The sequence below is a fragment of the Chromobacterium alkanivorans genome, from assembly GCF_016937655.1.
Taxonomy (GTDB): Bacteria; Pseudomonadota; Gammaproteobacteria; order Burkholderiales; family Chromobacteriaceae; genus Chromobacterium; species Chromobacterium alkanivorans.
The window spans coordinates 1-56,151 of sequence record NZ_JAFHKL010000013.1; the positions used below are offsets into that span (position 1 = coordinate 1).

51 protein-coding genes are annotated in these 56,151 nt (G+C 66.2%); 31 read left to right on the forward strand and 20 right to left on the reverse strand.

Annotated elements, in window-relative coordinates; all coding sequences use genetic code 11:
• Positions 1-102: 102 nt before the first annotated feature.
• Both JW897_RS19795 and JW897_RS19800 read right to left on the reverse strand, forming a co-directional pair.
• Positions 103-444, reverse strand: coding sequence for a hypothetical protein (locus JW897_RS19795; protein ID WP_205467363.1), 342 nt, complete (start codon positions 442-444; stop codon positions 103-105).
• Positions 445-733: 289 nt separating this feature from the next.
• Positions 734-1,081 carry a Mor transcription activator family protein gene (locus JW897_RS19800; protein WP_048416153.1) on the reverse strand — a complete coding sequence of 116 codons (348 nt, stop codon included), beginning with the start codon at positions 1,079-1,081 and terminating at the stop codon, positions 734-736.
• Between the two features lie 231 nt (positions 1,082-1,312).
• On the opposite strand from JW897_RS19800, the gene JW897_RS19805 reads away from it, so the two are divergent.
• The 11 genes from JW897_RS19805 (at position 1,313) to JW897_RS19850 (ending at position 10,390) form a co-directional block, all read left to right on the forward strand.
• Positions 1,313-1,774 carry a Gp37 family protein gene (locus JW897_RS19805; RefSeq protein ID WP_205467364.1) on the forward strand — a complete coding sequence of 154 codons (462 nt, stop codon included), beginning with the start codon at positions 1,313-1,315 and terminating at the stop codon, positions 1,772-1,774.
• Positions 1,771-1,965 (forward strand): hypothetical protein, encoded by a 195-nt coding sequence (locus JW897_RS19810; protein WP_048416151.1) that lies wholly within the window; start codon positions 1,771-1,773, stop codon positions 1,963-1,965. The genes JW897_RS19805 and JW897_RS19810 overlap by 4 nt, the downstream gene beginning before the upstream one ends.
• Before the next feature lie 2 nt (positions 1,966-1,967).
• Positions 1,968-3,404: a phage tail sheath subtilisin-like domain-containing protein gene (locus JW897_RS19815; RefSeq protein WP_048416150.1), complete on the forward strand. Its 1,437-nt coding sequence runs from the start codon at positions 1,968-1,970 to the stop codon at positions 3,402-3,404.
• Positions 3,405-3,406: 2 nt separating this feature from the next.
• The gene (locus JW897_RS19820) at positions 3,407-3,931 is read left to right on the forward strand and encodes a phage major tail tube protein (RefSeq protein ID WP_043592621.1); all 525 of its coding nucleotides are present in this window, start codon (positions 3,407-3,409) and stop codon (positions 3,929-3,931) included.
• Positions 3,932-4,145: 214 nt separating this feature from the next.
• Complete coding sequence (locus JW897_RS19825; protein ID WP_019101636.1) at positions 4,146-4,400, forward strand: phage tail assembly protein; 255 nt, start codon at positions 4,146-4,148, stop codon at positions 4,398-4,400.
• A gap of 25 nt (positions 4,401-4,425) precedes the next feature.
• Positions 4,426-4,554, forward strand: a complete 129-nt coding sequence (locus JW897_RS24555; protein WP_255360667.1) for a hypothetical protein — start codon at positions 4,426-4,428, stop codon at positions 4,552-4,554.
• Between the two features lie 126 nt (positions 4,555-4,680).
• On the forward strand, positions 4,681-7,344 hold the full coding sequence (locus tag JW897_RS19830) for a hypothetical protein (RefSeq protein WP_205467365.1): 2,664 nt from the start codon (positions 4,681-4,683) through the stop codon (positions 7,342-7,344).
• Between the two features lie 212 nt (positions 7,345-7,556).
• Entirely contained in the window at positions 7,557-8,468 is a 912-nt protein-coding gene (locus JW897_RS19835) for a phage tail protein (protein WP_205467366.1), read from the forward strand.
• A gap of 4 nt (positions 8,469-8,472) precedes the next feature.
• Complete coding sequence (locus JW897_RS19840) at positions 8,473-8,688, forward strand: tail protein X (protein ID WP_048416158.1); 216 nt, start codon at positions 8,473-8,475, stop codon at positions 8,686-8,688.
• The gene (locus tag JW897_RS19845) at positions 8,685-9,740 is read left to right on the forward strand and encodes a phage late control D family protein (protein WP_240352307.1); all 1,056 of its coding nucleotides are present in this window, start codon (positions 8,685-8,687) and stop codon (positions 9,738-9,740) included. The genes JW897_RS19840 and JW897_RS19845 overlap by 4 nt, the downstream gene beginning before the upstream one ends.
• A complete protein-coding gene (locus JW897_RS19850; protein ID WP_048416156.1) occupies positions 9,737-10,390 on the forward strand; it encodes a phage baseplate assembly protein V in 654 nt (217 codons plus the stop codon). The genes JW897_RS19845 and JW897_RS19850 overlap by 4 nt, the downstream gene beginning before the upstream one ends.
• 234 nt (positions 10,391-10,624) lie before the next feature.
• On the opposite strand, the gene JW897_RS19855 is transcribed toward JW897_RS19850, so the two are convergent.
• Entirely contained in the window at positions 10,625-10,963 is a 339-nt protein-coding gene (locus JW897_RS19855) for a hypothetical protein (RefSeq protein WP_048416142.1), read from the reverse strand.
• A 434-nt stretch (positions 10,964-11,397) separates the two neighbouring features.
• Between JW897_RS19855 and JW897_RS19860 the strand changes: the two genes are divergently transcribed.
• The 10 genes from JW897_RS19860 (at position 11,398) to JW897_RS19905 (ending at position 23,779) form a co-directional block, all read left to right on the forward strand.
• On the forward strand, positions 11,398-12,423 hold the full coding sequence (locus tag JW897_RS19860; RefSeq protein WP_205467368.1) for a hypothetical protein: 1,026 nt from the start codon (positions 11,398-11,400) through the stop codon (positions 12,421-12,423).
• 10 nt (positions 12,424-12,433) lie between these two features.
• Positions 12,434-14,422 (forward strand): hypothetical protein, encoded by a 1,989-nt coding sequence (locus JW897_RS19865; RefSeq protein ID WP_048416141.1) that lies wholly within the window; start codon positions 12,434-12,436, stop codon positions 14,420-14,422.
• A 13-nt stretch (positions 14,423-14,435) separates the two neighbouring features.
• Positions 14,436-15,497: a ferritin-like domain-containing protein gene (locus JW897_RS19870; protein ID WP_048416140.1), complete on the forward strand. Its 1,062-nt coding sequence runs from the start codon at positions 14,436-14,438 to the stop codon at positions 15,495-15,497.
• Between the two features lie 188 nt (positions 15,498-15,685).
• Complete coding sequence (locus JW897_RS19875) at positions 15,686-16,918, forward strand: 3-dehydroquinate synthase (RefSeq protein WP_197083149.1); 1,233 nt, start codon at positions 15,686-15,688, stop codon at positions 16,916-16,918.
• Positions 16,905-18,140: a metabolite traffic protein EboE gene (eboE, locus tag JW897_RS19880; RefSeq protein ID WP_048416146.1), complete on the forward strand. Its 1,236-nt coding sequence runs from the start codon at positions 16,905-16,907 to the stop codon at positions 18,138-18,140. Before JW897_RS19875 ends, eboE begins: the two co-directional genes overlap by 14 nt.
• Complete coding sequence (locus JW897_RS19885) at positions 18,137-19,078, forward strand: UbiA family prenyltransferase (protein ID WP_205467369.1); 942 nt, start codon at positions 18,137-18,139, stop codon at positions 19,076-19,078. The genes eboE and JW897_RS19885 overlap by 4 nt, the downstream gene beginning before the upstream one ends.
• A 16-nt stretch (positions 19,079-19,094) precedes the next feature.
• Entirely contained in the window at positions 19,095-19,793 is a 699-nt protein-coding gene (locus JW897_RS19890; protein WP_053077552.1) for an EboA domain-containing protein, read from the forward strand.
• Positions 19,780-20,670 (forward strand): TatD family hydrolase, encoded by an 891-nt coding sequence (locus JW897_RS19895; RefSeq protein ID WP_197083148.1) that lies wholly within the window; start codon positions 19,780-19,782, stop codon positions 20,668-20,670. The genes JW897_RS19890 and JW897_RS19895 overlap by 14 nt, the downstream gene beginning before the upstream one ends.
• Positions 20,671-20,674: 4 nt before the next feature.
• The gene (locus JW897_RS19900; RefSeq protein ID WP_205467370.1) at positions 20,675-22,090 is read left to right on the forward strand and encodes an alkaline phosphatase family protein; all 1,416 of its coding nucleotides are present in this window, start codon (positions 20,675-20,677) and stop codon (positions 22,088-22,090) included.
• 1,239 nt (positions 22,091-23,329) lie between these two features.
• Complete coding sequence (locus JW897_RS19905; protein WP_205467371.1) at positions 23,330-23,779, forward strand: hypothetical protein; 450 nt, start codon at positions 23,330-23,332, stop codon at positions 23,777-23,779.
• Between the two features lie 411 nt (positions 23,780-24,190).
• On the opposite strand, the gene JW897_RS19910 is transcribed toward JW897_RS19905, so the two are convergent.
• From JW897_RS19910 to JW897_RS19920, 3 genes are all read right to left on the reverse strand, one after another.
• Positions 24,191-25,723 carry a catalase gene (locus tag JW897_RS19910; protein ID WP_275899887.1) on the reverse strand — a complete coding sequence of 511 codons (1,533 nt, stop codon included), beginning with the start codon at positions 25,721-25,723 and terminating at the stop codon, positions 24,191-24,193.
• 125 nt (positions 25,724-25,848) lie between these two features.
• Complete coding sequence (locus JW897_RS19915) at positions 25,849-26,427, reverse strand: TMEM175 family protein (RefSeq protein WP_048416135.1); 579 nt, start codon at positions 26,425-26,427, stop codon at positions 25,849-25,851.
• Positions 26,428-26,478: 51 nt separating this feature from the next.
• Positions 26,479-27,468: a sensor histidine kinase gene (locus JW897_RS19920; RefSeq protein ID WP_048416134.1), complete on the reverse strand. Its 990-nt coding sequence runs from the start codon at positions 27,466-27,468 to the stop codon at positions 26,479-26,481.
• A 158-nt stretch (positions 27,469-27,626) separates the two neighbouring features.
• Between JW897_RS19920 and argH the strand changes: the two genes are divergently transcribed.
• From argH to JW897_RS19935, 3 genes are all read left to right on the forward strand, one after another.
• Complete coding sequence (gene argH, locus JW897_RS19925) at positions 27,627-29,012, forward strand: argininosuccinate lyase (RefSeq protein ID WP_205467372.1); 1,386 nt, start codon at positions 27,627-27,629, stop codon at positions 29,010-29,012.
• Between the two features lie 657 nt (positions 29,013-29,669).
• Positions 29,670-31,277 (forward strand): EAL domain-containing protein, encoded by a 1,608-nt coding sequence (locus tag JW897_RS19930; protein ID WP_205467373.1) that lies wholly within the window; start codon positions 29,670-29,672, stop codon positions 31,275-31,277.
• Positions 31,278-31,397: 120 nt separating this feature from the next.
• Entirely contained in the window at positions 31,398-32,165 is a 768-nt protein-coding gene (locus tag JW897_RS19935) for a DeoR/GlpR family DNA-binding transcription regulator (RefSeq protein ID WP_019103455.1), read from the forward strand.
• A 124-nt stretch (positions 32,166-32,289) separates the two neighbouring features.
• Here the strand turns inward: JW897_RS19935 and JW897_RS19940 are convergent, their stop codons facing one another.
• On the reverse strand, positions 32,290-33,879 hold the full coding sequence (locus tag JW897_RS19940) for a GGDEF domain-containing protein (RefSeq protein WP_231589354.1): 1,590 nt from the start codon (positions 33,877-33,879) through the stop codon (positions 32,290-32,292).
• Positions 33,880-33,992: 113 nt separating this feature from the next.
• Between JW897_RS19940 and JW897_RS19945 the strand changes: the two genes are divergently transcribed.
• Positions 33,993-35,900: a ribonuclease catalytic domain-containing protein gene (locus JW897_RS19945; RefSeq protein WP_048416131.1), complete on the forward strand. Its 1,908-nt coding sequence runs from the start codon at positions 33,993-33,995 to the stop codon at positions 35,898-35,900.
• Between the two features lie 213 nt (positions 35,901-36,113).
• Here the strand turns inward: JW897_RS19945 and JW897_RS19950 are convergent, their stop codons facing one another.
• The 3 genes from JW897_RS19950 to edd form a co-directional block, all read right to left on the reverse strand.
• Positions 36,114-36,935, reverse strand: coding sequence for an HDOD domain-containing protein (locus JW897_RS19950; protein WP_048416130.1), 822 nt, complete (start codon positions 36,933-36,935; stop codon positions 36,114-36,116).
• 182 nt (positions 36,936-37,117) lie between these two features.
• Entirely contained in the window at positions 37,118-37,744 is a 627-nt protein-coding gene (locus tag JW897_RS19955; protein ID WP_048416129.1) for a bifunctional 4-hydroxy-2-oxoglutarate aldolase/2-dehydro-3-deoxy-phosphogluconate aldolase, read from the reverse strand.
• A 2-nt stretch (positions 37,745-37,746) separates the two neighbouring features.
• Complete coding sequence (edd, locus tag JW897_RS19960; protein WP_205467374.1) at positions 37,747-39,597, reverse strand: phosphogluconate dehydratase; 1,851 nt, start codon at positions 39,595-39,597, stop codon at positions 37,747-37,749.
• A 254-nt stretch (positions 39,598-39,851) separates the two neighbouring features.
• Here edd and zwf point away from each other — a divergent pair, with 254 nt between their 5' ends.
• The 5 genes from zwf (at position 39,852) to pgi (ending at position 45,718) form a co-directional block, all read left to right on the forward strand.
• The gene (zwf, locus tag JW897_RS19965) at positions 39,852-41,330 is read left to right on the forward strand and encodes a glucose-6-phosphate dehydrogenase (RefSeq protein ID WP_205467375.1); all 1,479 of its coding nucleotides are present in this window, start codon (positions 39,852-39,854) and stop codon (positions 41,328-41,330) included.
• A 184-nt stretch (positions 41,331-41,514) separates the two neighbouring features.
• Positions 41,515-42,192 (forward strand): 6-phosphogluconolactonase, encoded by a 678-nt coding sequence (gene pgl / locus JW897_RS19970; RefSeq protein ID WP_205467376.1) that lies wholly within the window; start codon positions 41,515-41,517, stop codon positions 42,190-42,192.
• Positions 42,173-43,198: a glucokinase gene (locus tag JW897_RS19975; RefSeq protein WP_205467377.1), complete on the forward strand. Its 1,026-nt coding sequence runs from the start codon at positions 42,173-42,175 to the stop codon at positions 43,196-43,198. Before pgl ends, JW897_RS19975 begins: the two co-directional genes overlap by 20 nt.
• Positions 43,199-43,202: 4 nt before the next feature.
• Positions 43,203-44,054, forward strand: a complete 852-nt coding sequence (gene hexR, locus JW897_RS19980) for a transcriptional regulator HexR (RefSeq protein ID WP_048415130.1) — start codon at positions 43,203-43,205, stop codon at positions 44,052-44,054.
• A 5-nt stretch (positions 44,055-44,059) separates the two neighbouring features.
• Positions 44,060-45,718, forward strand: coding sequence for a glucose-6-phosphate isomerase (gene pgi / locus JW897_RS19985; protein ID WP_205467378.1), 1,659 nt, complete (start codon positions 44,060-44,062; stop codon positions 45,716-45,718).
• Between the two features lie 67 nt (positions 45,719-45,785).
• On the opposite strand, the gene JW897_RS19990 is transcribed toward pgi, so the two are convergent.
• The 6 genes from JW897_RS19990 to JW897_RS20015 all read right to left on the reverse strand — a co-directional run bounded on the left by JW897_RS19990 (position 45,786) and on the right by JW897_RS20015 (position 51,370).
• Positions 45,786-46,463, reverse strand: coding sequence for an META and DUF4377 domain-containing protein (locus JW897_RS19990; protein ID WP_053077443.1), 678 nt, complete (start codon positions 46,461-46,463; stop codon positions 45,786-45,788).
• 64 nt (positions 46,464-46,527) lie between these two features.
• A complete protein-coding gene (locus JW897_RS19995; protein ID WP_205467379.1) occupies positions 46,528-47,199 on the reverse strand; it encodes an META and DUF4377 domain-containing protein in 672 nt (223 codons plus the stop codon).
• Between the two features lie 173 nt (positions 47,200-47,372).
• On the reverse strand, positions 47,373-48,749 hold the full coding sequence (locus JW897_RS20000) for an NAD(P)(+) transhydrogenase (Re/Si-specific) subunit beta (protein ID WP_205467380.1): 1,377 nt from the start codon (positions 48,747-48,749) through the stop codon (positions 47,373-47,375).
• Between the two features lie 9 nt (positions 48,750-48,758).
• Positions 48,759-49,055 carry a proton-translocating transhydrogenase family protein gene (locus JW897_RS20005; RefSeq protein ID WP_019101645.1) on the reverse strand — a complete coding sequence of 99 codons (297 nt, stop codon included), beginning with the start codon at positions 49,053-49,055 and terminating at the stop codon, positions 48,759-48,761.
• A 10-nt stretch (positions 49,056-49,065) separates the two neighbouring features.
• Positions 49,066-50,187, reverse strand: coding sequence for a Re/Si-specific NAD(P)(+) transhydrogenase subunit alpha (locus JW897_RS20010; RefSeq protein WP_205467381.1), 1,122 nt, complete (start codon positions 50,185-50,187; stop codon positions 49,066-49,068).
• A gap of 457 nt (positions 50,188-50,644) precedes the next feature.
• Positions 50,645-51,370 carry a substrate-binding periplasmic protein gene (locus JW897_RS20015; protein WP_205467382.1) on the reverse strand — a complete coding sequence of 242 codons (726 nt, stop codon included), beginning with the start codon at positions 51,368-51,370 and terminating at the stop codon, positions 50,645-50,647.
• A gap of 327 nt (positions 51,371-51,697) precedes the next feature.
• Between JW897_RS20015 and JW897_RS20020 the strand changes: the two genes are divergently transcribed.
• Entirely contained in the window at positions 51,698-52,633 is a 936-nt protein-coding gene (locus JW897_RS20020; protein ID WP_205467383.1) for a GlxA family transcriptional regulator, read from the forward strand.
• A 27-nt stretch (positions 52,634-52,660) separates the two neighbouring features.
• Here JW897_RS20020 and JW897_RS20025 read toward each other — a convergent pair whose 3' ends face one another.
• Genes JW897_RS20025 through choX form a run of 4 tightly spaced genes read right to left on the reverse strand, consistent with a single transcriptional unit; the run spans position 52,661 to position 55,940 of the window.
• Positions 52,661-53,131, reverse strand: a complete 471-nt coding sequence (locus tag JW897_RS20025) for a thioesterase family protein (RefSeq protein WP_205467384.1) — start codon at positions 53,129-53,131, stop codon at positions 52,661-52,663.
• Positions 53,124-54,086: an L-carnitine dehydrogenase gene (locus JW897_RS20030; RefSeq protein ID WP_205467385.1), complete on the reverse strand. Its 963-nt coding sequence runs from the start codon at positions 54,084-54,086 to the stop codon at positions 53,124-53,126. Before JW897_RS20030 ends, JW897_RS20025 begins: the two co-directional genes overlap by 8 nt.
• Position 54,087: 1 nt before the next feature.
• The gene (gene cdhC / locus JW897_RS20035; RefSeq protein ID WP_205467386.1) at positions 54,088-54,990 is read right to left on the reverse strand and encodes a 3-dehydrocarnitine:acetyl-CoA trimethylamine transferase CdhC; all 903 of its coding nucleotides are present in this window, start codon (positions 54,988-54,990) and stop codon (positions 54,088-54,090) included.
• A complete protein-coding gene (gene choX, locus JW897_RS20040; protein ID WP_205467387.1) occupies positions 54,987-55,940 on the reverse strand; it encodes a choline ABC transporter substrate-binding protein in 954 nt (317 codons plus the stop codon). The genes cdhC and choX overlap by 4 nt, the downstream gene beginning before the upstream one ends.
• Between the last annotated feature and the right edge of the window lie 211 nt (positions 55,941-56,151).

The following is a 56,151-nucleotide window of genomic DNA, read 5'->3' on the forward strand; positions in this document are numbered from 1 at the left end:
TTGCGAAGCCCAGCTCATACGAGCTGGGCTTTACGCATTGCGCCGCCCGCCGGCGCTGGAACAAAGAAGCCTCCCCATGGGAGGCTTTGTTGCGTCTGGCGTTCAATAATAGCTGACCACCAATTGGCCGCGCTGGCTGCCCTTGGGCGTGGCGATGCTGAAGCTGCGCCGGCCGGCGCTGCGATCCAGATCATAGCCGTTGGCGGCGGCCTGGCTGCTGGATTGGGCGTCGGCGTTGGCCCGCACCGGCAGGTACTCGCCGTTGGCGGTGATGGCTTCGATGTGAACCGGCGCTTTGCATTTGCCGACGATCAGTTGGCTGGGGCCGTTGGCGCGGCTGGGCGCGTCCAGCGCCAGCGGACATTGGGCCTCGACGATGCGGCCGCTGAAGAGGATGACGCCGCCGGCGGCGTAGGAGGCTGACGACAGCAATAGGAATGCCATGGCGGCAAGAGGCGCTGAATGTTTCATATGGATACCCCGTTTGATCGAATGAGCTTGTTCCCAACGACTCTGGCGGTCGTTGTAGTGGTGTGGCCTTCTAGGTATAGGCGGTATCCAGATTGATTCCAGCAAAAAATTAATATGTTAAAGCTATGTCTAATAGAAAATCGCTATAAATATTTAAAATACAGCCTGTATTAAATTGATATTGTTTAAAATATGGCGATAAAAAAGCCGCTCCCGGGTCTCCGGCGAGCGGCTTTTTGCATGAATGCGGCCGGCCGCGCGCTCAGCCGGCCTGAGCGGCGCGTTGCTCCAGTTCCCGTTGCCGTTCCGTCTTGACGATCTTGTAGATCCATTGCAGCGAGACGCCGTAGCGGCGCGCCAGTTCGGCGTGGTTGCCGCCGGTGAATTCGCGGTAGATCTGTTGGTCGCGCAGCGAGGATTTGTAGGACAGGCCGATGGGGAAGTAGATGTTCTGTCCGCCCCAGTGCTTGGCCATGCGTTCGGCGATTTCCTGGCCCAGTTGCTCCGCTTGTTGCTGCTCGGTGTTGGCGAGTTGTTTCAAGGTCATGGCCACGTGCTGGGCCAGGTCGACGAGCAGTTCCGGTCCTTTGCTGCGAAAGCGTGCTTGCATGGCTGTGTCCTTTGGCGGCGGTATCGATGACGGACATTATCGCCGTCCGCGCGCGCGCGGCCCGGATGACGGCTGTCAGCGCCGGCGCGGTCCGGCTTTCTGTAAAGAGGGTTAAAAGACCGCAACGGGGGCGATGGCGCATCCTTGCCCTCGTTCGATGGCCAGGCGCCGTCGGCAACCGCCATTGCGAGTGATCTCGCCTTTCTTCCCTCGATGTCCAGGAGCCCGTCCGTGGCCAGCACTTCCCAAATTGTTGACGCGCTGTTGGCGCGTTTGCGCAGCGCTTTGCCGTCATTGAACGTCGAGCATTGCGCCGCGCCGGCCGATTACCGGCTTGAACATCCGCAAGGCGCGCTCTTGTTGAGCTACCGCGGCAGCCAATTCGCCTTGCCGCGAGATGTGGCCGGAGTCTGCCAGCTGCGCACGCTGCAGCTGGAGCTGACGCTGCTGCTGCGGCGCGCCGGCGCGCAAGTCAACGATACGGAAGCGCTGGACGCGGCGCGGCGCGCCTGCCTGGGATTCTCCGCGCCGGATTGCCGACCCGCCTGCTTGTCGAGCGAAACCTTTTTGGGCTTCAGCGACGGCATCGCCCGTTACGCCATTTCGCTGGCCGCCGACACCTTGCAGGTGGCGGAGGCGGCCCCGGGGCATGAGCCTGTGTTAACCGCAGTCACTAAGGAGGAGCAATCATGAAGTACTTGTATTCCGGGCCGATCAGCGGCGTCACTCTGGCCGACGGCCAGGAAATCATGTTGTTTCCCGGCGCGGAAGTGGAGATGCCGGAACAGCACGATTACACCCGCATGCTGTTGGCCCTGCAGCACCTGAGCCCGTTGCCGCAAGCGGCGGCGTCGACGTCCCCTAGCGCTGAACAAGGAGCTTGAGCATGGCAGCCAATTATCTGCATGGCGTGGAAACCATTGAAGTCGAACGCGGCGCGCGTCCGGTTCGCACCGTCAAATCGGCGGTGATCGGCCTGATCGGCACCGCGCCGCTGGCGCCGGAAGCGGCCAATACCCCGGTGTTGTGCCTGTCGGAAAAAGACGCGGCGGCCTTTGGCCCGCAACTGGCCGGCTTCACCATTCCGCAAGCGCTGAACGCGATCTACGATCACGGCGCCGGCACCGTGGTGGTGATCAACGTGCTGGACCCGGCCGTGCATAAAAGCGCGGTGGCCGGCGAGGCGGTGACGCTGGACGCGGCCACCGGCCAGGGCAAGACCGCCAAGGCGGCGCTGCTGAACGCGGTGGTGAAGAGCGCCGACGGCGCCACCGCTTACACGGCGGGCACCGACTACCTGCTGGACGCGGTCAACGGCAAGATCACCCGTTTGAAGGACGGCGTCATCGCCGCCGGCGCGGTGTTGAAGGTCAGCTACGATTACGCCGATCCGAACAAGGTCACCGCCGCCGACATCATCGGCGCGGTCAACGCCGCCGGCAACCGCACCGGTCTGAAAGCGCTGCAGGACACTTACAACCGCTTCGGCTTCTTCGCCAAGCTGTTGATCGCGCCGGGCTTTTGCACCCAGAACTCGGTGGCCAGCGCGATGGCGGCCATGGCCGACAAGCTGGACGCCATCGCCTACGTCGACGCGCCCATCGGCACCAGCTTCGCCCAGGCGCAAGCCGGACGCGGCCCGGCCGGCGGCATCAACTTCAACACCTCCAGCGACCGCGTGCGCCTGTGCTACCCGCACATCAAGGTGTACGACCCGGCGACCAACGACACCCGTCTGGAGCCGCTGTCGGCCCGCGCCGCCGGCCTGCGCGCCAAGGTGGACAACGACAAGGGCTTCTGGTGGTCCAGCTCCAATCAGGAGCTGGCCGGCGTGATCGGCGTGGAGCGTCAGCTGACCGCGATGATCGACGATCCGCAGTCCGAGGTGAACCTGCTGAACGAGCAGGGCATCACCACGGTGTTCTCCAGCTTCGGCTCCGGCTTCCGCCTGTGGGGCAACCGCACCGCGGCCTGGCCCACCGTCAGCCATATGCGCAACTTCGAGAACGTGCGCCGCACCGGCGACGTGATCAATGAGTCGATCCGCTATTTCAGCCAGCAGTTCATCGACATGCCGCTGAACCAGGCCACCATCGACGCGCTGGTGGAGTCGGTGAACGGCTATGGCCGCAAGCTGATCGGCGACGGCGCGCTGCTGGGCTTCAAAGCCTGGTTCGACGCGGCGCGCAACCCGGAAACCGAGCTGGCCGCCGGCCATCTGCTGATCAGCTACAAGTACACGGTGCCGCCGCCGCTGGAACGTCTGACCTTTGAGACCGAGATCACCTCGGAATACCTGTTGAGCCTGAAGGGAGGCAATTGATCATGGCAGGCAAGATTGAAATCAACCGCATCACCAACGCCAACATCTACATCAACGGCAACTCGCTGTTGGGCCGGGCCGAGGAGATCAAGCTGCCGGACGTGTCCGCCATCATGCAGGAGCACAAGGCGCTGGGCATGGTGGGCAAGATCGAGCTGCCGGCCGGCTTCGACAAGCTGGAGGGCGAGATCAAGTGGAACTCGCTGTACAAGGACGTGGCCAAGATCATCGCCAATCCGTTCCAGGCGGTGCAACTGCAAGCCCGTTCCAGCATCGAGACCTACGGCGCGCAGGGCCGCCTGCAGCAGGTCAGCTTGGTGACCTTCCTGACCGTGATGTTCAAGAAGAACCCGCTGGGCACCTACAAACAGCATGAAAACGCCGATTTCAGCTCCTCCTTCTCCGCCACCTACATCAAGCAGGTAGTGGACGGCGAGGACGTGCTGGAGCTGGACTACCTGGCCAATATCTTCCGGGTGGGCGGCAACGACATGCTGGAGCTGTACCGCCGCAACATCGGCGGTTGATCCAGGGCCGGCCGCCGGCCGGCTTGCCGGCAGGTTTCCGCGCGCAACAGGCCGGGCCCGGCTTAGCCGGGTCCGCCTGAGCCGCGGCGGTCCACTGCTTTGCAAGCCGGCCGGGGCTTTCAAGCCTTTCCCTAAAGGGCTTTAACAGACCCGCCGGGCCGCAAACCGGACAATGAAGCTCATCAACCACGCAGCCTGCGACCAAGGAGCTCACATGAAGATCAAACTCAAATACCCGTTCACCAACGCCGCCGGCGAACGCCTGGACAGCCTGGAAATCAGCCGCCTGAAGCGCGCCGATCTCAAGGCCGCCAGCCATCACAGCCAGGATGACGCGGACCAGGAGGACTTCCTGTTCGCGCGCATGACGGGCCTGACCCTGGAAGACATCGACCAGCTCGACATCGCCGACAGCCGCGCGCTGGCGGACTGCTTTCGCGACATGGTGGGCGTCTCCGACGACGCTTAAGGAGTTCGACGAAGCGCTGCTGACCGTGCTCGGCCTGCCGCCGTCGGAAATCGACGCGTTGGCGATGGACGACTACTGGTTCTGGTGCGAGGTGGCGGAGCGAGAGATCCAGCGCCGTCACGAGCGCGACCAGCAGTGGCTGGATCGAGACTGATGGTTTCCTGCGCCGCGCGTTCGCGCGGCCCGGGGCCGGCTCGTCCGTCCGGACGGCCGCCGGCCCCATCCGGAGCCGCCGGCGCTGGCCTGGCGGCCCTTCCCCTCACACTCACAGGCTAACACCATGGTAAGCGAGTTTTTCATCGGTCTTAAGGTGGGAGCGACGCTGTCCGGGGTCTTCGACAACGCCTTCCGCTCCGCCCGCGCCTCCTTGGACGAACTGGGCAAGACCAGCTTGCGGCTGCGCGATCGCCAGCGCGAGCTGAGCGACAGCGTGGAGCGCTCCCGCAAGGCCTTCGCCGCGCTGGATCTGCCGCAGCTGGAGCGCGACCACCGCAAGCTGGAACTGACGCTGGACCGCCTGCGCCAGCGGCACGACGCCTGGCTGGACAGCGTCAAGCGCGGCCGGGGCGTCAAGCTCGCCCTGCCCGGCGTGTCCCAGGTCAGCGAACTGGTGGCCAAGTGCCGCGTCGAGCTGCAGGCCTCGGTCAAGGTCAAGGCGGTGATCGAAGTGGAACAGCGGGTGAAGGAAAGCCAGGAGCGGCAAAAAGACGCCACCTGCAATCCGCGCCCGCCGACCGCGCCCAAGCGGCCGACCCCGCGCGGCGACGACGACGGCAAGTCCAAGGACGCGCCGCCCGATCTCGAATCCACCCTCAAGCGTTTGCGCACGCCCGGCATCCAGCGATGGATAGGCGTGGCCGACGCCGTTCAGCTGTCCTCGCGCTGGTTGTCCGACGCCGCCGGCAAAACCCACGAAGTCCTATCCAAAGGCCTGGGCAATAAGGCGCTGCGTTATGTGCACGGCAAGCTCAATCCTTTGCTGGGCGGCAAGCTGCCCAGCGTGGACACCATGCTGGGCGCGCTGGAAAGCACCCGCGACGGCGGCGCCGCCGTCGCCAAGGGCGCCGCCAGGGTGGGTCAGGCGCTGCGCCGTTACGCCGACACCCCGGGCAATGTGCTGGCCAAGATCGCCGCCGCCAGCGAGGCGCTGTTGAAAGAAGACGGCGCCAAGGCGGCCGCGTCGGGCAAGCCGGGCGGTACGGCGGCCAAGGGCAAGGCCGGCGGCGGCAAGATCCGTTCCGCCATCCGCCTATTGCAAGGCCTGCCGGCGCCGGACGCCACGCCCTTGATCGAATTCAACGACAAGGTGGGCGGCATCAGCCGCGATGTGGCCAAGGCGGCCGGCACCGTGCACAAGACCTTGTCGCAAGGCCTGGGCAACAAGGCGCTGCGCTATGTGCACGGCAAGCTCAATCCGCTTTTGCGCGGCAAGCTGCCCAGCGTGGAAAGCCTGCTCGGCTCGGTGAAGGCCTTGGAGGACGGCGCGACCAAGGCCGGCGAGATCAGCGACAAGGTGGGCAAATCGCTGCGCCGCTATCAGGACACCAAGGGCGGCTTGCTGAGCAAGCTGTGGGCCGCCGGCGGCGAATGGTTCAAGGAAGACAAGCCGGGCGCCGCCCAGAGCGAAGCGGACAAGCCCGGCGCCAGCCAGAGCCAGGCCGACAAGCCGGGCGACTGCATGGCGGCCAAGCCCGAGAACTGCTGCTGTTGCTGCCAGCCGGCCACGCGCGACATCGACAAGCCCGGCGACGGCATGGACCCGGAGCGGGACGAGCGCAAGAAGGAAGACAAGCGCGACAAGGAGAAAAAGAACGACAGGCGCGAGCGCGGCCGCAAGGAGCGGCGTCCCAAGCCCCGGCCCAAGCCGCGTCCGAAACCGGAGCCAAAACCGGAGCCAAAACCGCGTCCGAAGTCGGGCCCGCGTCCGCGGCGCTTGCCCAAGGGCCGCGGCCTGCCCGGCGGCATCGGCGAGGTGTTCCGACGCGGCGCGGCCGTGGCCAAGGCCGGCCTGAAAGGCCTGGGTGCTGCGCTGAAGCAAGTGCCGGGCATGCTGCGCGGGGGCTTGCAGAAGACTGGAGACTGGCTCAAAAGCCTGCCGGGCAAGGCCAAGGCCGGCGCGCAAAGCGCGGCCAAGGCGGCGGGCTCCGCGGCCAGCCGTGTTGGCGCAGGGCTGAAGCGTCTGCCCGGATTGGCGCGCGGCGGCATCGGCAGCGCGGCCAAGCTGGCCAGGACGGTGGCCCAGCGCGCGGCCCCGCTGTTGAAAACCGGCGTCGGCGTGGCCAAGACCGGTCTCGGCATCGGCAAGGAAGTGTTCAAGCGCAGCGGCGGCCTGCTCAAGGCCGGCATCGCCGGTTCTGTGATCACGGTGATGGAGGCTGGCCAGGAGGCCTGGAACGTCAGCAAGTCCAATCGCAGCCAGACCGAGAAGAACAAGGAGTACTGGAAGATAGGCGGCAGGGCCGGCGGCTCCATCGGCGGCGCGGCGATGGGCGCGGCCATCGGCAGCATGATCCTGCCCGGCGTCGGCACCCTGGTTGGCGGCGTCATCGGCCACTTTGCCGGCAAGTACGCCGGGGAATGGGCCGGCGGCAAGGTGGGCAACGCCATCCACGGCGCGCCGATGCCCGGCAAGGCCAAGCCGGCGGCGGGCGGCGCCACTCCTGCGGTCCAGGCTCAAGCGCAGGCCCGGGTCCAGATCCAGGCGCGCAGTCAGCAGCTGCAACGCCTGCAGCAGGGCGGCGCGGCGGCCAGGGCTCCGGCCAAGAGCGCGGGCGGCGGCATGAACGTCACCTTTGCGCCGCACATCACCGTCAACGCCGGCGCGCCGGCAGGCGTGAAGCAGCAGGTGCAACAGGCGGTGCAGTTGTCCTTCGCCGAGTTCGAACGCCTGATGCGGCGTTACGAGGCGGACCGGCAACGGCGCAGCTATAGCGCCCGCGCTTGAGAACCTGCGTGCGATTCAGCTGCGCTTCGTGAGACGTGGCACGGTGAGTACACCTTCGAAATGCTCATGTACCACTTGTACATTCCGCTTTCTCAGCTGTTTTCGCCTTGTCTCGCTCTTGCTCGCAGCATCGTACCCAGGCTCTCTAAAAGCCGCGGAGCCTGGCGCGCCCGCGCGCCGGCTCCTCTTTCCACCCATTCGGAGGGCTACCCATGTACGCGGTACTGGGCAATATCGAGTTTGATCTGATCAGTTATTTCGACGGCCTGGAACAGCGCAGCGGCAGCGATTTCGCCGAGCACGGCCGCATCGGCGGCAAGCCGGTGCTGCAATTCGTCGGCGACAAGCTGGATGAAATCCGCATCGACCTGGTGCTGCATGCTGCCTACTGCCAGCCGGACGAGGAGCTGCAAAAACTGCAGGCGGCACGCCAGCAGCACCAGGCGCTGGCCTTGGTGCTGGGCAACGGCGATTACAAAGGCCGTTTCGTCATCACCGAGCTGCAAAGCACCGGCCGCCAGACCGACCGCAGCGGCAGCCTGCTGGCGGTGGAGGCCCAGCTCAGCCTGCGCGAGTACGGCGGCGACGCGCCGCCCAAGCCCAAGCCGGCGCTGGCCAAGGCCGCCGCCAGCCTGCCCGCCGGCAAGCTCAAGCTGCCTGCCGGGCTGGAGCGCTTCAAGGCCGACATCGCCGGCCTGGCCAAGACCGTGGCCCAGGTCAAAAGCGTGGTGGGCAAGGTCAAGACCGTGATCAACACCACGCGCGAACTGCGCCAGCTGGCCGGCCGCGACCCGGCCGCGGCGCTGGAAAAACTGCCCGGCCTGCTCAAGGAGGTGCAGGCGCTGGCGCCCGGTCTGCAAGTCAGCGCCGAGCAGATGGCCAAGTTCGAGCAATACAGCAAGCTGGCCGGCGACGCGGTGCGCGTCGGCCAGAGCCTGCAGCAGGCCAAGCTGAACATGACCGCGATGGGCCGGCTGTTGGCCGGCACCCAGGCCGGCCAGGTGCTGGACAAGCTGGCCGCCTGCGAAACAATCAACGGCCGCGCCGAAGTAGCCTTGCGCGATCTGGCCGAGCCGTTGGCCGGCCTGGCCGCCAAGGCCGCGGTGCGGCGCATTCTGAGGTGACGCCATGTTCCTGAACCATGTGACTCAAGAAAACGAACGCTGGGACCAGATCGCCTGGCGCTATTACGGCGACGTCGGCCAGATGGCGCAGCTGATCGCCAACAACGCCCACATCCCCATAGGCGAAACCCTGCCCGCCGGCCTGATCCTGGCCATCCCGGTGCTGGAAGCCGCCGACAGCGAGGCGCTGGAACAGCTGCCGCCGTGGAGGCGCTCATGAGCGACAGCCGCGCGCAAGAGGTGCCGACGCCGGCCTTCGAACTCAGCTACAACGGCAAATCCATCACCGCCGACATCGCCCGCCACGCGCTCAGCGTCAGCTACACCGACCATCTGAGCGGCGAATCCGACGAGCTGGACGTGGAACTGGAGGACGTGGACGGCCGCTGGCTGGACGGCTGGTATCCGGACAAGGGCGCCACGCTGGCGCTCAAACTGGGCTATCGCGGCGCGGCGCTGGTGGCGGCGGGCAGCTTCGACATCGACGAAGTGGAATACCGCTCGCCGCCGTCCACCGTGCGCATCCGCGCGCTGGCCACCGGCGTGCAGCACCCGCTGCGCACCAAGAACGGCCGCGCCTATGAGCAGATCACGCTGCAAGCGCTGGCCCAGCGCATCGCCAAGCGCCACCGGATGAAGCTGCAGGGCAAGATCGAGGCGGTGAACATAGACCGGCTGACCCAGTACCACGAGACCGATCTGCAATTCCTGCAGCGGGTGGCGGATCAGCACGGCTATGTCTGCAAGGTGATGGACAACAACCGCAAGCTGGTGTTCTGGAAGCGCAGCGACCTGATGCAGAGCGCCAGCGTGCGCCGTTACACCCCGGCCCAGCTGATGGCCTGGCAGGCGCAGGACCAGCTCAGCAAGGTGCCGGCCCAGGTGGACGTCAGCTACCACGATCCGGCCAAGCGCGCGCTGCGCACCGCCAGCGTGCGCGCCGACGCCAAGGCGCCGGGCGGCAAGGCCAGCAGCGCGGACACCGTCAAGCTCACCCGCAAGGCCGCCGGCAAGCGTCAGGCCGAGCAGATGGCCGCGGCGGAGCTGGAGCGCCGCCAGCTGGACCGCACTCGCATGTCCATCACCGTGGACGGCTCGCCGCAACTGGCCGCCGGCAGCAACATCGATCTGGACGGCTTCGGCAAATTGTCCGGTCGCTATCAGATCCAGCGCGCCAGCCATCGCATCAGCCGCCAGGACGGCTATGTCTGCGAACTGGAATTGAAACGGGTGGCCGCCGGCGTCGCCCAAGAGAAAAGGAAAACCCCATGACCGACGTACCCCTGCCGGAAGCGCTGGCCACCCTCAAGTTCGGCAGCGTCTCCGCCGTGGACGCCAACACCCAGCGCGTGCGCGTGCGGCTGCCGGAGTTGGGGCGGCTGCGCACCGCCTGGTTGCCGGTGCTCAGCCGCAAGAGCGGCCGCGACAAGGATTACTGGCTGCCTGACATCGGAGAGCAGGTGGCGGTGCTGCTGGACGCCCGCGGCGAGGACGGCGTGGTGCTGGGCGCCATTTTCTCCGCCGCCGACGCGGTGCCGGTGGCCAGCGTCGACAAATGGCATCGCCGCTTCGCCGACGGCGCGACGCTGGAATACGACCGCGCCGCCCACCAGCTCACCGTCAGCGGCGGGGTGAACAAGGTGGTGGTGGAAGCCGGGGCGGAAATCATCCTCAAGGCCGGGGCCAAGGTCAGCATAGACGCGCCGGCCACCGAGATCAGCGGCACCTTGCTGGTCAAGGGCCTGCTCACCTACCAGGGCGGCCTGAACGGTTCCGGCGGCAGCGGCGCCAGCTTCTCCGGCAGCATCAGCCAGAGCGGCGGCAGCTTCAACAACGCCGGCGGCGACGTGGTGGCCAGCGGCAAGAGCCTGGTTGGCCACGTGCACCCGGCGCCGGGCGGCATGACAGGCGGGCCGGCGTAGGTGCGGCGGCGGCGATCAGCCATCGCATAACGACACAGCCCCGACGGCGAGAGCCGTCGGGGCTTGCTTGCGTCTTGCACCAAGGTTCTTCGAGTCTGCTCAAAGTCTCGCAAGTAAGGGCAAGACAAGGCGAAAACTAGCGAAAAAGCGGAATGGTCGAGGGGTACATGAGCATTTTGAGTTCGTACTCACCGTGCAACGCTTCACGAAGCGCAGCAGACTTTGAACAGGTTCTTAGAGCAGTCGATTCAACTCGCTGGCCGCGTTCAACTGCATCGCGTGCAGCGGCTCCAGCATGAAGGCGAGGTGGCTGTCGTGGGGCCCGCCGCCCTCGCCCTGCCACAGCAACTGCAGGGCCGCGCTCAGGCTGCTGTTGGCGGCGTCCAGTTCCACCAGATGGCGGCTGGCGATCTGGCGTATGGATTGATGGCATCGGCTCAACTCGTCTATCACCGCGTCCAGCATGCCCAATTCCGCGTGTTGCTGGCGCAGCGCCTGCAATTGGGCGATGGCCTGTCCCAGCTGATGGGTGGGTTTGCCTTCGGCGGCGGAGGGAGTGAGGGGGAGGGCCATGATGAGAGTTTCCAATTGATGTCGGCGCAGCCTGTCCGGGACCGATCGGAAGCGGGCAAGTCCATGGCGGGGCGGCTTGCCGGCCTGCGCGGGCCGCGTTCCCGGCGCCGGGAACGCGGCGCGTTGAGGATTGTCGTCCAGCGCCGCGCCTGGGGTCAAGGCCGGAACAGGGACCGCGGCGGCCGCGCCGTTTTAGTCCGCATTTCACATTTTCCTTTGCGACTGATCCGCCGCCGGCTATAACCACACTTACAAGTCATGATAAAAGCATGTATTTTGATGTGTGTTAATACTAAGTGACTATACGTAGTGCGCTGCATCAGGGAGGGCGGGTCAGCCGCCCGTGAAGCGGCGCCGTCCGTAGCGCGCCGGCAAGGGAACGGCCGCCAAGGGGGCGGATGGCACCGGGGGTTCCAATACAAGGAGCACGATCGATGTCATTGCAACAGTCCGTCACCGCCAGCGCGCGCTGGGGGTGGCTGCTTCTGGCCTGCGCCGCCGCCGGCGTCCAGGCCGCCGACACGCCGGACGCGTCCGCGGCCGCCGCGCTCAAGGCCTTGAAGAGCACGCCGGCGGGGCGTCACAGCTACTACACCGGCGGCGTGCACAACACCGTCGGCTGTCTGTTGCCGGGCAGCTGCGTCTATCCGCGCAAGCCCGGCGAACCCAGCGATCCGCTGTTCCCCGAGTGGTGGGTCAGCGACTGGACCATGTACCGCATCTTCAATCAGGCGGCGATCAAGCAATATCCGCCGCCCTACGCCTCGCCGCCGGCCGGCATGAGCGAGGGCAAGGACTACGAAACCTCCTACGGCGCCAGCTACTACGACGCCAGCTACGTGCCGGCGGACGGCGACGGCCGCGGCGCGATGATGGAGCACTATGAAAAGCGCTGCCTGCCCATCTTCCCCGGCAGCAACCAATACAGCTGCTCCTTCGTGTCGCTGGGCAACAAGGCCTACTTCCTGCGCTACGCGGACCGGCCCAAGGGCACGCCGCAATGCTGCCAGTTCTCGTTGGACAACCACCCGCCGCGCCGCGACTTCATCAAGCACCTGCCGTACAACGCCGAGCAGAGCACTCACCTGAACGGCAGCGTCCAGGCGTACTCGCGGATAGTGCAGCCGGGCAGCATCCTGTTCGGCTACGCCTTCTACAAGCAAGCGACCCGCGATGGCGGCAAGGGCGCGCCGTACCGGCACCCGCAGTCCTTCTTCTTCTCCGGCGATCCCGGCTCGCCGCCGGACGCGCCCATGGTCAGCCAGAACTACAGCAATTTCCGCGCGCAAAAGCCGGACCCGAAACAGACCTGGATGAAGGTGGCCGAGATGTGCCCGGCCAAGCCGGAATGGTGCTGCCTGTTCGCCACCGATTGCCCGGACAAGGGCAAGGCCGACGCGCCGGCGGCCGACAAGGCCAACGCCCAACCCGACCCAAGCTGGGCCACCCTGCAGCCGTAAAGGAATCGCCATGAGTTATCTCGACTCCCCCCGCATTCACTTTTCCGGCTACTTCCAGTCGGATGTGTCCACCGTCAACAACAACGTTTGCTATTACGATTCCGACGCCTTCAAGGAGCAATATCAGCAGCTGTCCACCTCCGGCGGCGACGGTGGCTGGAACCCGCAGGGCACTGCCATTTTCCGTTTCGTCAGCTGCAGCGTCACCGGCGCCAGTCTCAACGGCAAGCCCATCACCAGCAGCGCGCAGGACCCCATCATCGGCATGGCGATGGAGAACGCCGACCAGCGCGCGCCGGGCAAGATGGCGGATCTGGATCCGCAACAGCAGATGGTGTCGCAGATCTGGGCGCTGCAAGTGCGGCTCACCGACAATGTCGAACGCGCGCTGTTCATCGGCGACATGCTGCCGGTGGGCTTCATGAACTTGTGGCTGCGCCAGCAGCAGGGCGTCCGTTCCGACCAACTGCTGGCCGCCAACTACCAGTCCATCCTGGAAAACGTGCAATGGCACGGGCACAGCCACTCGCCGGTGCTGGAAGCGATGCGCAAGGCCAGCCAGCACGGCCTGCTGGCCATCGAGTTCAATCTGTTCGGCTACGGCCGCGATCCGTCCATCCCGCGCTACACCCAGGGCCATATTGTCGGCACCATCGGCCCCTACCACGAGCGCGAGCCCAAGCACTTTGTGCTGGGCCGGCAAATGACCGCGCAACTGGACCAGGACCCCGACGCCTACCCGTTGGTGCCCTCCGGCGGCGTGTACTGCTTCCAGTGCAAGAACCACCCGGACCGCCAGACTCTGACCGCGGACTTCGGCAACGCGCTGCCCATCGTCGACGCCAGCGGCGCCTTCGTCGATCTGGGGCCGTTGACGCTAGCGGTGCTGAAACAGCCGGCGCACGCGCCGATCAGCGGCAGCCTGGCCAAGGACCAGGTCATCGTGTTGGGCCAGGTGGCCTACGACCCGCCGCCGGCGGGCGCGGCGGCCAGCGATGAACCATCGCCGTGGTTCCGCCAGACCGCGGCGATCCAGGACTTCGACTACGCCGCCATCCCCGGCGCCAGACAGGCGCTGGAAGCCTGTCCGCTGCTGCTGCTGAGCCCGTCCGGCTCCGGCTTTCAAGTGCTGGTGCAAGAATCCATCGACGGCCTCTATGTGCGCTCCGATGACCATGTGCTGCGCTTGAACGCCGGCCAGCAGCTGCCGGTCAGCTTCTTCGCCAGCCGCTACGGCCAGCCGCTGTCCGCCCAGGTGAACGTGGAACTGCTGCCCAAGGGCGCCACCCTGATGGGCGGCGGCCAGCCGCTGCCGCCGTCGCCGCCGGACAACAAGCCGGTGCTGCCGCCCCGGATCAGCGTGCCGGCGGACGCGGTGCAATATCCCGCCTCCTTCCACACCAACGACAGCGGCCACGGCCGCGCGCTGATCAGCGCGATCCCGGCCGGGCCGGGCAATCCGCGCGGCTATATCGATGGCCAGCTCTACGGCATCGGCTATCAATTGCAGCTGCAGCCGCCGGACTACGTCAGCAACTACTGGAACTTCGTCAGCGTGCTGGCCTTCAACCGCGTGCCGGAGCCGGAGCACCCCACCTGGTACGACGATATCCGGCCCATCTTCGTCCAGTACGGCAACCTCTATCCCATCATGAGCAAGCACGTGGTTGACCTGGGCGATTACGACTCGGTGGTGCGCCATGTCGACATCCTCAAACTGGCGTTCTCCTTGCCGATGAGCGATCCCAACCACATGCCGGTGACTCGCGACCTGTCCGACGACAAGCGCGCCATCATCCTCAAGTGGCTGCGGCGCACCGACGCCCAGGGCAAACCGCTCAAGGGCACGCCGCCGCTCCAGGCCGCCGCTGTGCCCGCGCCACAGGCGGTGGACACCGATGCGGTGACGGTGGTCTTGGACGATCTGCAAATCGCCGGCAAGACCGCGGTGGTGCTGCAACGCCAGGCGCAGCGCAAAGCCGCGTCGTCGAAGGATTGAGGGAGAACAGGCCATGATTCGCTTGCAACGCAGCATCATCCACGGCATCCGCGCCGCCAAGACCGCGGCGGAACTGCATTATTACCTGCAAAACGCGGTGGAGCTGGAGCACGCCACCATTCCGCCCTATCTGACCGCGATGTTTTCGCTGAAGCCGGGTTACAACGTGGAAATCCGCCAGCTGATCCACAGCATCGTGATGCAGGAAATGCTGCACATGTGTATCGCCGGCAACATCCTGATCGCCATCGGCGGCCATCCGCAGATCAACAAGCCGCCGTTCATCCCCAAATATCCGGGGCCCTTGCCGATGTCCATCGGCGGCGAGGACTTCATCGTCGGCATTGAACCGTTCTCCAAGGAGCTGGTGTTCAACACCTTCATGGTGATCGAAGAGCCGGAAGACCCGGTGCCGGTGGAAACGCCCAAGCTCGCCGCCGAGGACGAGCCGGACTACGCCACCATCGGCGAGTTCTACGACGCGATCAAGAAGAAGATCAAGGAACTGGGCGACGGCATCTTCATTCCGGCCACCGTGCCCAAGCAGGTGCTGGGCTGGTTCTCGCCGGAGCGGCTGTTTCCCATTACTGACGTGGCCAGCGCCCTGCACGCCATCAACATCATCATCGTCGAAGGCGAGGGCACCAGCACCAATCCGAACCAGTCGCCGGGCAACCCGGCGCACTACTACAAGTTCGGCGAAATCTACTACGGCCGCCGCATCGTCAGCACCCCGGACGGCGGCTACGCCTACGCCGGCGCGGAAGTGCCCTACGACCCGGCCGGGGTCTATCCGATGGTGTCCAATCCGCAGGACTACGACTACCAGGACAACACCCAGGCCAAGGTGAGAGTGGAAGCCTTCGCCTACAGCTACAGCAGCCTGCTCAACGCCTTGCACCAGGCCTTCAACGGCGAGCCCAAGCGTATCGACACCGCCATCGGCCTGATGTACGACCTCAAGGTGCAGGCGGTCAGCCTGATGGAAACGCCGGTTGCGCCGGGCAGCACGCAGACGGCCGGGCCCAGCTATCGCTACGTCAACACCCAGGGAGGCATGGATACCAGCGATTGAGAACCGTCGGCAGCAAAGCCGACGCCGCGTTGCGGCGCGTCTTGGCTCGGGCCTGAAACGGGCCGCGCCAGCCGCGCCGAGCGCAGCGAAAGCCAGTCAGAGCGGTCCGGCCGATGCCGGGCCGCGTTTGCCATCTCGTCATCGTCGTCCGCGCGTCGCGGCCGCCGCGGATTTTTAGGAGCACAGCCATGCCACTGCCCGTCAGCAAGCCAGACCCCGGCGACGCCGCAAGCGGCCGCAGCGCCGGGGCCATGACCATGCAGCGCTTCAGCGTGCCGTTCGAATACCCTGTGTATTTCGGACGCGGCCTGCTGAGCGACCCCGGCAACCCGCTGTTGCGGCAAGCCATCTGCCGGCGGGAACCGGAACGGCGGCACCGCTTCGTGGTGCTGATAGACCAGGACGTGGCCGCCGCCCACCCGCAGCTGCCCGCCGCCTTCGAGCGCTACGCCCGCCGCCACCGCGCCGCGCTGGAACTGGCCGCGCCGCCGCGGCTGGCGCCGGGCGGCGAGGCGTGCAAGAACGATCCGGAACAGCTGTTCGCGCTGCAAAGCTGGCTGCAGCAATGCCATGTCGACCGCCACAGCTGCCTGGTCATCGTCGGCGGCGGCGCGCTGCTGGACATGGCCGGCTTCGCCGCGGCCACCACCCACCGCGGCGTGCGCGTGGTGCGCATGCCCACCACCGTGCTGGCGCAGAACGACTCCGGCGTCGGCGTCAAAACCGCGATCAACGCCTTCGGCGCCAAGAATTTCCTCGGCGCCTTCGCGCCGCCGTTCGCCGTGCTCAACGACTACGACTTCATCGCCAGCCTGCCGCGGCGCGACCGCATCGCCGGCATCGCCGAGGCGGTGAAAGTGGCGGCGATACGCGACCGCGCCTTCTTCGACTGGCTGGACGCCAACGCCGAAGCGCTGGCCGCCGGCGACGACGAGGCGATGCAATGGATGATACGGCGCTGCGCCGAGCTGCACCTGAACCACATCGGCCAGGGCGGCGACCCGTTTGAATTCGGCAGCGCCCGGCCGCTGGACTTCGGCCACTGGGCCGCGCACAAGCTGGAAGCGCTGAGCGGTTACGCGCTGCGCCACGGCGAAGCGGTGGCGATAGGCCTGGCGCTGGACTGCCGCTACGCGGTGCTGGCCGGCCTGCTGCGCGAAGCCGCCCAGCTCAGCCTGCACCGGCTGCTGCTGCGGCTGGGCTTCGCGCTGTGGCACCCGGCGCTGGACTGGCGCGACGGCGAGCGCCGCCAGGTGCTGGCCGGGCTGGATGAGTTCCGCGAACACCTTGGCGGCGATCTGACCATCACCCTGCTGCAGCGCCTGGGGCAGGGGGTGGAAGTGCACGCCATCGACGCGGATCGGATGAACGCGGCCATAGACTGGCTGCGCGACAGGAGCGATGACCATGTTGCTGCTTGACCCCCAACAACAGGCGGACAGTCTGTCCGCCCCCCATTTGCCCGCCGTCCACATGAGCTACTGCAGCAATATCCATCCCGGCGAAAGCTGGCAGGAAATGCGCGCTCAGCTGGGCTTCCACCTGCCGCGCATCAAGGCGCGGGTGGCGCCGGACCGGCCGTTCGGCCTGGGCCTGCGGCTGTCCGCGCTGGCGGCGCGGCAATTGGAAGAGCCGCCGGCGCAGGCGGAATTCCGTGATTTTCTGACCGAGCACCAATGCTATGTGTTCACCGTCAACGGCTTCCCCTTCGGCGCCTTCCACCGCCAGGCGGTGAAGGACGCGGTCTATTTGCCGGACTGGCGTGACCCGCAGCGGCTGATCTACAGCAACCGGCTGGCCGGGTTGCTGGCCGGGCTGCTGCCGCCGGAACTGGAGTACGGCAGCGTCAGCACCGTGCCCGGCGGCTATCGCCAGCACCTGAGCGGAGACGGCAGCGGCGCGCTGTGGATCGCCACCCATCTGCTGGAGCACGCCGCCTTCCTGCACCGGCTGCGCCAGGACAGCGGCCGCCGTATCGTGCTGGCGCTGGAGCCTGAGCCGGACTGCCTGCTGGCCACCAGCGAAGACGCGGTCGCCTTCTTCGAACTGCACCTCCTGAGCCGGGCCGCGCTCAACCAGGTGGCCAAATGGTGCGGCGTCAAGCGCGAGGAGGCCGAAGCCATCGTGCGCCGCCACCTGGGCGTGTGCCTGGACGCCTGCCACGCCGCGGTGGAGTACGAACAACCGGAAGACGCGGTGGCGCGGCTGGATCAGGCCGGCATCGCCATCGCCAAGTTGCAGCTCAGCGCCGGCCTGCGCGTGACCCGGCCGGACCGGATGGCGGCGGAAGCGCTGCGCGCCTTCGCCGAAGACACCTATCTGCACCAAGTGGTGGCGCGGCGCGGCGACGAGCTGTGGCGCTACCCGGACCTGCCGGCGGCGCTGGCGGCGCTGCCGCGACAGCCGGCCGATGAATGGCGCATCCACTTCCACGTGCCCATCTGCCACGCCGCGCTGGGGCCGTTCGCCAGCACCCAGGACTTCCTGTCGCGGCTGCTGGCGCTGCAACGCCAACGGCCGCTGAGCAGCCATCTGGAAGTGGAAACCTATAGCTGGGGCGTGCTGCCGCCGGCTCACCGCCAGGGCGACCTGGGCGAGGCGATCTGCCGCGAGCTGCAATGGGCGGAGGGCCAGCTGCGATGAGCGGCCAGCGCGCGCTGCCCATTCCCAAGACCAGCGCTCGGCGGAGGCTGTCGCGGCGGCACGCGCGCCAGACCCGCCGGCGCGTGGCCGGGATCTGGTCGCTGGCGCTGCGGCTGGGCCGGGTGTCCAACCTGCCCACGGTGTGGAGCAACGTCCTCGCCGGCGCCGTGCTGTCCGGCCACGCCGCGGCCGGCGGTCCGCTGGCCCTGCTGCTGCTGTCGCTATCGCTGATCTACGTGGCCGGCATGTATCTGAACGATGTCTGCGACCGCCACATCGACGCGCGCGAGCGGCCGGAGCGGCCCATCCCCGCCGGGCTGGTGTCGGCGCGGCTGGTGTTGCTGGCCGGCTCGGCGCAATTGCTCGTCGGCGTCGCCCTGCTGGCGGCGCTGGGCCTGTCCGCCTTGCTGGCCGGCCTGTGCCTGGCCGCCACCGTGGTGCTCTACGACCTCTGGCACAAGCGCAACCCCTTGAGCCCGCTGCTGATGGGCCTGTGCCGGATGCAGGTCTATCTGATCAGCGGCCTGGCGCTGGGCGCCGGCGCGCTGTCCGGCCCGCTGCTGCTGGCGGCGCTGGCGCTGCTGGCCTATCTGATCGCGCTGACCTATGTGGCCAAGCAGGAAGGCCGCGCCCGGCCGGGCCGGCTGGCGCCGTTGCTGGGCCTGGCCGCGCCGCCGCTCTACCTGCTCAGCCAACCGTTCCAGCCCTGGGCGCTGCCCTTCCTGTTGCTCAGCTTGGGCTGGAGCGCGCATTGCCTGCGGCTGGCCTGGCCCGGGCCCGGCCGCGACATGCCGCGCGCCGTCGGCGGCCTGATCGCCGGCATCTCGCTGGCGGACGCCTTGTTCATCGCCGCCGCCGGCCTGCCGCAGTGGGCGGCGCTGGCGGTTCTGGCCGCCTGGCTGACCCGGACATGGCAACGCCGGGTGCCGGGCACTTGAACGGAGAATCTGCGCGATGGAAACGCAAACCATGCTGGCGGACCAATTGCACGCCAGCCTGCTGGACGCGGCGGACCGCCACAACGCCGCTCAGGCGCTGGTGTGGTTGGAGGCCTGTCGCCGGCTGACCGCCGCCGAACCGGAGCCCGCCGCCGCGCGCCGCTTGTTCAGCGTGGCCAACCGGCAACTGGCGGCGCTGACCCTGCTGCCCAAGGCCGCGATCAAGGCCTTGCAGGCCCAGCAGGTGCTGGCGGCCGAAGCCTGGTCGCCCGGCGACGCCGGCCGCGCGCTGCTGCTGCTGCGCGCCCTGGCCGCCGGCGCGGGCCCGGCGCTGGCGTTCGACCTGTATCGCGGCGGCGACAGCCTGGAACAGCAGGCGGTGGTCAAGGCGCTGATCCTGCTGCCCAGGCCGGAAGGCTGGCTGGCGCTGGCCACCGACGCCAGCCGCAGCCACGTGGCCGGCGTGTTCCAGGCGCTGGCCTGCGACAACGCCTATCCGGCGCAGCAGTTTCCCGATCTCAATTTCAACCAGCTGGTGCTCAAGGCCTTGTTCACCGGCGCGCCGGCGCGGCATATCGCCGGCCTGGAGCGGCGCTGGAGCCCGGAGCTGGAGCAAATGGTGGCCGCCTACGCCAGCGAGCGCCGCGCCGCCGGCCGCAGCGTGTCCGACGATGTCGTTTTCCTACTGCAAGGACTGCATCATGAAAATGTTTGATCCGCACATCCACATGACCTCCCGCACCACCGACGACTACCAGGCGATGAGCCGGGCCGGCATCAGCGTGGTGGTGGAGCCGGCGTTCTGGATGGGCCAGCCGCGGCGGCACGTCGGCAGCTTCGACGACTACTTCCTGTCGCTGCTGGGCTGGGAGCGCTTCCGCGCCGCGCAATTCGGCATCCGCCACTTCTGCACCCTGGGCCTCAACCCCAAGGAAACCAACAACCCGGACGTGGCCGACGGCGTGATGGCGCTGTTGGAGCGCTATCTGGACAAGGACGGCGTGGTGGCGGTGGGGGAAATCGGCTTCGACGACGAAACCCCGGCCGAGGAACATTACTTCGCCCGCCAGCTGGAGCTGGCGATAGCGTTCGACCTGCCGGCGCTGGTGCACACCCCGCACCGCGACAAAAAGGCCGGCACCCTGCGCAGCCTGGCGCTGGTGCGCGACAGCGGCATCGCGCCGGAGCGGGTGCTGATCGACCACAACACCGAAGAGACCCTGCCGCTGGTGCTGGACTCCGGCTGTTGGGCCGGCCACTCCATCTACCCCAACACCAAGATGGATGAACCGAGGATGGTGGCGCTGGTGCGCCAGTACGGCAGCGAACGCATCATCATCAACAGCGCCGCCGACTGGGGCGTCAGCGACCCGCTGAAAGTGCCCAAGACCGTGGAGGCGATGCGCGCCGCCGGCATCGCCGAGCGCGACATCGAAACCATAGTCTGGCGCAATCCGCTGGACTTCTTCGCCCAGAGCGGCCGTCTGGACATCGAAGAAGCCAACAGCCCGCTGGCGGTGGACCAGCGCCGGCTGTACCAGGGCAACTCCGTGCTGCGCGGCCAAAATCCGCAGGTGGACATTGTGGACTGACATCATGCAACGCACTCTCGTTCTGAACGTGGTGGGGCTGACGCCGCAGCTGCTGCGGCACGCGCCGCATTTGATCCGGCTGGCGGAGCGCGGCGCGCAGCGCCCGATCACCGCGGTGACGCCGGCGCTGACCTGCCCGGCCCAGGCCACCTATCTGACCGGCCAGCTGCCGCAGGCGCACGGCTGCGTCGCCAACGGCTGGTATTCGCGCGAGCTGGCCGAACCGCTGTTCTGGAAGCAGAACAACGCCTTGATCCAGGGCGAGAAGCTCTGGCACGAAGCCCGGCGCCTGCACGCCGGCTTCAGCTGCGCGCAGTTGTTCTGGTGGTACAACATGTACGCCGACGTGGACTGGAGCGTGACCCCGCGCCCGATCTACAAGGCCGACGGCCGCAAGATTCCGGACTTCTACTGCAACCCGCCGGAGCTGCACGCGGAACTGCGGCAAAAGCTGGGCGATTTCCCGCTGTTCCATTTTTGGGGACCGGCGGCGGACATTCGCTCCAGCCGCTGGATCGCGGACTGCGCGCTGCATCTCTACCGCTCGCGCCAGCCTACGCTGACCCTGGTCTACCTGCCGCATCTGGATTACTGCCTGCAGCGGCTGGGGCCGGATCATCCGGACGTGGCGGCGGAAGTGGCGGCGGTGGATCAGTTGTGCGGCGAGTTGATCGAGCAGGCGGACCGCGACGGCTGCCGCGTCATCGCGCTGTCCGAGTACGGCGTCACTCCTGTCAGCAACGACATCGCCATCAACCGCATCCTGCGCATGGCCGGTTGGCTCAAGGTGCGCGAGGAGCAGGGCGAGGACAAGCTGGATTGCGGCGCGTCGGCGGCCTTCGCGCTGTCGGATCACCAGATCGCCCACGTTTACGTGCGCCAGCCGGAGCTGGTGCCGGAGGTGAAGGCCTTGTTGCTGGAGCTGGACGGGGTGGAAATGGTGTTGGATCAGGCGGGCAAGCGTTTGCTGGGTCTGGATCATCCGCGTTCAGGCGAGCTGGTGGCGGTGAGCCGGCCGGATCGCTGGTTCAGTTATTACTATTGGCTGGACGACGCGCACGCGCCGGATTTCGCCCGCACGGTGGATATCCACCGCAAGCCGGGCTACGACCCGGTGGAGTTGTTCCTGGACCCGACCTTGAGCTGGCCCAAGCTGGACATCGGCTGGACTTTGCTGAAGCGCAAGCTGGGCATGCGCAGTCTGTTGGAGGTGGTGTCGTTGGACCCGTCGCTGGTGAAGGGCTCGCACGGGCGGCCGACCCTGAATCCGGAGCACGGTCCGTTGATGATCAGTTCCTTGCCGGACAGTTTGCCGCCGGGGGCGGTACCGGCGACGGCGGTGCGGGACATCATCATGGATCATATGTTTGGGGAGGTGGAGACGCGGCTGGCGTATCGGGCGCATGGGGTGATGGAGTAGGGCGGAGGCCCCGCGTGGGCTTTTTTATGGGGTTTGAGTCTGTTGGGTGGATGATGGTTTGAGGCTGGTTTTGCGAGGTGCTTTTCCCCCATGAGCACGTTGTGTTGAGTGGAGACTATTCTGTTGAATCCGCTGCGCGGATGATGTTTTTGGTGCCGCTTTCCGCGCGGCGAACGGGAAGGGGGCGGGCCGCCGCCCCCTTTCATCCCCCCCTCGTCCCCCAGGACGCGAAACCCCGAAGAAAAAGGGGCCTGCAAGGCGCGGCTGAACTCGCGATTTGCTAGCGTCAAATCGCTCAAACAAAGCAGCCGCTTAAAACCTTGCAGACCCCTTTTTCTCCGGCGCGCCCCGAGGGGACACTTGGGCGCTACACGAGGTGGTCTTTTTTGAATTAAGAGAGGTGGTTTAGCAAAGTGGGCCATTTCCGTGGATAACTTGGCCCCATTGCTCTTGTCTGTGGATAAGTCTGACTCCCTAAAAGAGAGCATGTATCCGACGCGCCCTGGGTCCCTTCAAGCCTGCCGTCGGGTGGCAGGTCCGAGGTCTTAAGCGGCTGCCCTGTTTGAGCGATTTGACGCTAGCAAATCGCGAGTTCAGCCGCGCCTCGGACCTGACGGGACCCGGCGGGAAGCCGTAGGCCAGGCTTGCAGGGCGGCCTTTGGGGTGTCTACGTGCGAATCTTTGATTCGCTCAGTGATAGGGAATTTGGCCGAGTTGTTCCCCTTCCTGCTCGCCGGGCAGCCCCGGCAATGAAAATCATCATCCGCGCAGCGGATACAAACCCCAAACACCTAGCCAAACCAACCATGCCGCCTTGATCCACCCCTTTCCCTCGGCAACAATCCCGGCCTTGCCACATCAATTGGCAGCTGCGTGGTGGGAGAGTGTTATGCACTCGCCGGTTTTATCGCTTCCGGTACGCCAATCCTGCTACGCGCCTGCCTAATCCTCACCCGCATCTGGTTGACCCCGCCACCCCACCTTGACCCCAACCGCCCCCTCGGCAACAATCCCCCCGTTGCCGCCCACACGCGGCACACGGGATTGGCGTCCCGTTCGTGTGTACCACCAGCCTACGCAGCATACTGCGCGGGCTGTTTCACCATGGCTGTGCCGTTTGGCAGGGCATGGTGGGCTTTGAGCCTGCACTTTCAATGATTTGATTTGTTTAGACGCCAATCCTGTTCCCTCTGCTTTGGGATCAGGTGCTTCATCTTGTGTCATTACAGGAGAAACACCATGCATCACGCTCAAAACTTCCCCCCGCGCCGCCGCTACAAGCTGGCCTCCCTGGAACAACAGGAAGCGCTACTGCCCTTCGTCCGTTTCTGCCCCGGCCGCACCTATGCGCATTACTGGCAGATGCCCGCGCCCAGCAAGGACTACCCCGCCGACCACGCCTATGGCCGCGAATGCGCGGCTCACCTGCTGCAATGGCTGAAGGACAATCGGGAATACGTCGGCAAAGGCCTGCTCAGCCGCGTGGCGCGCGACATTGATTTTGACGACCGCGCCGGACGCGGCCAGTGGATGGGTTTCTTCAACTATCTGGAAATCATGATGCTGCTGGGCGCCGACCGGGTCCGGGTCTACCGCCATGTAGACAGCCAACACCAGATCTACCTGGCGCTGGGACAACGGTTCAATCTGGAAGCGCGCTTCCGCCGCATCCGCCTGCGCAATCGCTGACCTCGGCTGGTGGGTATCGCTGCGCTCCACCCACCCTACGTGAGGGGGACTTGTAGGGTGGGAGGAGCCGTAGGCGATACCCACCAAGCCCCGCCGCCAAGGTCCAAGCATCAATCCCATCGCGTTTCCGCGTGGGTATCGCTACGCTCCACCCACCCTACGGTGGAAGGTTGGGTCGGGCGGGCTTGGTAGGGTGGGTGGAGCCGATAGGCGATACCCACCAAACCCCGCCATCCAAGCTCAAAGATCAATCCCATCACGCTTCCGCGCGGGTATCGCTCACCCTACGGCAGGCGGATGGGTAGGGTGGGAGGAGCCGCAGGCGATACCCACCGGCACCGCTGCCAGGGTATCGGCGCGCAAAAAAACAGGGCGGCCATTGGCCGCCCTGCTGGATTCAAGTACGCGCGTTTACTCTTGCAGCAACGCCGCTCTGCGCTCAATTCCCTTCGCGTCCACCTTCAAGGCCTTGGCCAGACGCTCGCCGTACTGGCGGTCCGCCTTGTAGAAATGCGACAGCATCACGTCCCGGGTCTCGACATTGCGCACCTTGGCCAGGTCGCCGGACAGGTTGCGGATCAGGTCCGCCTGATCCTGCGCGCTCAGCGAGCGGTAGAACTCGCCGGCCTGCTGGAAGTTCAGCGTCTTGGCGATGGCCTCTTGCTGGGTGTTGCCCTGCAAGGGCAGGCGGCTGTGCTTGAACTGCGGGTCCTGCGGCTTGGGCGCTAGCCGGCTGGGCTCGTAGTTGACGCTGCCCTGGCGGCCGGAAGCGTTTTGCGCGCCGTCCTGATTGTTGTTCACCACCTCAACCCGCGGGCGGTTCACCGGCAGCGCCTGGAAATTGGTGCCGACGCGGTGCATCTGGGTGTCCAGATAGGAGAACAAGCGGCCTTGCAACAGGCGGTCTTCCGAGGCCTCGATGCCCGGCACCAGATTGGCCGGCGACATCGCCACCTGTTCGGTGGCTTCGAAGAAGTTGGCCGGCACCTGGTTCAGCGTCATGGTGCCCACCTTGCGCTCCGCCACGCCGGTCCACACCTTGGTGGGGTCCAGCGGGTTGAAGGCGAAGCGGTTCATGTCCTCCGGCTGGATCAGCTGCACGTACAAGTCCCAGGACGGGTAGCGCTTCCGCTCTATGCTTTGCAGCAGGTCCGCGGTGGCGTGGCTGACCGACTGGCCCTGTACTTTGGGCAGTTGGTCCGGGCGCAGATTGCGCTCGCCCTGGTGCGATTTCCAGGTGAATTTGGCGTACTGGTAGCGGCCGTCGGCGGCCACCAGTTTCAGCGCGTGCACGCTGCTGCCGTTCATTTCGCGGTAATTGGCCGGGGTGCCGTAGTTGGAGTACACCCGGGTCAGCATATGGGTGGATTCCGGCAGATGGGAGAAGAAGTCGAAGACGCGGTTGGGGTCTTGCTCATTGCTCACCGGGTCCGGTTTCAGCGAGTGCACCATGTCCGGAAACTTGATCGCGTCGCGGATGAAGAACACCGGCAGATTGTTGCCCACCAGGTCCCAGTTGCCTTGCGCGGTATAGAACTTGGTGGCGAAGCCGCGCGGGTCGCGGTCGGTTTCCGGCGCGCCGCGGCTGCCGATCACGGTGGAGAAGCGCACGAACACCGGCGTTTTTTCGCCCTTGCGGAACACCAGGGCGCGGCTGACGTCCTGCAAGCCCTCGCTGGCGACGAAGACGCCGCCGGCGCCCACGCCGCGCGCGTGCACCACGCGTTCCGGGATGCGTTCGCGGTCGAAGCGCTGCAGCTTTTGCAGCAGTTGAATGTCTTGCAGCAGGGTGGGGCCGTTGGGGCCGGCGGTCTGGCTGTTCTGGTTGTCGCCCACCGGCGCGCCGTTGTCCTGGGTCAGGTTGGCGGCCTGGGTCAAAGCGGCGCTACAAGCCAGCGCCATGGTGAAAAGCTTGCGGTTCACGGAAAAGGTCAGAGCTGACATTGGCACTCCCATAAATTATTAGAACATTTACTAAGGGAGCGGCCATTATCGGAAGCGTCGATAGTTTTGTTAAATCTTAAATTACAATTTGTTTGATAGTGTTTATTAATGGAACGAAGACGGCCTCATTTCTCCGCCAGCAGCCGCTCGATGCGGCGGTCCGGCACCAACCAGATCAAGGCCATCAGCACGTACATCGCCGCGGACAGCCATTCGCAGTAAAAAGCGGCGGCGATGCCGATCAGATAGCACAGCGGGGAGATCTTGCCCTTGACGTCCCTGCCCAGCGCCTCGGACAGCCGGGTGCGGTTGCCCGGCAGACACAGCAGCGATTGCTGCATCAGCCACCAGGCCAGCGCGCACATCAGCAGCACCACGCCGTACAGGGCCAGCGGCAGCGGGGCGAAGTGGTTTTCCCCCATCCAGCCGGTGACGAAGGGAATCAGCGATAGCCAGAACAGCAGATGCAGATTGGCCCACAGCACGCGGCCGTCCACGCGCTGGATGGCGTGGTAGAAGTGGTGGTGGTTGTTCCAGTACAGGCCCACGTAGATGAAGCTGAGCACATAGCTGAGGAAGACCGGCCAGCGGTCTTGCAGCGCGGCCCAGCTGGTGTCGTGCGGCACTTTCAGCTCCAGCACCATGATGGTGATGATGATGGCGAGCACGCCGTCGCTGAAGGCTTCGAGGCGATTCTTTCCCATGGTGACCCTATCAGCTGTTTCAATCGGACGATGGGGTAAGTATAGACGGTTTCAGTTCGGCCGCTGGGCCGCCGGGCGGTAAGGCAGCCGGATGCGGGTGACGAAGCGTTCGCCGTCCAGCCGGGCGCTGAGCGAGGCCTCGGCGTCGAAATACAGTTCCAGCCGCTCGGCCAGATTGTCCAGCGCCATGTGGTGGCCGGACGCGGCCGCCGTTGGTTCCGGATTGACCGGGTTGCTCAGCGTCAGCTCCAGCTGCTGCTCGTGCTGGCGCGCCTGGATGCGGATCTCGCCGCCGTCGGCCAGCCGTTCTATGCCGTGGAACACCGCGTTTTCCGCCAGCGGCTGCAGGATCAGCGGCGGCAGCGCCGCGTCCAGCGGCGCTTGCACGTCCCAGCTCACTTGCAGCCGCGCGCCCAGCCGCTCGGCCTCTATCGCCAGATACATCGCCGCCAGTTCGATTTCGCGGCCCAGCGTGGATTGTCGCGCCGGGTCGCCAAGCTGGGCGCGGAACAGGTCGGCCAGGTTTTCCAGCACCATTTCCGCCTTGTCCGGCTGTTTGCCTATCAGGGCGATGGCGGCGTTGAGGCTGTTGAACAGGAAGTGGGGACGGATGCGCGCCTGCAGCGCGATCAACCGCGCCTCGGACAAGGCCGGGGATAAGGCGCGCGCGCGCAGATTGAGGTAATGCTGCATCAGCCCGCCCACCGCGCCGGCCAGCAGCACCTGGCCCCAGGGCATCGGCGCCAGCGGGTTGAGCAGGCGGCCGCAGACGGCGAAGGACAGCAGGCAGACGGCGGCGGCGGCCAGCGCGGCGCGGCGGCCGCGGTGGAGGCGGCGGCCCAGCAAGGCCAGCAGGCCCAGGCTCAGCAAGGCGCCGGGCACCAGCAGGCTGGACAGGCGCAGCAGCCGCCAGGGCAGCGCCTCGCCGCCGTCGTCCAGCAGCAGGCCGCCCAATAGGAACAGGCCGAGCAGCAGCAGCGCGCGCAGCAGCACGCCCAGGTTGCGGTAGTCGGGCAGGTCGGACGGGGGCGGTAGCGGCATGAGGGCGCGGGGCGGAATAGGATAGCCGCATCATAGCAAGGAAAACCCGCACTGGCCGAAGGCGCTCGCCGCTGGCATAGTAAGAGGTTCCCGGCGGCGCGGCGCGCCCCGGGGTTTCGCCAAGTTTTTCGTCCGCAGCCATCGTAGAAAGCATCGCCATGCAAGATCAACACGCCTGGTCCGGCCGTTTCTCGGAGCCGGTATCCGAACTCGTCAAGAAATACACCGCCTCGGTGGATTTCGATCGACGACTGGCCGAATTCGACATCGAGGGCTCGCTGGCCCACGCCGCCATGTTGCAGCGCGCCGGTGTCCTGTCCGCCGAAGATCTGGAAGCGATCCGACGAGGCATGGGCGAAGTGCTGGACGATATCCGCGCCGGCCGCTTCGAGTGGAGCGTGGATCTGGAAGACGTGCACATGAACGTGGAGCGGCGGCTGACCGACAAGATCGGCGACGCCGGCAAGCGTCTGCACACCGGCCGCAGCCGCAACGACCAGGTGGCCACCGACATCCGCCTGTGGCTGCGCGCGCAGATCGACGCCATCGTCGGCCTGATCGGCGAGCTGCAACACAGCCTGCTGGACCTGGCCGAGCAGCACGCCGAAACCGTGCTGCCTGGCTTCACCCACTTGCAGGTGGCGCAGCCGGTGACTTTCGGCCACCACATGCTGGCCTATGTGGAAATGCTGGCGCGCGACGCCGAGCGCATGAGCGACTGCCGCAAGCGCGTCAACCGCCTGCCCTTGGGCGCGGCGGCGCTGGCCGGCACCACTTTCCCGATAGACCGCCATTACACCGCCCAGCTGCTGGGCTTCGACGATGTCTGCCACAACTCGCTGGACGCGGTGTCCGACCGCGACTTCGCGATCGAATTCACCGCCGCCGCCAGCCTGGTGATGGTGCACCTGTCGCGCTTGTCCGAGGAGCTGATCCTGTGGATGAGCCCGCGCGTCGGCTTCATCGACATCGCCGACCGCTTCTGCACCGGCAGCTCCATCATGCCGCAGAAGAAGAACCCGGACGTGCCGGAGCTGGTGCGCGGCAAGTCCGGCCGCGTGGTGGGCCACCTGATCGCGCTGGTGACGCTGATGAAGGCGCAGCCGCTGGCTTACAACAAGGACAACCAGGAGGACAAGGAGCCGCTGTTCGACACCGCGGACACCTTGATCGACACCCTGCGCATCTACGCCGACATGATGCGCGGCGTCACCGTCAAGCCGGAGGCGATGCGCGCGGCGGTGCTGCAAGGCTTCGCCACCGCCACCGATCTGGCCGACTACCTGGTGAAGAAGGGCGTGCCTTTCCGCGACAGCCACGAGGTGGTGGCGCTGACGGTGCGCCACGCCGAGCAGCAGGGCGTGGACATCGCCGATCTGCCGCTGGCCAAGCTGCGCGAGTTCTCGCCGCTGATCGAGGACGACGTGTTCGCGGTGCTGAGCCCGGAAGGCAGCCTGGCGCAGCGCGATCACGTGGGCGGCACCGCGCCGCGCCAGGTGCGTCTGCAGATCGAACGCCATCGCCAACGCTTGCAGCCGCGTTAAGTGTCTTTAGAACAGGCGTCAGGCCGCGCCCCGCCTCTCCCGGCGGCGCGCGGCCTGATTGCGTTTCAGTCTGCGCCGATTGCGGCAATTTATACCAAACACAAGTCAATCAAAGACATTTTATTAAATAAATCTTTCTAATTAGCTTTTCTGTCCGCGGCTAAACCGTTATCTTTAGCGCCGGACTTGCGGGAGCTTCGAAAAATCGCGACGGCGGCGGGATACGCGCCGCGCGGCTGGTTTTCCAAATTTCTCTAAGAACCTGTTTACGATCTGCTGCGCGTCGGCGATACGGCGTTGAAAACCACTTCGAAATGCTCATGTACCGTGCGTACACTCCGCTTTCTCAGCTGTTTTCGCCTTGCCTCACCTTAGCTCGCGAGATCGTAAACACGTTCTAAGAACCCGTTCAAAGTCTGCTGCGCTTCAGCGATACGGCGTGGGGCATGAGCCTTTCGCCGTGCCGCGTCTCACGACGCGCGGCAGATCGTAAACGGGTGCTGAGGGACGGCGCGGCAACGCCCGCCTATCCCTCTTCCTGGCAGTCCCCGTCCATTCATGCCGTTTTCGCCAGAGTCAGCCGCGCCGCGGCTTGGCGCGCGTCGCCATGGCCGGACGCGGGCCGCTTCTTGTCATTCAGTCACGCCGGGGAACAATGTGTTTTGTCGCCATCGCTTCCGTCACCTGATCAGCCGGGGCAATCAATTCCGCGGCAGCCTCAACGCCGCGGAATGGACCTTGGTCTTGCTGGTGGCCGTGTTGCCGGCGGCGGTGGGCCTGCCCTTGACCTGGAACCGCTACCAGCTGGACGTGCAGGCGCAGCTGCAAAGCGCGGCGGGGCGCGCGGTCAATTCGGTGGACCGGGTGTTCGGCCAGGTGGACCGTTCCTTGCGCGAGGCCGCGCCGCTGGCCGGCCTGCCCTGCCCGCAGGCGCGCGGCCAGCTGGTGTCGCTGGCGGCCTTCGATCCCTATATCCGCTCGCTGGGGCTGATGGACGGCCGCCGCCTGTACTGCACCTCGGTGCTGGGCGCGCAGGACACGGTGCTGCCGTTCACGCCGTCGGCGCCGCAACAGTTGATCCACCGCCAGGGCTCCGGGCCCTTGTATCCCAAGCGTCCCTTCCTGATGCGCACCTTGCTGACCGAACGGGGGCAGGGCCTGGTCGCCAGCGTGGAGCTGGCCTATTTCAGCCCCTTGCTGCCCTGGCAGGCCGACGACGGCCACAGCGGCTCCTTGCTGGTGCTGAACCACAAGGAGGCGGTGCAATCCACGCTGCCGGGCGCCGCCGAGGTGCCGGCCAGCGCGGTGCTGCGCGTGATCGCGGCGTCGCAGCGCTATCCGCTGGCGGTGCACAGCTGGGTGGACGCCGAGTATCTGTGGCGCGGCGCCTCGGCGCGCCTGCTGCGCGCCTTGCTGCTGTTGCTGCCGGTGGGCGTGGTCGGCGCGGTGCTGCTGCTGGGCTATCTGCGCAAGCGCGGCTCGGTCAGCGGGGAAATCCTGCTGGCGCTGCGCAATCAGGAGTTCCTGCCTTACTACCAGCCGGTGTTCGACGCCTGCGGCCGCCGCTGCATGGGCGTGGAAGTGTTGCTGCGCTGGCAGCATCCGCGTCAGGGCCTGGCGCCGCCGGACCTGTTCATCCCGGTGGCGGAAGCTTCCGGCATGATCATCCAGATCACCCGCTATCTGATGCGCAAAGTGGCCGCGGACATGGCGTCGCTGCCCTTGCCCGAGCGCTTCTTCGTGGCGCTCAATCTGTCGCCCAGCCATCTGCAGCACGCGCAGCTGGTGGAGGATTGCCAGGCGTTTTTGCAACACTTTCCCAAGGCGCCGCCGCGGCTGGTGCTGGAAGTGACCGAGCGCGAGCCCATCCAGGTGACGCCGCAAAGCCAGCAGGTGATGGCCGCGCTGCGGCGGATGCGGGTGCAGATCGCCATCGACGACTTCGGCACCGGCCACAGCAGCCTGGCCGAGCTCAACCGCATCCACGCCGACCATCTGAAGATAGATCGCGTGTTCGTGGCGGCGATAGGCAGCGACTCCATCGCCAACCGCATCCTGGAAATGATCATCGACCTGGCCAAGCAGCTGCGCATCTCCATGGTGGCCGAGGGCGTGGAAACCGAGCAACAGCGCGCCTATCTGCAGCAAAGCGGCGTGCATTACCTGCAGGGCTATCTGCTGGCGCGGCCGATGCCGCTGGAGCAGCTGCGCGATTTCCTGTGGGGGCGGCGCGCGCCGCTGGCGGAGGGGCAGGCGGCTTCCTGAGTAAAAAATGCGCAATAAACGAACACTATTGGCCGATATCAAGCCGGAATAGTGGTTCTGTTTGCCGCTGACCCGAAAAATATGTTACTAAAGTGACGTGATTTTCGATTCCGAATAGTTATGAGCCGCTCACCCCGTCACGACAAGATTCTGCAGCTGGTCCGCGAAAACGGCTTCATGCCGATCGAAGAGCTGGCCAGACTGCTCGATGTCACCCCGCAAACCATTCGCCGCGATATCAACCAGCTGTGCGAGGCCAATTTGTTGCGCCGTTACCACGGCGGCGCCGCCTTGGGCAGCAGCGTGGAGAATGAGGATTATTTCGCGCGCAAAGGAAAATTCCAGAGCGAAAAAGCGCATATCGCGGACATGATCGCCAGCAGCATTCCCGATCACGCCTCGCTGTTCATGAGCATAGGCACCACGATAGAGGCAGTGGCTCAGGCGCTGACCAGCACGCACAAGGGCTTGCGGGTGATCACCAACAACATTCACGTCGCCTCCATCATGTCCACCAATCCGGATTTCACGGTGATGATCACCTCCGGCACGGTGCGCGCGTCCGACGGCGGCATCACCGGCGTGGCCACGCTGGACTTCATCAACCAGTTCAAGGTGGACTACGCCATCATCGGCGTGTCCGGCATCGAGCCGGACGGCTCGCTGCTGGACTTCGACTACCGCGAAGTGCGGGTGGCGCAGGCGATGATGTCCAACGCCCGCCACCGTTACCTGGCGGCGGACCACAGCAAGTTCGGCCGCAACGCCCTGGTGCGCATGGGCCACATCAGCGAATTCCACACCGTGTTCACCGACGCGCTGCCGCCGGAGCCGGTGACCAAGCTGTTGGAAGAGCAGGGCGTGCGCCTGGTGCTGACCGAGGCCTGATAAGCGGTTTGCGTTCCGCCGCATCGCCGACGCGCGGCAGACCTTGAACAGGCTCTGAGGCCGCGGCCGCAAAAAAGCCCGGACATCCGTCCGGGCTTTGTCATGTCCGGGCCTGGGGCCCGGCTCAGTCCTGCATGGCCTCCACCCGGTTGCGGCCGTTGGCCTTGGCCCGGTACAGCATTTCGTCGGCCTGGCGCACCAGATCGGTGCTGCTGCCGGCGGTGTCCAGCGAGCTGATGCCCACGCTGAAGGTCTGGCGGAAATCGCCGTCCGGCGCGCGTTGTTCTATCTGGCTGAAGTCCTGACGCAGCTGATCCATCAGCTCGTGCGCCTGTTGCTGATTGGTGCCCGGCAGCACGATGGCGAATTCCTCGCCGCCGTAGCGGCCCACCAGATCGCTGCTGCGCAGCCGCTCCTTGAGAAAGCGCGCCAGATTGATCAGCAATTCGTCGCCGGCCGGGTGGCCGTGGCTGTCGTTGATGGTTTTGAAGAAGTCCAGGTCCAGCATCGCCAGCGACAGCGGCCGCTGGTCGCGGCGCGCGCGCTGGATGCCGTATTCCAGCTGGCCGTGCAGATGGGAGTGGTTGAGCAGGCCGGTCAGGCTGTCGTTGATGATGTAGGAACGCAGCTTGCGGTAGCGGCGCGCGCGGTTGATCACGGTGACGATCAGCTCCTCCGGCGCCACCGGCTTGGTCAGGAAGCCGTCTATGCCCAGGGTCAGCGCGTCCAGCTGCACCGCCTGGCGCTTCTCCACCGACAGGAACACCACCGGTATGCCGTCCAGCAACCGTTGCTGGCGGATCACCTTGGCCAGCTCGATGCCGCTGCACTGCGGCATGTACATGTCCATCAGGATCAGGTCCGGGCGGAATTGCTCGATCATGTCCAGCACCCGCTCCGGCTGGGTCTCCTCGCGGGTTTCCACGCCCTGGGCGTTGAGCACGCTGGAGTAGAGCCCGGCCAGCGATTCCATGTCCTCCACGATCAGCACCCGCAGCGGCTCGCGCTTCTCGCCCAGGTCGCCGAAGCTCAGCTGGTCTATCAGCTGATGCGCCTGCAGCGGCCAGTCCAGCAGGCTGCCGGCGCCGGCGCGCACCGCCGCCAGCCGCGCCTGGAAATCGTGCAGCGGCGAGGTCAGGATCAGCGGGCAGATGCTGCTGATTGTGGGGGCCAGCAACAGGATGGGGTCGTTGGCGGCGAACTCGGTGAAGGCCACCACCGCCTCCGGCGCCTTGTCCTGCAAGGCCTGGGCCAGCTTGGCCGCCTGCTGGATCACCTTGGCGTGGATGCCGTAGCAGGACAGCTGCTGGATCAGCGGCGTGGCGTCCACCTCCTGCGGCAGCCATAGATAGAGGGTGACCATGTCGCCGCCCAGCAGCTTGTCGTAGTCGATCTCCGGCAGGCCGTCCTTGCGTTCCATCATGCCCAGCTGGCTGACCAGGCCCAGGTGGTGGCGCAGGCGGTTGTAGCGCTCGCTTTCCGACGGCGCGGTCTGCGGCTGCTGGATCCAGCCTTGCAGCAGGCGCGACAGGGTCTGGATTTCTCCGGTGATTTCGTTGAGGTCCTGCTCGCGCACCATATCCTCCAGCCGCAGGATCAGCGACAGCAGGTGGGCGGCCAGCGGCCGCTCCCAGCGAGTGACCAGCAGGTGGCCGATGCGGTCGATTTCCTGTGCCAGATGCACGCGTTGTTTGAAAGCCTGATGTTGCGACATGATCAAGTGTTCCCCGGTGGACCCGGTCGTCCGATATTCAAGTTCTGAAGCCGCGCCCTGGGCGCGCTGTTATAATTCGCCGTTGGATTGCAACGGCCTGGCAAAAATTTTTAATGAACGTTTTTTACGAAGAGAGCGGCGGCTTTAAGGTCGGCAGCATCGTTTCGCGCAATGACGCTAGTCTGCAAGTGGATACCCAGCATGGCAAGCGCGCCAAGATCAAGGCCGCGAATGTCTTTCTGGAGTTTAGTTCCGCATTGGGCGATTTTCTGCCCATGGTAGAGCAACTTGCCGCGGATATTGACCTGGATTTCCTGTGGGAATGCTGCCCGGACGACGAGTTCGGCTATGAGGCGCTGGCGGCCGATTACTGGGGCCACGCGCCGTCGGCGGCGGAGGCCGCCGCCATCGTGTCGCGCCTGTACGGCGCGCCGATGTATTTCTACAAAAAGGGCAAGGGCCGCTACAAGAAGGCGCCGGAAGAGGCGCTGAAGGCGGCGCTGGCCGGGCTGGAGCGCAAGAAGCGCGAGCAGGAGCAGATCGACCAGTGGGTGCTTGAGCTGAAGGCCGGCCAGTTGCCGGAGGCGATCCGCGGCCAGCTGATGACCTTGTTGTGGAAACCCGACAAGAACACGCTGGAGTTCAAGGCCTTCGACCAGGCCGCGCGCGAGCTGAGCCTGCCGCCGCTGCGGCTGGCGGACAAGGTGGGCGGCATCTCCTCGGTGCCGGACTACCTGATGGCCGGTTTCATGCTGGAGTTCTTCCCCAAGGGCCGCGGCTTCGGCAAGTACGAGCTGCCGGCGCTGCCGGAGGACTTGCCGCTGTCGCCGGCGCGCGCCTTCTCCATCGACGACGCCAACACCACCGAGATCGACGACGCGCTGTCGGTGCAGGACCTGCCCAACGGCAACAAGCGCGTCGGCATCCACATCGCCGCGCCGTCGCTGGGGATAGAAATAGGCTCCCCGCTGGAGAAGCTGCTGCTGTCGCGGCTGTCCACCGTGTATTTCCCCGGCGACAAGATCACCATGCTGCCGGACGATCTGGTGGAGCTGTTCACCCTGAAGGAAGGCCATGACTGCCCGGCGCTGAGCCTCTACGTGGAGGTGACGCCGGAGTTCGAGCCGGTGGCCTACGAGAACCGCATCGAGAAGGTGCATATCGCCGCCAACCTGCGCCACGCCGCGCTGGAGCAGTTCTTCAACGAAGAGACGCTGGCCTGCGATCCGGGCGTGGATTATCCGTTCAAGCAGGAGCTGATCTGGTTCTGGCAGTTCGCCGAGGCGCTGGAGAAGCGCCGCGGCAAGTACGACCCGACGCGTCCGGTGCAGATGGACTACAACTTCGACGTGGTCGACGGCAAGGTGCTGATCACCTTGCGCAAGCGCGGCGCGCCGATGGACAAGCTGGTGTCCGAACTGATGATCCTGGCCAACTGCGAGTGGGGCCGGATGCTGGCCGAGGCCGACATCCCCGGCATGTACCGCGCGCAGAGCATGGGCAAGGTGAGGATGACCACGCGGCCGGAGCCGCACACCGGCCTGGGCGTGGCCCAGTACGCGTGGGCGACTTCGCCGCTGCGTCGCGCCACCGACTTCATCAACCAGCGCCAGCTGATGTCGATGATCCGCGGCGAGAAGCCGCAGTTCGAGCAGGGCGACGCGATGTTGTTCGCCATCCTGCGCGATTTCGACACCACTTACTCCGCCTACCTGGGCTTCCAGGACCGGATGGAGCATTTCTGGTGCCTGCGCTGGTTCAGCCAGGAAGGCGTGTCCGATCCCACCGCCGCCTTCATCAAGGAGGACCTGGTGCGCATCGACGGCCTGCCGATGCGGGTGCGCATCCCGGGCCTGCCGGAGCTGGCGCGCGGCGACCGCATCCAGCTGGCGGTGATCCGCATCGACGAGCTGATGCAGGAGATCGAGCTGCGCTGCGTCGGGGTGCTCGGCCATGTCGACGCCGCTGAGGACGAGGCGTCCGAAGCGGAGGCGAGCGAGGCGGATGGCCAGGCCGGTTGAGTCCGCAGTGCGAGAAACGCGAAAAGGCGGCTTAGGCCGCCTTTTTTGCGTCTGCTCAGATGATTCTTGGAAGCTTGTTCAAAGTCTCGCGAGCAAGGGCGAGACAAGGCGAAAACCGCTGAGAAAGCGGAATGTACAAGCGGTACATGAGCATTTCGAAGCGGTACTCACCGTGTCGCGTCTCACGAAGCGCAGCAGATCGTAAACAGGTTCTTAGAACATCTCGTCCAGCGCGGTGCAGGCCTCGCGCAACTCCGGCAGCGCCTCCGCCAGCCCCTCGCGCGGCAGGCCGGCGCGCTCCATCACGCTGACCGGCAAGGTCGCCAGCATGTCTTCCTCGCTCATGTCGTGGTTGAAGCCGGAGGTCATGAAGGAGGCCAGGCCGATCAGCAGCGCGAACGGCGACACTTCCTCGTTCAGCAGATCGTGCTGGTTGAAGATGGCTTCCTGGATCTCGTCCGGGAAATTCCAGCGCCGCGCCAGCTCGGCCCCCACCTCGGTCAGGTCCATGCCCAGCAGCATGCGTTCGGTGGCCACCCGGTCGGCGCCGCCGGCGACGATGCGGTCTATCTGTAGCGCCTGTTCCGGCACCGCCACGTAGAGCACCAGTTCGCCGATATTGGACAGCAGGCCGCAGGTATAGCCCAGCTGCGGGTCCAGCTTGGCCAGCCTGGCCAGCCGCTTGGCGGCGTTGGCCATCGCGAAGCTGCGCTGCCAGAACGCCTTCATGTCGAAGCCCTGGATGCCCAGCGTGGCGCCGGTGACGCCGGAGGCGATCACCAGCACCCTGAGATTGTCGAAGCCGAGCAGGATGATGGCGTCCTCCAGCGAACCCACGCGCCGGCTGCCGCCGAAGCGCGCGGTATTGGCCAGCCGCAGCACGCGCGCGGTCAGCACCTGATCATGTCCCACCTTGTCGGTAATTTCATCGATGTTGACGTCGGTGCGGTGAAAACTGGCCACCAGCTCCTGGACCACCTTGGGCACCATGGGCAGCTTGCCCGACGCTTTTTCAAATATTTCCGCCACTTGCATAGGGGTCTCCAATAGGTGAACCGTCGTCGGCGCGGGCGTGGGCCGGCGGCGATGAAGTCCTGCTTCTTGAGCTTAGGCAATTGGCGGGGGAAAGGAAGGACAAAACCGGACAGGGGCGAGGGTGGCGGGCGCGGCTCCAAAAAAAACAGGGCCCGCAGGCCCTGGTAAAGAAGCAACGTCGTTTAATTCCGGTGCAACAGGCTGGCTTCCCGCGCCAGCTGGGTGATGCGGTCCCAGTCGCGATTGGCGATGGCGTCGTCCGGGGTCAGCCAGCTGCCGCCCACGGCCAGCACATTGGGCAGCGCCAGGTATTCCGGCGCTTTCTTGATGTCGATGCCGCCGGTGGGGCAGAAGCGCAGGTCGGAGAACGGGCTGGCCAGCGATTTGAGCAGTTTGACGCCGCCCACGGCCTCGGCCGGGAACAGCTTCTGGATGGTGAAGCCTTCGTCCTGGGCGCGCATCGCCTCGGACGGGGTGGCCACGCCGGGAATCAGGGTCAGGTTGGCGGCGCGGGCGGCGGCGCCCAGTTCCGGGGTGAAGCCGGGGCTGACGCCGAACTGCGCGCCGGCGTCGATGGCGGCTTCCACGTGGGCGCGGGTGCGCAGCGTGCCGGCGCCCACGATGGCGCCCGGCACTTCGTCGCGCATGCGGCGCATCGCCGCCAGCGCGGCCTTGGTGCGCAGCGTCACTTCCAGCACGCGCACGCCGCCGGCCACCAGCGCCTGGGCCAGTTCCACGGCCACGGCCGCGTCGTTGACGATGATCACCGGAACAACCGGGCCTTGGCGCAGCAGGGTCAATGCGTCCATATTCATTTTCTCCAAGAAGCGGGGTGGAAGTCGGGATGGCGGAAGCTGCTGGCGCCGGCTTCGGCGTGGTCGGCCACCGAGCGGAACACCGCGAACAAGTCCCGGCCCATGCCAAAATCATTGTGCGTCAGGTCGGCCTGCGCCTGTTCGCGCGCGGCCCATTCTGCCTCGTCCACCAGCACGGTCAGTTCGCCGCTATTGGCGTCCAGCCGCACCGGGTCGCCGTCGCGCACCTTGCCGATAGGCCCGCCGGACAGGGCTTCCGGCGATACGTGGATGGCGGCCGGCACCTTGCCGGAAGCGCCGGACATGCGGCCGTCGGTGACCAGGGCCACCTTGAAGCCGCGCTCCTGCAAAATGCTCAGCGCCGGGGTCAGCTTGTGCAGTTCCGGCATGCCGTTGGCGCGCGGGCCCTGGAAGCGGATCACCGCGATGAAGTCTTTTTCCAGCTCGCCGCGCTTGAACGCCGCCAGCATGTCGTTCTGGTCGTGGAAGATCACCGCCGGCGCTTCCACCACCCTGTGCTCCGGCTTGACCGCGGACACCTTGATCACCGCGCGGCCCAGCTTGCCGGACAGCAGCTTGAGGCCGCCGTCGGCGGAGAACGGGTCGGCGGCGGTGCGCAGCACGCTGTCGTCGCCGCTGTCGGCCGGCGCGTCCCGCCATTTGAGTTCGCCCTGGTCCAGCCACGGCTCCTGCGCGTAGCGCGACAGGCCGCGGCCCACCACGGTGCCCACGTCTTCGTGCAGCAGGCCGGCGGACAGCAGTTCGCGGATCACGAAGCCCATGCCGCCTGCGGCGTGGAAGTGGTTCACGTCGGCCTTGCCGTTGGGGTAGGCGCGCACCAAGAGCGGCACCACGGCGGAGAGTTCGTCGAAATCGTCCCAGTTCACGTCTATGCCGGCGGCGCGGGCGATGGCGACGATGTGCATGGTGTGGTTGGTGGAGCCGCCGGTGGCCAAAAGGCCGACGATGGCGTTGACGATGGACTTCTCGTCTATCATCTCGCCCACCGGGGTGAAGGCCTTGCCCTGGGCGGCGATCTTGGCCGCCTGTCCGGCGGCGGCGCGGGTCAGCGCCTCGCGCAGCGGGGTGCCTGGGTTGACGAAGGCGGCGCCGGGCAGGTGCAGGCCCATGATCTCCATCAGCATCTGATTGGAGTTGGCGGTGCCGTAGAAAGTACAGGTGCCGGGGCCGTGGTAGGACTGGCACTCGGATTCCAGCAGCGCGTCGCGACCCACCTTGCCCTCGGCGTACAGCTGGCGCACCTTGGCTTTTTCATCGTTGGCGATGCCGGTGGTCATCGGACCGGCGGGAACGAACACCGCCGGCAGGTGGCCGAAGGAAAGCGCGCCTATCAGCAGGCCCGGCACGATCTTGTCGCACACGCCCAGGTAGAGCGCGGCGTCGAACATCTGGTGGGACAGCGCCACTGCGGTGCTCATCGCGATGATGTCGCGCGAGAACAGGGACAGCTCCATGCCCGGCTGGCCCTGGGTCACGCCGTCGCACATCGCCGGCACGCCGCCGGCGAACTGGGCGGTGGCGCCGGCCGCCAGCGCCGCCTCCTTCAGCAGCGCCGGATAGGTTTCCAGCGGCTGGTGGGCGGACAGCATGTCGTTGTAGGAAGAGACGATGGCCAGATTGGGGCGGTGCTCTTCCTTTAGATGTATCTTGATGCCGTCGGGCATGGCGGCGAAGGCGTGTGCCAGGTTGGTACACGACAATTGCGAGCGCTCCACCCTTCCCTGATGGGCTGCGGCGCGCAAGCGGTCCAGGTAGGCGGCGCGCGTTGCCCGGCTCCGGTTGACGATGCGCTCGGTAACGGCGGACAGGGTGGAATGCAAGGCCATGATGACGTTCCGTGTTGAAGTGGGTTGATAGTAGTTTTACTACACTCAAATTGCAAGACGCGCTCCAGCGCCGTTCCGCCATGATACGCCCGGCGGCGCGAGGCAACACCCGCCGTTGCAGCGATTGAGGGAATTGTTTGCTTTGGGGCAAAAGGTGTTGCAAAAGCGGCCTGCGTCAGCGCGATGACATGGACAAGGCAAAAGCTGGTGGTAATATAACTACATCTACAAACGTCTCGAGATGGAAGATCAGGATGGATACCCGTACTACGCCAACCCCGGCCTTCGATATGGTGTTGTTCGGCGGCGCCGGCGATCTGGTGATGCGCAAGCTGCTGCCCTCCCTGTATCAGGCGCACGCCGCCGGCCTGCTCAATCAGCAGGGCCGCATCCTGGCGCTGGGCCGCAAGGAACTGAGCCGCGACGACTACCTGGCCTTTGTCGAGAAGAACTCGCGTCAGCACGTCAAAGCCCATTTCGACGCCGCCGCCTGGGACAGCTTCTGTGCGCGGATTGAATACCTGAAAGTGGACGCTTCCCAGCCGCGGGATTTCCCGGCGCTGGCGGACAAGCTCAAGGGCGACGACGACCGCGTGGTGGTCTGTTACCTGGCCACCGCGCCCAATCTGTTCGCCGGCATCTGCGAGAACCTGGCGGCGGTGGGCCTCAACAGCGGCAATGTGCGCGTGGTGCTGGAAAAACCGCTGGGCACCGACCTGGACTCCTCCAACGAGATCAACGACGACGTGGCGCGCTTCTTCAAGGAAGAGCAGCTGTACCGGATCGACCACTACCTGGGCAAGGAATCGGTGCAGAACCTGATGGCGATCCGCTTCGCCAACGCGCTGTTCGAGCCGCTGTGGCGGCGCGAATGGATACACGACGTGCAGATCACCATCTCCGAAGACCTGGGCGTGGGCAGCCGCGGCGATTTCTACGACGGCACCGGCGCGCTGCGCGACATGGTGCAGAACCACTTGTTGCAACTGCTGTGCATCGTGGCGATGGAGCCGCCGGCCAATATGGAAGCCGACGCGGTGCGCGACGAGAAGCTCAAGGTGCTGAAGGCGCTGCGTCCGTTCAGCGAGCAGGACGTGGCGGCCAAGACCGTGCGCGGCCAGTACAAGGCCGGCGCCGTGAACGGCCAGCCTGTGGTCGGCTATCTGAACGAGCAGGGCATCCCCGCCGACAGCCAGACCGAAACCTTCGTCGCGCTCAAGGCCGAGATCGACAACTGGCGCTGGGCCGGCGTGCCCTTCTTCCTGCGCACCGGCAAACGGATGCAGGAGCGGCTGGCAGAGATCGTCATCAACTTCCGCGACGTGCCGCACCAGCTGTTCAACGGCCCGATGAGCGGCAGCCACACCGCCAACCGCTTGGTGATCCGCCTGCAGCCGGAGGAAAGCATCCGTCTGTACTTCCTGGCCAAGGAGCCGGGCGACACCATGCGTCTGCAGCCGGCCTACCTCGACCTGGACTTCTACAAAGCCTTCAAGGTGCGCCGCGCCGACGCCTACGAGCGCCTGCTGCTGGACGTGATCCGCGGTAAGCTGGCGCTGTTCATGCGCCGCGACGAATTGATCGAGGCCTGGCGCTGGGTGGAGCCCATCATGGACACCTGGAGCCGCAGCAGCAATCTGCCGCCCAAGCAGTACACCGCCGGCACCTGGGGTCCGGCGGCGTCGAGCGCTTTGTTATCGCGCGATGGGATAGGTTGGCACGAGGAATGCTGATCCATCTGCTGCGCACCTCAATCTCGAATGCTGCGGTGCTCGCCGTACTACTGTACGGCTGCGCTTCTCGCTTCGATCTCGCGGCGCTCGCGACGATGGCTGCCCCATGCTGACCGTTTGTTGCGCGTCTCGATCTCGGGGCTGCGATGCTTGACCTTAACTTTTTACCCGCGGAGCGCCGCTGATGAACTGCGTAGAATTTTCCGATAGCGAGCAACAGTCCACTGCGCTGGCCAATAGCGTGGCCGCCAGGCTGGGCGCCGCCATCGCTAGCCAGGGCGCCGCCGTGCTGGCGGTGTCCGGAGGCAAATCGCCGATTCCCTTCTTCCAGATGCTCAGCACCATGGCGATAGACTGGTCCAAAGTGACCGTCACCCTGGTGGATGAGCGCTTTGTGCCGGACAGCCATCCGGACAGCAACGCCGCGCTGGTGCGCGCCCACCTGCTGCGCGACCGCGCCGCGGAGGCGCGCTTCCTGCCCCTGGTCGGCGACGCCGCGGACATCGACGCCGACGTGGCGCGCGCCAACGCCGCTTTCGTTCCGCCCACCGTCGCCATCCTGGGCATGGGCGAGGACGGCCACACCGCCTCGCTGTTCCCCGGCGCCGACGAGCTGGCGGCCGGCCTGGACCCGGCGTCCGCCGCCGCCTTCCTGGCGGTGACGCCCAAGACCGCGCCGCACCGCCGGGTGTCGATGAGCTACGCCGCTCTGCTGCGCGCCGGTTGTTTGATCCTGTCCATCCAGGGCGACAGCAAGCGCCAGGTGCTGGACGCCGCCGCCCAGGGCGTCAGCGACGCGCTGCCGATCAGCCATTTCCTGGCCCAGGACAAGGTGGAGCTGGATGTCTACTGGTCTGCCTAAGCAATGGCCGCGGCTGCTGGCCGACATCGGCGGCAGCAACGCCCGCTTCGCGCTGGAGACCGCGCCCGGCGTGATCGAGGACATCGAGGTGCTGCCCTGCGCCGGCCATCCCACGTTGCTGGACGCGGTGCGCGCCTATCTGGACCTGGCTGGCGCGCGCGCGATCGCCCACGCCGCCTTCGGCATCGCCAACCCGGTGCTGGGCGACTGGGTGCAGATGACCAATCACCATTGGGCGTTTTCCATCGAGGCCACGCGCCAGGCGCTGGGCCTGAGCACGCTGCTGGTGATCAATGATTTCACCGCGCTGGCGCTGGCCCTGCCGCATCTGCCGGCCGGCGAGCTGCTGCGCATCGGCGGCGGCGAGGCGGAGGCCGGCGCGCCGCTGGCGCTGATCGGCCCCGGCACCGGTCTGGGCGTTTCGGCGCTGATTCCCTATCCGGGCGGTTACGCGCCCTTGTCCGGCGAGGGCGGCCACGTCGGTTTCGCCCCGTTCGACGAGCGCGAAGCCGACGTCTGGCGCCACGCGATGCGGCGCTTCGGCCACGTGTCCGCCGAACGCCTGCTGTCCGGATCCGGCATCCCATTGATTTATCAGGCCTTGTGCGAGCGCGCCGGCGAAACGGCCGCGGCGCTGGACCCGGCCGAGGTCACCGCGCGCGGTCTGTCCGGCGCCTGTCCGCGCTGTCGCGAAACCCTGGAAGTGTTCTGCGGCATGCTGGGCGGCGCGGCGGCGAATCTGGCCCTGAATCTCGGCGCCCGTGGCGGCGTGTATCTAGGTGGTGGTATCGTGCCGCGTCTACGCGGTTTTTTTGAACAATCACCATTCCGCCGCCGCTTCGAGGATAAGGGACGGATGTCCGGCTATCTGGCCGCGATTCCGGTCTATCTGATCGTCAGCTCCTACCCGGCCCTGCCGGGCGTGGCCGCCCATCTGGCGGCCGAACTGGCGAACGCCCGCGCCCGACCCCGGGCGCATCCTGACGACGGCGCGGCAGGAGAGTAAATACATGCTTGAACGTATCAGGAGCCAATTGGAGATCCTGTCCTCGGCCGAGCGCAAAGTGGCCGAGCTGGTGCTGGAACAGCCTTACACCGTGATCCAGGCGGCGGTGGCCGACATCGCCAAGAACGCCGGCGTCAGCCAGCCCACCGTGATCCGCTTTTGCCGCACCGTGGGCTGTTCCGGCCTGCCGGACTTCAAACTGAAGCTGGCCGGCAGCCTGGTCACCGGCGTGCCCTATGTGCACTCCAGCGTGCGCCCGGAAGACCCCACCTCGGAAATCGTCGCCAAGGTGTTCGACAACACCGTGTCCGCGCTGCTCAAGTGCCGCAACGACGTCAATCCGCAGTCGATAGAATCCGCGGTGCGCTTGCTGACCGACGCGCGCCGCATCGAGTTCTACGGCCTGGGCAACTCCGGCATCATCGCCGCCGACGCCCAGCATAAATTCTTCCGCTTCGGCATTCCCACCGTCGCCTATTCCGACACCCACATCCAGATGATGGCGGCGTCGGTGCTGGGCCCGGGCGACGTGCTGGTGGCGATTTCCAGCTCCGGCCGCACGCTGGAACTGCTGGAGGCGGTGGACGTGGCCCTGTCCGCCGGCGCCAGCGTGGTGGCGCTGACCACCAGCGGCTCGCCGCTGGCGCGCCGCTCCACCGTGGCCTTGATCGCCGACACGCTCGAAGACAATGAAACCTACAGCCCGATGATTTCGCGCATCGTGCACCTGGTGCAGATCGACATCCTGGCGGTGAGCGTGGCGCTCAAGCGCGGGCCGGGCCTGATCAGCCAGCTGGAAAAAACCAAGCACAGCCTGAAGAACCGCAGGCTGGACAACAAAACCGAAGAGGATTGACCATCATGAGCGGACTGACCGAACTGCCGGCCTGGCAAGCACTATGGGACCATTTTGCCGAGGCCAAGCACCAGCACATGCGCGATTTGTTCGCCTCCGATCCGGAGCGGGCGGAGCGCTATGCGCTGGAGGTGGGCGGCCTGTTCCTCGACTACTCCAAGAACCGCATCACCGACGACACCCTGAAGGGCCTGATGCAGCTGGCGCGCGAAGCCGGACTGCCGGCCAAGATCAAGGCCATGTTCAAGGGCGAGAAGCTCAACAGCACCGAAAACCGCGCGGTGCTGCACGTGGCGCTGCGCAACCGCACCAACTCGCCCATCCACGTGGACGGCGAGGACGTGATGCCCAAGGTCAACTCGGTGCTGGAGCGCATGGGCAAGTTCGCCCATGCGGTGCGCTCAGGCGAATGGCTGGGCTACACCAACCAGCCGATCACCGACATCGTCAACATCGGCATCGGCGGCTCGGACCTGGGCCCGCTGATGGTCTGTAGCGCGCTCAAGCCTTTCGGCCACCCGCGGCTGAACATGCACTTCGTTTCCAATGTGGACGGCGCCCAGCTCAAGGAAACGCTGAAGAAGGTCCATTCCGAGACCACGTTGTTCGTGGTGGAGTCCAAGACCTTCACCACTCAGGAGACGCTGACCAATGCGTTGACCGCGCGCGACTGGTTCCTGCAGCGCTCGCGCGATGAAAGCGCGGTGGCCAAGCACTTCGTCGCGGTGTCCACCAACCAGAAGGCGGTGGCGGATTTCGGCATCGATCCGTCGAACATGTTCGAATTCTGGGACTGGGTGGGCGGCCGCTACAGCCTGTGGTCGGCCATCGGCCTGCCCATCATGCTCTACCTGGGCGAGGAGAACTTCACCGAGCTCCTCAACGGCGCCCACATCATGGACCAGCATTTCAAGAACGCGCCGTTCGAACAGAACATGCCGGTGCTGCTGGCCATGATAGGCATCTGGTACATCAATTACTACGGCGGCGGCAGCCATGTGGTCGCGCCTTACGATCAATACCTGCACCGCCTGCCGGCCTTCATCCAGCAACTGGACATGGAGTCCAACGGCAAGCAGGTGATGCTGAACGGTCAGCCGGTGGACTTCGAAACCGCGCCCATCATCTGGGGCGAGACCGGCATCAACGGCCAGCACGCCTTCTTCCAGCTCCTGCACCAGGGCACCCACATCTCGCCTATCGACCTGATCGCCTCGGTGCAGAACTGCTCCAGCCTGCCGGGCCACCATGAAATCCTGCTGGCCAATGTGTTCGCCCAGGCCGAGGCCTTCATGCGCGGCAAGACCGCGGACGAGGTGCGCGCCGAGCTTAAGGAGCAGGGCCTCAAGGGCGAGGCGCTGGAGGCGCTGGTGCCGCACAAGGTGTTCGGCGGCAACCGTCCCACCAACACCTTGCTGATGAGCCGCCTGAACCCGCGCAATCTGGGTTCGCTGGTCGCGCTGTACGAGCACAAGATCTTCGTCCAGGGCGTGATCTGGCACATCAACAGCTTCGACCAATGGGGCGTGGAACTGGGCAAGCAATTGGCCAAGACCATACACGCGGAGCTGACCGGCAAGCTCAAGCACGCCGAGCACGACAGCTCCACCCGCCGCTTGATCGAGCTGTACCGCCAGGTCAACGCCGACGACTGCAAGTGCTGAGCCGGACGCCGGACCAATAAAAACGCGAGGCCGAGGCCTCGCGTTTTTATTGGGGTCACACCGCCGCTTATTTCTTGACGACTTCCTGCTCCACCACCATGTCCAGCACCCAGCGGATGGACGAAGCGTCGGCCGGCGGGTTCTCCACCTTGAACTCTTTCAGGCGCAGGCGGTAGGCGATGCCCGGCTCCGGCTTGAAGCCCTCGATCTCGCCGTAGTGCAGCTGCCACGGCTGGTCCTTGCTTTCGCGGATCTGCAGGCATTGCATCGGCGCCACGCCGGTGCAGGGCTTGCGCTCGGCGGCCACGTAGACGAAGCGGGTGACGCCGCCTTCCAGCGAAGGCTGGCGCTCAAAGCTCAGCGTCTTGTCGCCGGCCTGCAGCGTCAGCTTGTCGCCGTTCAGCTTGACCGCGGGCTTGGCGCCCAGGAAGGCGGCCAGCGCGCGGTCGCGCTCCATCGCCTCCGGCGGACACATCATCAGGGTGCTGGCCAGCTGCTTGCTGACCAGTTTGCCGCCTTCCAGCGACACCGGGCCGAACATGCCGTTGCAGCCGGCGCGGGCGGACACGCCGCCGTCCTTGAAGCTGAGGGTGATCGGGTGTTCGGCGGCGTCCTGTTTCCATTGGCCGGCCAGCGCGTCCAGTTTGATCTCCGCTTGGGCGTCCATTTTGGCTCCGGTTTGCGGGGTGGCGCAGGCGCTCAGGGCGGCGGCGGTCAGAGCGGCGAGCAAAAGCGATTTTTTCATTATCGTATTCCGTGGTTAAGGTCAGGGGCGGACTGCGCTTGGAGCGTCTGCCGTCCTCGAGAGTTCAGCGCAGCTTGCTGACTTCTTCGCTGTAGACGATGCGTTCCAGCGTCCAGCGCGCGCCGGCGTCGGCCTGCGCCGCCGGTTTCAGCTTGATGTAGTAGCTGACGCCGGGCTTGGGGTGAAAGCCGGCGATTTCGCCTTGCAGCGGCCGCCAGCTTTGCTCGGCGCGCTCGCGCACCTGCAGGCAGTCGCGCGCGGCTTCGCCGTTGTGGCAGGCCTGGCGCTCGGGCGCCACGTACAGGTATTGCAGCTTGGCCGGCTGCGCCGCCGGGTCGGCGTTGGGGGTCAAGCGCACGAAGCGGTATTCGGCGCGCTCCGACTTCAGCACCAGGTTCTGCGCCCGGCCGTCCGGCAGCACGCGGAAGGGGCTGGAGAGGAAGGCGACGAAGTGCTGTTCCATCTCCATCAGCGGCGCTTGGCAGGCCATGCGGGTGGTGGCCACCTGCGGCTTGCCTTGGGCGTCCACGGTGCGGACGAAGCGGTTGCAGCCGGCGAAGCCGGTGATCTTGCCTGGCTGGAAGGCCACGGTGGGCGGCTGGCCCGCGGGCGCCGGCGCCACCATCCGCCATTCGGTTCCCTGCAGATTGGGCATGGCCAGCGCCGGCAGCGGCAAGGCCAGCGCGCCCAGCCACAGCGCCGTTAGGCGCCGGGCGGAGAAGCCAGTGTTTTGCATTGCCATACTCCATGTATAAACAAAAACTAATATTTGTTTACAATACACCGGGCAGCCGTCGCTTGTGAAGCGCGGCGCGGCGAAAAAGCGGACGGCGAAATAGACGGAAACAAAAAACCGCCCAAGCTTAAAACATTGGGCGGTTTTGAAATGCGGTGGGCATGTCCGGCGTTTTACAGTTGCTCCACTCCCCTGAGCAGTTCCTCCACCACCTTCTTGGCGTCGCCGAACACCATCATGGTCTTGTCCATGTAGAACAGCTCGTTGTCCAGGCCGGCGTAGCCGGCGTTCATCGAGCGCTTGACCACGATCACGCTGCGCGATTTGTGGGCGTCCAGGATGGGCATGCCGTAGATCGGGCTGGTCTTGTCCTTCTGCGCGGCCGGATTGACCACGTCGTTGGCGCCTATCACCAGCACCACGTCGGTGTTGGAGAAGTCGGAGTTGATCTCCTCCATTTCCAGCACATGCTCGTAGGGCACCTCGGCCTCGGCCAGCAGCACGTTCATATGGCCCGGCATCCGTCCCGCCACCGGGTGGATGGCGTAGCGCACGTTGACGCCTTTCTGGTGGAGGATTTCTGCGAACTCCTGCAGGGCGTGCTGGGCGCGCGACACCGCCAGGCCGTAGCCGGGGACGATGATCACGCTGTCGGCGTTGGCCATCAGGAAGGCGGCGTCCTCGGCGGAGCCGGACTTGTGGTTCTTGGGCCCGCCGTCGCCGGCGCCGCCGCCGGCGGCCGCTTCGGCGCCGAAGCCGCCCAGCAGCACCGCGACGATGGAGCGGTTCATCGCCTTGCACATGATGTAGGACAGAATCGCGCCGGAAGCGCCGACGCAGGCGCCGGCGATGATCAGCACCGGGTTGTTCAGCGTGAAGCCGATGCCGGCGGCCGCCCAGCCGGAGTAGGAGTTCAGCATGGACACCACCACCGGCATGTCGGCGCCGCCGATCGGGATGATCAGCGTCACCCCCAGCGCCAGCGCGATGGCCAGCATGGTCAGGAAGGCGGCCTGGCTGTCGCTGAGGAAGTAGACCACGCCGAAGCCGACCATGGCGACGGCCAGCAGCAGATTAAGCAGATGCTGGCCCTTGAAGTTCACGGCCTTGGAGCCGAACTTGCCGGACAGCTTGCCGTAGGCGATCACCGAGGCGGTGAAGGTGATCGCGCCGATGAAGGCGCCGATGAACAGCTCCACCTTTTGCACCTGGGTGTGTTCCACGCCGCTGTGGAAGATGGCCGCCACCGCGATTAGCACCGCGGATAGACCCACCAGCGAGTGCATCGCCGCCACCAGTTCCGGCATGCCGGTCATCTGCACGGTCTTGGCCTTCCACGCGCCGATGGCGCCGCCGGCGACGATGGCGGACGCGATCAGCGCCAGCACCGGCTTGTCCATGATCAGCAGCGTGGTGGCCACCGCGATGAGCATGCCTATCATGCCGTAGAGGTTGCCGCGCAGCGCGGAGGCCGGGCTGGACAAGCCCTTGAGCGCCAGAATGAACAGCACCGCGGCCACGAGATAAAGAATTGCGGACAGGTTTTCCATCTTGGTCCCTTATTTCTTCTTTTTCTTGAACATGTCCAGCATCCTCTGGGTGACCAGGAAGCCACCGAAGATATTGATGCTGGCGAGGAAGATGCCGATGGTGCCCAACACCGAGGTGAGGGTGATTTCGGAACCGTTGATGTCCACCACCTGCAGCATGGCGCCGACGATGATGATGCCGGAAATGGCGTTGGTCACCGCCATCAGCGGGGTGTGCAGCGCCGGGGTGACGTTCCAGACCACGTGGTAGCCGACGAAGACGGCCAGCACGAAGACGGTGAGGCTGGTGATGAAGGGATCTACCATCTTGTTCTCCTTAATCGGCGGCGGGGAAACGAACCTGGCCGGCGTGGGTGACCAGCGTGGCGGACAGCAGTTCGTCTTCCAGGTTGAGGTTCAGGCCTTCCGGGGTCAGCAGCAGGCCGAGGAAGGTCAGCAGATTTCTGGCGTACAGGCTGGAGGCGTCCGCCGCCAGCAGGCCGGGCAGATTGGTCTGGCCCACCACGGTGACGCCGTTGTCCAGGCGCACGGTCTCGCCGGGGCGGGTGTGCGCGCAGTTGCCGCCGGTTTCCGCCGCCAGGTCCACGATCACCGAGCCCGGCTTCATTTCCGCCACCACCTCGGCCGACAGCAGCTTGGGCGCCGGCTTGCCGGGGATCAGCGCGGTGGTGATCACGATGTCCGCCGCCTTGGCGTGCTTGGCCACCAGCTCGCCCTGACGCTGGCGGTAGCTCTCGGACATTTCCTTGGCGTAAACGCCGCTATTGGCCATTTTCTCTTCCTCGCTCATCGGCACCTCGATGAACTTGGCGCCCAGCGACTCCACCTGCTCCTTGGTGGCCGGCCGCACGTCGAAGGCCTCCACCACCGCGCCCAGGCGCTTGCCGGTGGCGATGGCCTGCAGGCCGGCCACGCCCACGCCCAGAATCAGCAGCCGCGCCGGCTTCACCGTGCCGGCGGCGGTCATCAGCATGGGCATGAAGCGCGGGTAGTGCTGGGTGGCCAGCAGCACCGCGCGGTAGCCGGCGATGTTGTTCTGGCTGGAGAGCACGTCCATGCTCTGCGCGCGGGTGCTGCGCGGCAGCAGTTCCAGCGCGAAAGCGGATACGCGCTTGGCGGCCAGCGCCGGCAGGCTGTGGTTGTGGTAGGGGTTGAGCTGGCCTATCAGCGTGGCGCCGTCCTTCAGCGCGGCGATGCCGTCCTCGTCCAGCGGGCGCACCGTCAGCACGATGTCGGCCTGGGCCAGCGCCGCGGAGCGGTCCGCCGCGATGGAGGCTCCGGCTTCCTGATACGCCGCGTCCGGCTGCGCGGCCGCGAGGCCGGCGCCGCTTTCCACCGTGACGGCGTGGCCGCCGGCGACGAGCTTCTTCACCGTGTCCGGCGTAGCGGCCACGCGGTGTTCACCGGCCAGCCTCTCGGCTGGGATAGCGATATGCATGGTCTTCCTTTCCTGCGATTAGATAACAAAGATTCCAGATAGCGAACGCCCGTGCGTGGCTGAATCGAACGAGCGTTTGAATTCAATTAAAGGCATGCGGGATTTTCCCGCGCAACACTTATATTGCCGACCGTATACCGTCGGACAATTTCGACGGTGAAAGGGCCGGATGCTAGCAAAACCCTACAGCAGCGATGTGACGTGAATCAGACAGAGGCCAGTCAACGGCTGTTGGAGCGGAATTGCGGAAGAAAGACGGCGAAGCGGCCGTGGGCGGGCAGGCGGAACAAGGCGCGGAGGCGGATGAGGCCGGTCGACGCGCATATGCTGCCGGCAAGGCTTATGCACGACACTAGCGTTGACGGCGCGGCTTGTAAAGCTGCGCCATGCGCCAGTTGCCAGTCCGGGAGCGCGGCCGCGCCGGGCGGCTTGGGCTGTTGCGCGCGCGCGACGGCGGCTAGGAGAGGGGCTTCTGGGATTCGGCCAGCAGGCGCGCCACGGTGCCGTCCTGCAGCATGGAGCGCATCGCCAGCGCGATGCGGCGTTTGTGCGGGGAGCGCGGGGACAGGCCGATGCGGCGCGGCTCCGGCGAATACAGCAGCAGCGGCGCGCGCCTCACGTAGCGGCGGAATTCGGCGTCGGCGGCCAGCTCGGCGGTTTGGCGCTCGTCGGCGATCAGGGCGTCGATGCGGCCGGCCTTGAGCTTGCGGAAGTTGGAGTCCAGCGACGGGGCCGGCTCGCGCCGCAGGCGCAGGTCGCCGTCGAACTCGTCCTGATAACGCACGCCCTCCACCACGCCGATCAGAAAGGGATAGAGCTGGCGGTAGCTGCGCAGCGGCCGCGGGTCGTCGGCGCGCTGATACAGCGCCAGCCGGCTGCCGCTGGCGAAGGCGGGTTCGATGAAGTCGATGAATTCGCGGCGGGCGGCGGTGTTCTTCACGCCTATCACCACGTCGGCCTTGCCCTGGCGCATGTATTGCAGACAGCGCGCCAGCGGGCAGGGCAGGAAGACCAGCCGCAGCTTGGCGCGCCTGGCCATCTCGCGCATCAGCTCGGTGTACGGGCCTTGCGGCGCGCCGCGCGCGTCCATGGTTTTCCAGGGCGGGAACAGATTGTAGGCGAAGACCAGCGGCGGCTCCGCCGCCGCGCGCTGCATGCCGGCCATCAGGCAGACCAGAGCCAAAAGGGACTTGAGTTTCACAATGATGAACAGGTGCGAACGGGCGTCGGCGGCCCCGCGCTGCCGACTGCGGCCAGTGGGTCATTATCGGATGGCCGGGCGCGGCGCGGGCGGAAAAATTCACCGTTCCGAAAAAAACCATGGAAACAATATGGTATTGGAAATGTCCGCATCGGCAACCTGTCCCATTGGCTGGCGCGGCGCGGATCGGCGTGGATGGCCGCGCGTCGGCTTGCCGTTTGCAGTGAATGAACGGTAGGCTGTTGATTGTAAACATATTTAACGAAGGCGCGCCATGGATTTGATCATCGCCGCGGACGAGGGCTGAGCATGCGGGACTTCAGCTTTGTGTTGCTGCCCGAGTTTTCCATGCTGGGTTTGCTGGCGGCCACCGAGCCCTTGCGCGTGGCCAACCGCTTCCGCGACGGCGCCTATCGCTGGCGGCTGTTGAGCGCCGACGGCCGGCCGGTTGTCGCCAGCAACGGCATGTCCGTGGCGGCGCACGGCGCCTGGGACGAGGCGGAGGCGGCCGACGCGGTGCTGGTGGCGGCCGGTTTCCATCCGCTGCGCCACGGCGGCGCCGGCCTGCTGGCCTGGCTGCGCGGCCAGGACGCCGCCGGCCGCGTGCTGGGCGGCATCGACACCGGCTGTTTCCTCCTGGCCGAGGCCGGGCTGTTCCGGCAGCAGCGGCTGACCCTGCACTGGGAGGCGCTGCCGGCGTTCCGCGAGCGTTATCCGCTGCTCAACGCCACCCAGGAGCTTTACGAACTGGGGCCGCGGCGCATCAGTTCCGCCGGCGGCACCGCCTCCATCGACATGATGCTGGCCTTGATGGCGCGCAGCCATGGCCATGAGCTGGCGGTGCAGGTATCGGAACAGTTCGTGCTGGGGCGCATCCGCGCCCAGAGCGATCATCAGCGGCTGGAGCTGGGCGCGCGTTACGGCGTGCACAGCCGCAAGCTGATCCAGGCCCTGAGCCTGATGGAAAACCATATGGACGCGCCGCTGGACAGCGCGGCCTTGGCGGCCGGGGCGGGGGTGACGGCGCGTCAGCTGCAACGTTTGTTCCGCGCGCAGTTGGGCGCGGCGCCCAATGTCTTTTACCTGGGGCTGCGTCTGGAACACGGGCGGCGCTTGCTGTGCCAGAGCGGGCTCAACGTCACCCAGGTCAGTGCGGCTTGCGGCTTCGAGTCCGCCAGTTATTTCGCGCGCGCTTACCGCCGCCGCTTTGGCTGCGCGCCGGGAGCGGAGCGGCGCGAAGGGTGAGCGGCGGCGAGACGCGAAGAGAGCCGCTCAAGTCATCTCGATGCGGCGGCCGCAGTCCTCGGGCCAGGGCAGGCCGGCTTGCTGGCGCGTCAGCGCGTCCAGGCTTTGCCGCACCGGCGCGGAGAACGGCGCGCTCCGGCCCTGGCGGCCGTCCACATTGAGCAGCATCAGTTCACAGCTGGCCGCGGCGTCGGCCTCCTCGTCGCGATGCAGGCTGAGATGGAGCCGCAAGCGCTTGGCGTCGTGGGCCAGCAACTGTCCGTCCACCCGCAAGGCGGTCTGCTGGCGGATTTCGCGCAGATAGCGCAGATGAGCTTCCACCGTGTACAGGGTGTGGCCGCTGCGCTCGCGCGCCGCGGCGTCCATGCCGATGCGCTCCATCAGCGCGTCCACGGCGTGGCTGAACACCAGCAGGTAATAGGCGTCGCGCACATGGCCGTTGTAGTCCAGCCAGTCCGGCCGCGTCGTCGCGCGGTACAGGGCGAGGCGCTTACTCATGAGCTTGCAGGCCATGTTTGCGTTTGGCGGCCGCCACCGCTTCCATGACGCCGATCAGGCAGTCGTCGCGATAACGTTCCAGTTCCGCGATCGAACGTTGGCCAAGCTGGCGCGCGCAACCGTCCACCACCTGGTCGATCAGCGCCTCGCTCAGTTCGGGCGCCGGTAGCCGGGTCCAGGGCAGTTGCAGAGCCGGGCCGAACTGCTTCAGGAAATGGCGCATGCCGGCTTCGCCGCCGGCCAGGGTGTAAGTCTGGAAGGTGCCCATGAAGGCCCAGCGCAGGCCGGCGCCGAAGCGGATGGCGTCGTCGATTTCGCCGGTGGTGGCCACGCCGTCGTTGACCAGATGCAAGGCCTCCCGCCACAGGGCTTCCAACAGCCGGTCGGCGATGAAGCCGGGCACCTCGCGGCGCACGCGCAGCGGCCGCATGCCGAGTGCCGCGTAAATGCGCTGGGCGGCGTCCAGCGCCTGCGGCGCGGTATCGCGTCCGCCCAGCACCTCGACCAGCGGCAGCAGATAGACCGGGTTGAAGGGGTGGCCCACCACGCAGCGCTGCGGATGGCGGACGTCCTGATAGAACTCCGAGGGCAGCAGACCCGAGGTGGAGGAGGCGATGATGACCGTTTCCGCGGCGGCCGCGTCGATGCGGTGGTGCAGTTCCCGCTTCAGCGCCAGCGTTTCCGGCGCGCTTTCCTGGATGAAATCGGCGGCGGCGCAATCCTCCAGCCGCGCGACGAAGTTCAGCCGCTCGGGGGACGCGCCGGCGGACAGGCCGCGGCGTTCCAGCGCCGGCCAGGCGCGCTCCACTTGGGCGCGCAGCCGGGTTTCGGCCTGCGGCGCCGGGTCCCAGGCCAGCACGTCGCAGCCGGCCGCCAGCGCGCGGCAGGCCCAGCCGCCGCCGATGACGCCGGCGCCCAGCACGCCGAAGGTGGCGATGTCGGTACGGTAAGCCATCTCAATCTCCTTTTCCGCCGCGCGGCGGCAAGCCCAGCGTGATCCGGCCTTCCGCCGGCGTCAGCACCCGAGCGCCCATCAGCTCCAGCAGCCGCCGCGCCTGGTCCACCAGCGCGCCGTTGCTGGCGTACACGCCTTTGGCCAGGTACAGATTGTCTTCCAGCCCCACCCGGACATGGCCGCCCAGCAGCGCCGCCTGCGCCACCATGGGCATTTGCAGCCGGCCGATGCCGAAAGCCGCCCACTGCGCGCCCGGCGGCAGGCTGTCCACCATGGCCTTCATCGTGGTGGTGTCGGCCGGCGCGCCCCAGGGAATGCCCAGGCACAGCTGGAACAGCGGCGGCGAGTCCAGCAGCCCTTCGCTCAGCAGCTGTTTGGCGAAGCGCAGATGGCCGGTGTCGAAGACTTCCAGTTCCGGCTTGACCCCCAGTTGCTGGATGCGCTGCGCGCCGTCGCGTAGCTGCCCGGGAGTGGCGACGTAGATGAAGTCGCCGTCGCCGAAATTGAGGGTGCCGCAGTCCAGGGTGCAGATTTCCGGGCGCAGCTCCTCCACGTGCAGCAGGCGCTCCAGGCCGCCGACCAGATCGGTGCCCGGCCCCAGCGGCAGTGGTCGCTCGCCGGGGCCGAACTCCACGTCGCCGCCCATGCCGGCGGTCAGGTTGAGAATCATGTCCACGCCGGATGCGCGGATGCGCTCCACCAGCTCGCGGTACAGCGCCGGGTCGCGGCTGCCCTTGCCGGTGAGCGGGTCGCGCACATGGCAGTGCACCACGGTGGCGCCGGCGCGCGCCGCCTCCACCGCGGCGGCGGCGATCTGCCTGGGCGTGACCGGTATCGCTGGATGCTTGCCCACGGTGTCGCCGGCGCCGGTGACCGCGCAACTCAGTACGATGTCCTGGTTCATGCGCCGCTCCCGCTCTGGCCCAGATGGGCCTTGACCGCGGGCAGGCCGGGTTTGCCGTCAAAGGTGGCGACGCCGTCCAGCCAGCGCGCCAGCGGCTGGGGGTTGGCTTGCAGCCATTGGCGCGCGGCGCGCGCGGGCGGGACCCGTTTGAGGATGGCGTTCATCACCTGGTTTTCCATGTCCAGGCTGAAGCGGAGCTGGCCGATCAGCCGCCCGGCGTTGGGGCAGCGTTGCATGAAACCGTTGGCCACCACGGTATAGACCTTGGAGCCTCCGTATTCGGCGCCGAAGACTTTGTCGCCGCCGTCCAGATAGCTCAGCCGCATCAGATAGTTCATCGGATGGGGCTCCCAGGCCAGGAACACCGCCATGCGCTTTTGCCGTATCGCCCGGGACACCGCGGCCAGCATGCCGCTCTCGCTGGATTCCACCAGGGTGAAGCCTTGCAGGCCGAAATCGTTGTTGGCGATCATCCGCTTGATGATGGCGTTGCCCTGGCTGCCGGATTCGATGCCGTAGATCTTGCCGTCCAGCTGTTCGCGAAAGCGCGCGATGTCGGCGAAGGTGCGCAGGCCCTGCTCCGCAACCTGGCTGGGCACCGCCAGCGTGTATTTGGCGCCGATCAGATTGGGTTCCGGCAGCACTTGCAGTGCCTTGGCCTGTAGAAAGGGCGTGATGGCCGGCGTTTGCGACGGCACCCAGTAGCCGAGATACACGTCGATCTGCTGGTTTTTGAGCCCGGTGAAGGCGATGGGCTCCGAGGCGAGCTGGGTGCTGGGCTGGTAGCCCAGACCTTGCAGCACGGCGGTGGCCAGGCCGGTGGTGGCCGCGATATCGGTCCAGCCGATGTCGGCGAAGCGGATCTTGCGACAGCTCTCCGGCTCCGCGGCCCAGGTCTGGGTGGCTAGCGCGCCGCAAAGCAGCGCCAGCCAGGGAATGGCAGGTTTCATGTCCGACTCTCCCGCAAGCGGCCGTCGCCGACGGACAGCGTCGGGCCGCTAGGTTGGAAAGCATGGCCGTGACCATGTTGACGCCGCGGACTCAGAGGGAGCCGGAGCGCAAGGATCAATCTAGGCGCGAGGCGTAGAGAGTTAGCGCACGGGAGCGACCAATGCCGTCACCAGGGCGACCGGGACGCGTTCAAGGTGGCGGCGGCGACTT

What these genes read in the sequence shown, in the direction of transcription:
- JW897_RS19855 (WP_048416142.1), bottom strand. Translation starts at nt 10,963, where the DNA reads ATGGCCCTCCCCCTCACTCCCTCCGCCGCCGAAGGCAAACCCACCCAT.
- JW897_RS19875 (WP_197083149.1), top strand. Translation starts at nt 15,686, where the DNA reads ATGCCACTGCCCGTCAGCAAGCCAGACCCCGGCGACGCCGCAAGCGGC.
- JW897_RS19920 (WP_048416134.1), bottom strand. Translation starts at nt 27,468, where the DNA reads ATGCCGCTACCGCCCCCGTCCGACCTGCCCGACTACCGCAACCTGGGC.
- pgl (WP_205467376.1), top strand. Translation starts at nt 41,515, where the DNA reads ATGAACTGCGTAGAATTTTCCGATAGCGAGCAACAGTCCACTGCGCTG.
- JW897_RS19820 (WP_043592621.1), top strand. Translation starts at nt 3,407, where the DNA reads ATGGCAGGCAAGATTGAAATCAACCGCATCACCAACGCCAACATCTAC.
- JW897_RS19810 (WP_048416151.1), top strand. Translation starts at nt 1,771, where the DNA reads ATGAAGTACTTGTATTCCGGGCCGATCAGCGGCGTCACTCTGGCCGAC.
- JW897_RS19945 (WP_048416131.1), top strand. Translation starts at nt 33,993, where the DNA reads ATGAACGTTTTTTACGAAGAGAGCGGCGGCTTTAAGGTCGGCAGCATC.
- JW897_RS19990 (WP_053077443.1), bottom strand. Translation starts at nt 46,463, where the DNA reads ATGAAAAAATCGCTTTTGCTCGCCGCTCTGACCGCCGCCGCCCTGAGC.
- JW897_RS19940 (WP_231589354.1), bottom strand. Translation starts at nt 33,879, where the DNA reads ATGTCGCAACATCAGGCTTTCAAACAACGCGTGCATCTGGCACAGGAA.
- edd (WP_205467374.1), bottom strand. Translation starts at nt 39,597, where the DNA reads ATGGCCTTGCATTCCACCCTGTCCGCCGTTACCGAGCGCATCGTCAAC.
- pgi (WP_205467378.1), top strand. Translation starts at nt 44,060, where the DNA reads ATGAGCGGACTGACCGAACTGCCGGCCTGGCAAGCACTATGGGACCAT.
- JW897_RS19800 (WP_048416153.1), bottom strand. Translation starts at nt 1,081, where the DNA reads ATGCAAGCACGCTTTCGCAGCAAAGGACCGGAACTGCTCGTCGACCTG.
- JW897_RS20010 (WP_205467381.1), bottom strand. Translation starts at nt 50,187, where the DNA reads ATGCATATCGCTATCCCAGCCGAGAGGCTGGCCGGTGAACACCGCGTG.
- JW897_RS19845 (WP_240352307.1), top strand. Translation starts at nt 8,685, where the DNA reads ATGAGCGACAGCCGCGCGCAAGAGGTGCCGACGCCGGCCTTCGAACTC.
- JW897_RS19865 (WP_048416141.1), top strand. Translation starts at nt 12,434, where the DNA reads ATGAGTTATCTCGACTCCCCCCGCATTCACTTTTCCGGCTACTTCCAG.
- hexR (WP_048415130.1), top strand. Translation starts at nt 43,203, where the DNA reads ATGCTTGAACGTATCAGGAGCCAATTGGAGATCCTGTCCTCGGCCGAG.
- JW897_RS19885 (WP_205467369.1), top strand. Translation starts at nt 18,137, where the DNA reads ATGAGCGGCCAGCGCGCGCTGCCCATTCCCAAGACCAGCGCTCGGCGG.
- JW897_RS19900 (WP_205467370.1), top strand. Translation starts at nt 20,675, where the DNA reads ATGCAACGCACTCTCGTTCTGAACGTGGTGGGGCTGACGCCGCAGCTG.
- JW897_RS19825 (WP_019101636.1), top strand. Translation starts at nt 4,146, where the DNA reads ATGAAGATCAAACTCAAATACCCGTTCACCAACGCCGCCGGCGAACGC.
- JW897_RS19955 (WP_048416129.1), bottom strand. Translation starts at nt 37,744, where the DNA reads ATGGACGCATTGACCCTGCTGCGCCAAGGCCCGGTTGTTCCGGTGATC.
- cdhC (WP_205467386.1), bottom strand. Translation starts at nt 54,990, where the DNA reads ATGAACCAGGACATCGTACTGAGTTGCGCGGTCACCGGCGCCGGCGAC.
- JW897_RS19975 (WP_205467377.1), top strand. Translation starts at nt 42,173, where the DNA reads ATGTCTACTGGTCTGCCTAAGCAATGGCCGCGGCTGCTGGCCGACATC.
- choX (WP_205467387.1), bottom strand. Translation starts at nt 55,940, where the DNA reads ATGAAACCTGCCATTCCCTGGCTGGCGCTGCTTTGCGGCGCGCTAGCC.
- JW897_RS19795 (WP_205467363.1), bottom strand. Translation starts at nt 444, where the DNA reads ATGGCATTCCTATTGCTGTCGTCAGCCTCCTACGCCGCCGGCGGCGTC.
- argH (WP_205467372.1), top strand. Translation starts at nt 27,627, where the DNA reads ATGCAAGATCAACACGCCTGGTCCGGCCGTTTCTCGGAGCCGGTATCC.
- JW897_RS20025 (WP_205467384.1), bottom strand. Translation starts at nt 53,131, where the DNA reads ATGAGTAAGCGCCTCGCCCTGTACCGCGCGACGACGCGGCCGGACTGG.
- JW897_RS19830 (WP_205467365.1), top strand. Translation starts at nt 4,681, where the DNA reads ATGGTAAGCGAGTTTTTCATCGGTCTTAAGGTGGGAGCGACGCTGTCC.
- JW897_RS19850 (WP_048416156.1), top strand. Translation starts at nt 9,737, where the DNA reads ATGACCGACGTACCCCTGCCGGAAGCGCTGGCCACCCTCAAGTTCGGC.
- JW897_RS19905 (WP_205467371.1), top strand. Translation starts at nt 23,330, where the DNA reads ATGCATCACGCTCAAAACTTCCCCCCGCGCCGCCGCTACAAGCTGGCC.
- JW897_RS19870 (WP_048416140.1), top strand. Translation starts at nt 14,436, where the DNA reads ATGATTCGCTTGCAACGCAGCATCATCCACGGCATCCGCGCCGCCAAG.
- JW897_RS19950 (WP_048416130.1), bottom strand. Translation starts at nt 36,935, where the DNA reads ATGCAAGTGGCGGAAATATTTGAAAAAGCGTCGGGCAAGCTGCCCATG.
- JW897_RS19860 (WP_205467368.1), top strand. Translation starts at nt 11,398, where the DNA reads ATGTCATTGCAACAGTCCGTCACCGCCAGCGCGCGCTGGGGGTGGCTG.
- zwf (WP_205467375.1), top strand. Translation starts at nt 39,852, where the DNA reads ATGGATACCCGTACTACGCCAACCCCGGCCTTCGATATGGTGTTGTTC.
- eboE (WP_048416146.1), top strand. Translation starts at nt 16,905, where the DNA reads ATGTTGCTGCTTGACCCCCAACAACAGGCGGACAGTCTGTCCGCCCCC.
- JW897_RS19890 (WP_053077552.1), top strand. Translation starts at nt 19,095, where the DNA reads ATGGAAACGCAAACCATGCTGGCGGACCAATTGCACGCCAGCCTGCTG.
- JW897_RS19895 (WP_197083148.1), top strand. Translation starts at nt 19,780, where the DNA reads ATGAAAATGTTTGATCCGCACATCCACATGACCTCCCGCACCACCGAC.
- JW897_RS19935 (WP_019103455.1), top strand. Translation starts at nt 31,398, where the DNA reads ATGAGCCGCTCACCCCGTCACGACAAGATTCTGCAGCTGGTCCGCGAA.
- JW897_RS19995 (WP_205467379.1), bottom strand. Translation starts at nt 47,199, where the DNA reads ATGCAAAACACTGGCTTCTCCGCCCGGCGCCTAACGGCGCTGTGGCTG.
- JW897_RS20020 (WP_205467383.1), top strand. Translation starts at nt 51,698, where the DNA reads ATGCGGGACTTCAGCTTTGTGTTGCTGCCCGAGTTTTCCATGCTGGGT.
- JW897_RS19835 (WP_205467366.1), top strand. Translation starts at nt 7,557, where the DNA reads ATGTACGCGGTACTGGGCAATATCGAGTTTGATCTGATCAGTTATTTC.
- JW897_RS19815 (WP_048416150.1), top strand. Translation starts at nt 1,968, where the DNA reads ATGGCAGCCAATTATCTGCATGGCGTGGAAACCATTGAAGTCGAACGC.
- JW897_RS19840 (WP_048416158.1), top strand. Translation starts at nt 8,473, where the DNA reads ATGTTCCTGAACCATGTGACTCAAGAAAACGAACGCTGGGACCAGATC.
- JW897_RS20005 (WP_019101645.1), bottom strand. Translation starts at nt 49,055, where the DNA reads ATGGTAGATCCCTTCATCACCAGCCTCACCGTCTTCGTGCTGGCCGTC.
- JW897_RS20000 (WP_205467380.1), bottom strand. Translation starts at nt 48,749, where the DNA reads ATGGAAAACCTGTCCGCAATTCTTTATCTCGTGGCCGCGGTGCTGTTC.
- JW897_RS19915 (WP_048416135.1), bottom strand. Translation starts at nt 26,427, where the DNA reads ATGGGAAAGAATCGCCTCGAAGCCTTCAGCGACGGCGTGCTCGCCATC.
- JW897_RS19910 (WP_275899887.1), bottom strand. Translation starts at nt 25,723, where the DNA reads ATGTCAGCTCTGACCTTTTCCGTGAACCGCAAGCTTTTCACCATGGCG.
- JW897_RS20030 (WP_205467385.1), bottom strand. Translation starts at nt 54,086, where the DNA reads ATGGCTTACCGTACCGACATCGCCACCTTCGGCGTGCTGGGCGCCGGC.